Raw genomic sequence first — 56,850 nt, forward strand, 5'->3', positions numbered from 1 at the left:
CCGAACCGGCGCCGCCCTTCGACGCGAGGGTGATGCGGCGGATGGCCGCCATCAGCTGCTCCTCGGTGGGCTCCTGGCCCTCGAGGTACAGCTCCATCATCTCTTCGTCGTGCTCGGCGACGGTCTCCAGGAGCTTCCCGCGCCACTCGTCGGCGGCCTCGGTGTGCGTGTCCGGGATGTCGACCGTGTCGTACATCTCGCCCTTGGCGGCCTCGGCGGACCACACGAGCGCCTTCATCGACACGAGGTCGACGACGCCCTTGAAGTCGGCCTCGGCGCCGATCGGGAGCTGCATGACGAGCGGGACCGCACCGAGGCGGTCGACGATCATGTCGACGCAGCGGTGGAACTCGGCACCCGTACGGTCGAGCTTGTTGACGAAGCAGATGCGCGGCACGCCGTAGCGGTCCGCCTGACGCCAGACGGTCTCGGACTGGGGCTCGACACCGGCGACACCGTCGAACACGGTGACGGCGCCGTCGAGGACGCGGAGCGAACGCTCCACCTCGACGGTGAAGTCGACGTGACCGGGGGTGTCGATGATGTTGATCGTGTGATCGACATCGTTGAGCGGCCAGTGGCAGGTCGTCGCGGCAGACGTGATCGTGATGCCGCGCTCCTGCTCCTGCTCCATCCAGTCCATCGTGGCAGCGCCGTCGTGGACCTCACCGATCTTGTAAGACACACCGGTGTAGAAGAGGATGCGCTCGGTGGTGGTCGTCTTGCCCGCGTCGATGTGGGCCATGATCCCGATGTTGCGGACCTTGGCCAGGTCAAGCGAAGTGGTGGCCATAAGGCTCAATCTTCTCTCGGTCTCGAAGTGGGTAACGACTACCAGCGGTAGTGCGCGAAGGCCTTGTTGGACTCGGCCATCTTGTGGGTGTCCTCACGCTTCTTGACGGCAGCGCCAAGACCGTTCGAGGCGTCGAGCAGCTCGTTCATGAGGCGCTCGGTCATGGTCTTCTCGCGGCGGGCGCGGGAGTAACCCACGATCCAGCGGAGCGAGAGGGTGGCGGCGCGACCGGGCTTGACCTCGATCGGCACCTGGTAGGTGGCGCCACCGACACGGCGGGACTTGACCTCAAGCGAGGGCTTGACGTTCTCCAGCGCGCGCTTGAGCGTGATGACCGGGTCAGCGCCGGTCTTCTCGCGCAGGCCCTCCATGGCGCCGTACACGATCCGCTCGGCGGTGGAACGCTTGCCGTCGAGCAGGATCTTGTTGATCAGCGACGTGACAAGAGGAGACTGGTAAACCGGGTCAATGATGACCGGGCGCTTCGGGGCGGGGCCCTTACGAGGCATTCTTACTTCTCCTTCTTGGCGCCGTAGCGGCTGCGAGCCTGCTTACGGTTCTTGACGCCCTGCGTGTCGAGGGAACCGCGGATGATCTTGTAGCGAACACCCGGCAGGTCCTTCACACGACCGCCACGCACGAGCACGATCGAGTGCTCCTGCAGGTTGTGGCCCTCACCCGGGATGTAGGCCGTGACCTCGATGCCCGAGGTCAGGCGCACACGCGCGACCTTACGGAGCGCCGAGTTCGGCTTCTTCGGGGTGGTCGTGAACACACGCGTGCAGACGCCACGGCGCTGGGGCGAACCCTCAAGCGCGGGCGTCTTGTTCTTCTCGACCTTGTCCTGCCGGCCCTTCCGGACCAGCTGCTGGATCGTAGGCACTACTTCTCCGGTTTCTGTGTGCCGATCACTGTGAAACTAACCTGGAACATCCCCGACCCACGCGGTCGGGTGTGTCGGACCCGGCACACTCCGCCGGAAGCGGAGAACGACGCGAATCACGGGGGCCCCGTACAGACAGGCTCACTCTGCGGCTGTAGACACGCACAGGAGCCCAGGCACACCCCAGGCACAAGGTCTGAGCGTACCTACCTCATCGACCTGGGTCAAAACAAATGCTGTCCATCCGTCGGCGGGGCGGAGCGGGGGCCGGGCCCGCGCCGTCAATACCCGGGTTCGGAAGGTGCCCGATCCCGCTTCTCAGTACATTGATGCCCCTTGTGAGGACGGGGGTCTGCATGACGGCTGCACACGCGCCGGGCGACGGGGGTCTCGACGACCGGGTTCCGTTCCTGGCCCGGCTGGAGAGCGAGGACCGCGCGGACCTCCTCGCACTCGGCAACGACCTGGAGTTCGCCCCCCGGGCGACCCTGCTCCACCAGAACGAACCCTCCGCCCACGTCCTGCTCATCCTGAACGGCTGGACGAAGGTCACCGCGTCGGCGGTCAACGGCTACCAGGCGCTGCTCGCCCTGCGCGGCCCCGGCGACATCGTCGGGGAGTCCGCGGTACTGACCGGCCGGTCCCGGTCGGCGACCGTGACCGCGCTGGCCCCGCTGCGGGCCAAGGCGGTGGAGTACGAGAAGTTCCGGAGTTTCCTCGCCCGCTCGCCGGACGCCTCGTTCAAGCTGCTCGGGCTCACCGCGGACCGGATGCGCGCGACCGACCAACGGCGCCTGGAATTCGCCTCGATGAGCGTGCGCGAGCGCTTCGCGGTGCTGCTGCTCGACCTCGCCCGCACCCATGGCAGACGTACGGACGAAGGCGTCGAGGTCGCCGTGCCGCTCACCAAGCAGGAGCTGGCGGGGGCCGTGGGGGCGTCGCGGGAGATGGTGCAGCGGCTGCTGAAGGAGCTGCGGGAGCGGGACGTGGTGCTCACCGGGCGGCGGGCGCTGGTGATCGTACGGCCGGACGTGCTGCGGCGGATCGCGCGCACGGGAGCGGTGCCGGACCCCTCGCCGTAGGCGTGCCGACTCCGTGCCGCGGACGCGGCGGTGACCCCGGGTGACCGTCCGTTGGCAGTGGGTGGCTCTGTGCACACGGTCACAGTTCCACTGCGTCATCCGACCTCACGGCGGGCGGGCGCGCACCGCCAAGCTCGTCCCAGCCCGCCGAAGCGGCCCGTGCGACAGACGGTCCGTGTCCCACCAGTGAAAGGCGCCAGCATGACCGACCCCGTGAGCCGCACCTTCCTGCTGCTCGACATCGAGAAGTTCAGCGACCGCGACGACGTCGAACAGGCGTATCTGCGCAGGATGCTGTACGGCCTCACGGACCGCGTGCTGGAGTGCGCGGGCATCGAGGAGACGATGCGGCGGCGCGCCGACCGGGGCGACTCGGTCATGGAACTCATCGACGCCAACGCCTCGTTGACGTCCCTGCTGCGGGCGCTGATCACCGAGGCCCCCGCCCAGTTGCGGGCGATGAACCGGATGGCCTCGCGGTCCGCGCAGATGCGGCTGCGGGTGGTGCTGGCCACGGGGTACGTCTGGGTCGACGAGCACGAGGGGTGGGTCGGCGCCGACCTCAACCACGCCTGCCGGCTGCTCGACGCCCAGTTGCTGCGGACGGCGCTCGCGGAGCGCGGGACCGACGTGGCGCTGTGCGTGTCGGAGGCGGTGCACGCCGGGATCGTGCGCCACGGCCACCAGGGCATCCCCGCCGAGGACTTCCACGCCATCACGGTCGACAGCAAGAACGGGCCGCTGCGGGCGTGGCTGCTGGGCCCGGTGCCCGCATGCGCCCCCCGGCAAGAGGGGAACCAGGACCACGGTGACACGGGGGCCCTTCCGGTTCCGGGGCGTGAGGGGGGTCCCGGAACCGGAAGGACGAAGGAGAGGAACGGGCCGGCGGAGGGCGCGGCCGGCGCCGCGGGCCGGGCGGCACCGGTCGGGCAGGTCGCGGGCGGCTTCATCGGCGGTGACAACTACGGCGTATCGGCAGGTCAGGTCGGCGGCGACATCCGCTTCGAGGCGCCCCGCCGCACTCCGGGCGAGCCCTCGTGAGCCCCGGTGAGGCCGCTGCCCCGCCCGCTCCCGGCGCGGGCGACGGGCCGCAGCAGCCCGCGCCCCCGGCGGACAACGCCTCCCCCGACGGTGCGCAGCCCCCCGACCAGGAGGGCGCGGCGGAGGAGACCCCGCAGCCGCAGAAGGCCTGGACGGCCCGCCGCGACCTGATGAACCACGCGCCCCGCACGATGCGCTTCGAGTCCTCGGCCCGCGTCGGCGGCGGCCTGATCGGCGGTGACAACCACGGCGTCAGCGCGGGCCGGGTGGCCGGGGACGTGATCAAGGGCAGCAAGACCGAGATCCACTACCAGTTCGGCAGTCTCTTCGGTACGGGGTCCCACTCCTCCGGCGAGGTCTCCCGCGCCTCCGTGGAGGAGCTGGCGGAGCGCTTCGTGACGGCGGGAACCGTCCCCGGGGCAGCGCCGCAGGCCTGCGAGGACGCCTTCCGGGCACTGGCCGGGCGGCTGCGCGAGGAGCGGGTGCTGGTGCTCTCGGGTCCCCGTTTCGCGGGCCGGGGCACCGCGGCCCTGATGCTGCTGCGGCACCTGGACGCCTTTCCGGTGCACGCGCACGACCGGGAGAGCGCGCCCGCTGACATCGCCGGGCGGCTCAAGCCGGGCGGCAACGTCCTGTGCGACCCGACAGCCGGCCGCGGCAGACCGCTGCGCGAGTCAGACCTGCTGGCGATCCGGGCCAAGCTGACCGAGCTGGACGGCCATCTGGTGATCGCCGTCGGCCCCGGCGCCTCGCTGGAGGACGTCCCCTTCGCCGAGTGGCACGCGCCGTGCGCCGCCGCCGTGCTGGAGGCGCACCTTCGCGTACGGGTGGGAGCCGAGGCCGTGCCCGGGCTGCTGGAGCTGCCGGCGGTACGGGAGTTCCTGGGCCGGGCGCCGCAGCCGCGTGAAGCCGCCGCGTACGCCGGGACTCTCGCCGACTATGCGGCGGGCCGGGCCGCCGGGCCGCAGATCGAGCGGTTCTCGCTGAGCGCCCTGGAGAACCAGGTGCGGGAGTGGTTCGAGGCGGACGAGAGCGCCCTGCACCTGCGGGACAAGTCGTTCCTGGTGGCGCTGGCCGCCTTCGACGGCAGCCCGTACGCGCTGACGGCGGAGCTGAGCGACCTGCTGTACGCCTTCCTCCAGAAGACCGAGAACCCGCATGTGCCCGCCACCGTGCCCGTCTTCGGCACGCACGTCGGCAAGCGTCTCCAGCTCGCCCGCGCGCACCGGTACGAGGAGGAGGAGCCCACCGAGTGGGGTCCGGTCCCGCAGGCCAAGTCCGCCTACCGGGACGACCGGGCCCCCCTGGTGCTGCTGCGCGAGCTGTGGACCGGGCACCCCTCGTCCCGGCCGGCGCTGATCGCTTGGCTCAACCGACTGGCCGTCGACGGGAGGCCGTTGGTGCGCACCCGGGCCGCCTCCACGGTCGCCGTGCTCGCGGTGACGGACCTGCCGTCGGCGATGGCCCTGATCATCGAGCCATGGGCCGCCTCGAAGGACTACGTGCACCGGATCGTGGCCGTCAACGCCCTCGCCCTCGCCCACCGCCTGGAGACCCCGCACGTCCCGCGCATCATCGACTCCTGGTGCGAGGGCGACGACCCGGGGCGCCGCTGGGTGGCGATCCGCGCCCACGGCCTGCTCGGGAACGAACGCCCGGCCGAGGCCCTGGCCGCCCTGCGCAAGGCCGCCCGACGGGAGTACGAGGAGGAGGAGCGGGACGAGACCCTGCTGGCCGAGCTCGCCTCCTCGGTGGAGCTGCTCATCCTGTCCCCGGCGGGTGAGCAGGTCCTCGCGGAACTCCTGCGGAGCCTGGAGACCCCGCGCAAGGAGGCGTGCGTACTGGATCTGGCCGTCGCGGGCTTCCTGAACGCCTGCTGGCGGACCGAGGACGACAAGCCGTCCGGGACGCCCCTGGTGCTCGCCCGGTACGCCGAGGCGAAGGCCGCCTGTCCGGGCGACGGAACCGCCCGGGACATCGCCGTCCTGTGGCGGACCGCGCTGAACGCGCCCCCGCACTCCAGGACCGCGCTGGAGATCCTGCGCGCCTGGGTCCTGATCGCCGACCGCGAACCTGCGGTCGAGTGGGCGCTCGCCGCGCTGCTGCCCGCACTCGCCGTCACCTCGGAGGACGTACTGCGCCTGGACCACCTGCTGCGGACCCTGTCCGGCGAGGACGCCGGGCCGCCGCCGCCCGTCGCGGGGCGGCTGCGCACCGTACTCCCGCGGCCTCCGGCCTGACCCCTCGGCCCGGCCTGCCCGTCACGCTCCGTTCAGCCCTGTTTCGATCTGACGCACCCTGTTCCGCCAAGGAGACCCGCACATGCCCGACTTCCGACGGCCGCCCGAGTGGGATCAGCACGCCGACCGGCACACCCCGCTGATCGATCCGGTCATCACGGTGCGGCAGTTGTCGCGGTTCGAGTTCCGCAAGCCGCTCACCCGGATCGACCACGCCCTGGTGTTCTCCACGGTCAAGGGCACGTACGACACCTACCTGCCGCCGGTGCGCCCCACCCGCGCCGAGGCGGCCACCAGACGGTACAGCTCGGTATACGAGGTCGACATGGGCGTCCATCCCGTGCGGGCCGAGCTGGCGCTGCCCAGTGACAACGACGCCTTCGAGTTCGGGTGCGTGGTCGAACTGTCCTGGCAGGTGGTGGACCCGGCGCGGTTCGTGGCCTCCGGATACCGGGACGTGCCCCGGCTGCTGCTGGGCGAGCTGGAGCAGGCCGCGCGGCCGGTGGCCCGGCTGTACGCCATCGCGGACAGCGCCGCCGCCGAGCAGGCGCTGCTGCGTGCCGTGACGGCGCTGGGCGCGCTGGGCGGCGGGGTGGGGCTCAAGGTCGCCTGGACGGTACGGCTGCGCAGGGACCAGGAGAACATCGACCACCAGAAGCGCCTGCAGAGTCTCCAGCACAACGCGGCGGAACAGGTGCTCGACGCCCAGCTCGGCATGACGGTCGACACCGAGCAGGCCAGGCGGCTCGTACAGCAGGACGCACTGGCGCTGCAACGGGCGGCGGCATATGGGGAACATCACCACGCCCTGGCGTTGCAGCAGCAGCAGTGGGCGCACCAGCAGGCACTGCTGGCCGGGGAGCAGGCGCTGGAACTGCAGCGCATCGAGGCCCAGAAGATCGACTTCTACCAGTACCACCTGTCCCAGGGCGGGGTGCACGCCTGGGCGCTGCATCTGGCGGACCACCCCGAGGACTCGGCGCTGGTCATGAACAGCATGCGTGAGGACCAACTGCGCATGATCCAGGCCCAGATGGACCTGGTCGGGCAGTTGCTGGCGGGCGACGTCGCCCAGGACTACGAGCTGGACGGCCCCAAACAGCTGGCGTTGCGCACCATGAACGACATCCTCAACCAGCGGCTCCCCGGGGTCGCCCAGCAGCCCGGCCCTCCGCTCCCGGGCCCGCAGGACGGCCCCCCGGCCGGGCCGGGAGGGGCCCCGGGGGCAGGGCCCGGGACGGGCGACGGAGCGGCCGGCTGGACCGCCGCACCTCCGCAGGGCCCGGTGCCGCTCCCGCAGCAGCAGATTGCTCAGGGCCAGGCGGGGACACAGGCGTCGGCTCAGGCGCCGGCACAGACCCCGGCACCGGGTCCGCCGCCTCCCGCGGGGCCGGCGCTCCCCGGGCAGCGACCGGGCGGCCCGGAGGGCGGGGGTCCCCAGGACGCGGGGGCGGTCGGCCCGCCCGCCCGGGCCGCCGCACCGTACGCGGGTGGGCCGGGAACCGGCCCGCATCCGGGTCCGGGCCCTTACCCGCCCGCGGGCTCTCCGCTGCCCCACCTCTCGCCTCCCGCGCCGTACGTCACGCCCGCTGGAGCCGCCCCCATGCCGACGCAGGCACCGCACGCCCCGCATGCGCAGTACGCCCCGCAGCCACCCGCCTGGCAGCCGCCCCCGGGGTACGGCAGCGCCCCGACCATGCCGCAGACCGTGCCCCCGCGGCCGCGGTCGCAGCCGCAGGTCCCGGCCCCGGGCGCCCCGGCGGCAGCCGCCGCACCCCAGAACGGCCCCGGCCGTCCGACGCCGCCCGGGGAGGACCCGGCGCCGGACGAGGCGGACGGAGCCCCTGCCGCAGGAGGTACGCCATGACCGCACCCGCCCCACCGCCCGCGCCCACACCGGCACCACCCGCCCCGGCCCCCTCGCCTCCACCCCCGCCACCGTCCCTCGACGCCGACACCGCCGAGCTGGGGACCCGTCTCCTCGCCGAGCTGCGCACCGAGATCGCCCGTGCCGACAGCAAGGCGTCGGTCCTGGTCGCCGCCCTCGGCACCACCGCGGGCGTGCTCTCCGGGCTGCTGGCGGGGCGGGGCTGGCGGCCGGACTCCCTCTCCGTCCCCGGCAGCGCCCTCTGGTGGGCCGGGGCCGCCGCGTTCGGCCTGGCGCTGCTCGCGCTGCTGATGGCGGTACTGCCCCGCTACCGCAGGCGCGCCTGGGCGCCCGGCGCCCCCCTGACGTATTTCGGCGACATCCAACAGGCCCACGCGCACGGCCAGTTGGAACAGGCCCTCGCCGAAACAGCCCGCTCTCCCGCCGCCACGCTCCGGGCCTCCCTCGCGGAGAACAGCCGTATCGCGGTCCGCAAGCATCAGTGGATACGGACCGGGCTGATCGCCTTCTGCGCCGGCGCGGCCGCGCTCCCCGCCTCACTCCTCATCGGCTGACACCGCCCTCCCTCCCGAAGGACGCTCCATGTCCCAGCCCCAGGAACCCGTATACCCCGGGTCCCTCCCGCCCCGGCCACCCCAGTACCCCACCGGCCCCACCCGCCCCGAAGCCCCCGTTCCCCCACCGCCGCCGGCCGGGGCCCGGATCCACCCCGGTCCGGACGCCCCCCTCTACCCCGGCGCTCCCCCGGCCGCCCCCGTCCACCCCGGTTCCAGCACCTCAGCCCACCAGGACATCCCCGCTCCCCGCACTCCGCCCGCCCATCCGGCATCCGGCCCCGCCCGCCCCGCACTGCCGCCGCCCCCGCCGCCGCCCCCACCGCCTCAGCCCTTCGCCCCGGACAACCTCGACTACCAGAACGCCCCGGGCCGCCGCGTCCACTACCAGGCCCACCAGCGGGGAGCCGACGCCACCGCGCTGAGCCGGCTCGCCCTGCTGCTGCCCGGCTTCCTGATGAGCCTCCTGGTGGTCCTCCTCGCGGCGACCACCCTGGAAGCCCTGACCGGATTTCCGTACTGGTTGCCCACTCTCGCCTGGGTGGCATCCGGCGCCCTGGTCTTCCACCGCCCCACCGAGGACTTCTTCGCCCGCCGCCTGCTCAAGCTGCACCGTCCGAGCCCGCAGGACATGGTCCGTCTCGCCCCCGTCTGGCGCGAGGTCACCGCCCGCGCCGGGGTCGACGGCAACCGGTACGAGCTGTGGATCGAGGAGAGCCGGGAACTCAACGCCTACGCCGCCGCCGGCCACATCGTGGGCGTCACCCGCTTCGCCCTGACCAACCTCCCCAGCGCCCACCTGGCCGCCGTCCTCGCGCACGAGCTGGGCCACCACACCGGCGGCCACGCCTGGTCGTCCCTGCTCGGCTACTGGTACTCCCTGCCGGGCCGCGTCGCCTGGCGGGTCATCCGTACGGTCGTGGTCTTCTCGGTCACCTTCGCCAGCTACTTCTCCTGCCTCTTCACCGGCGGTCTGCTCCTGTTCATCGGAGTCCTGACGCTGGCCAGCGTCACCAGCCTGTACGGGCTGCCGCTGGTCCTGCTGGCCATTCCGTACCTGATGGCAGCCGTCGGGCGCCGGGCCGAACTCCGGGCCGACCAGCACGCCGCCGCCCTCGGCTTCGCGCCGATGCTCGTGGAGGTGCTGCACACCATGGAGCAGACCGAGGTGCAGGCCCGTTACCAGTTGACCGCGGCCCAGGGCGCTCCCCCGGCCCAGCCCGGCACGCTCGCCCGGCTGCTCTCCACCCATCCCGACTTCCAGACCCGGCTGCACCACCTCCAGCCCTACCTCCAGGGCGGACGCTGACCCGCCCCCATCCACGCCGAAGGGCGCCTCCCCCGCTCGGAAGCGGGGCAGGCGCCCTTCGTACGTACCGCTACACGCTCTTACTGGTTGTACGGACCGTAGTCGTAGTCCTCCAGCGGAACGGCCTGGCCGGAGCCCGTGCCGAACGGCGAGTAGTCGATGTCGTCGTAGCCGACGGCCGAGTACATCGCGGCCTTGGCCTCCTCGGTCGGCTCGACCCGGATGTTGCGGTAGCGGGACAGGCCCGTACCGGCCGGGATGAGCTTACCGATGATGACGTTCTCCTTGAGGCCGATGAGGCTGTCGGACTTGGCGTTGATCGCCGCATCCGTCAGGACTCGGGTCGTCTCCTGGAAGGAGGCGGCCGACAGCCAGGACTCCGTCGCCAGCGAGGCCTTGGTGATACCCATCAGCTGCGGACGGCCGGAGGCCGGGTGGCCGCCTTCCGTGACCACACGACGGTTCTCGGTCTCGAACTTCGAGCGCTCGACGAGCTCGCCCGGCAGCAGTTCCGCGTCGCCGGACTCGATGATCGTCACGCGGCGGAGCATCTGCCGGATGATGATCTCGATGTGCTTGTCGTGGATCGACACGCCCTGGCTGTTGTACACCTTCTGGACTTCGCCGACCAGGTGGACCTGGACCGCGCGCTGACCGAGGATGCGCAGCACGTCGTGCGGGTTGGTCGCACCGACGGTGAGCTTCTGGCCCACCTCGACCGGGTCGCCCTCGCCGACCAGCAGACGGGCGCGCTTGGAGATCGGGAACGCCGTCTCCTCGCTGCCGTCGTCCGGGGTGACGACGATCTTCTTGGTCTTCTCGGTCTCCTCGATCCGGATGCGGCCCTTGGCCTCCGAGATCGGGGCGACACCCTTGGGCGTACGAGCCTCGAAGAGCTCGACGACACGGGGCAGACCCTGGGTGATGTCGTCACCGGCCACACCACCGGTGTGGAAGGTACGCATGGTGAGCTGCGTACCCGGCTCACCGATGGACTGGGCGGCGATGATGCCGACCGCCTCACCGATGTCGACGAGCTTGCCGGTGGCCAGCGAGCGGCCGTAGCAGAAGGCACAGGTGCCGACCGCGGACTCGCAGGTCAGGACCGAGCGGGTCTTGACCTCCTCGACGCCGTGCATCACGAGCTGGTCGATGAGCACGTCACCGAGGTCGACGTTGGCAGGCGCGATGACCTTGCCGTCGATGACCACGTCTTCGGCCAGCATGCGGGCGTAGACGCTGGTCTCGACGTCGTCGGTCTTGCGGAGGATGCCGTCGGCGCCCTTCTCCGCGATCTTCAGCTTGAGGCCGCGGTCGGTGCCGCAGTCCTCCTCGCGGATGATCACGTCCTGCGAGACGTCCACCAGACGACGGGTCAGGTAACCCGAGTCGGCGGTACGCAGGGCGGTGTCGGCGAGACCCTTACGGGCACCGTGCGTCGAGATGAAGTACTCGAGCACGGACAGGCCCTCGCGGAAGGACGCCTTGATGGGACGCGGAATCGTCTCGTTCTTGGCGTTCGACACCAGACCACGCATACCGGCGATCTGACGCATCTGCATCATGTTTCCTCGGGCACCCGAGTCAACCATCATGAAGATGGGGTTCGTCTTGGGGAAGTTCGCGTTCATCGCCTCGGCGACCTCGTTGGTCGCCTTGGTCCAGATCGCGATGAGCTCCTGAGTGCGCTCTTCCTTGGTGATCAGACCGCGCTCGTACTGCTTCTGGACCTTCTCGTCCTGCTCCTCGTAGCCCTTGACGATGGCCTTCTTGGCCTCGGGCACGACGACGTCGGAGATGGCCACGGTGACGCCCGAACGGGTCGCCCAGTGGAAGCCGGCCGCCTTCAGGTTGTCGAGCGTCGCCGCCACGATGACCTTGGGGTAGCGCTCCGCCAGGTCGTTGACGATCTCGGAGAGCTGCTTCTTGCCCACCGAGTAGTCGACGAACGGGTAGTCCTCGGGCAGCAGCTCGTTGAAAAGCGCACGGCCCAGGGTCGTACGGAGACGGAACGGGTCACCGGTCTGCCACTCGGGCTCGCCCTCTTCGGCGACCGGCGGGGTCCAGCCGCGCGGCGGGACGGTGCCGACGGGGAAGCGGATGTCGACCTTCGCCTGGAGCGAGAGCTCCCGGGCGTCGAACGCCATGATCGCCTCGGCGGTGGAGCCGAAGGACCGGCCCTCGCCGATGACCTTGCGCTCCTCCTCGTCGGTGGTGAGGAAGAACAGGCCCAGCACCATGTCCTGGGTCGGCATGGTGACGGGACGGCCGTCGGCCGGCTTCAGGATGTTGTTCGAGGACAGCATCAGGATGCGGGCCTCGGCCTGCGCCTCCGCGGAGAGCGGCAGGTGCACGGCCATCTGGTCACCGTCGAAGTCCGCGTTGAACGCGGTGCAGACGAGCGGGTGGATCTGGATGGCCTTGCCCTCGACGAGCTGCGGCTCGAAGGCCTGGATACCGAGGCGGTGCAGGGTGGGCGCGCGGTTCAGCAGCACCGGGTGCTCCGCGATGACCTCTTCGAGGACGTCGTAGACGACGGTGCGGCCGCGCTCGACCATGCGCTTGGCCGACTTGATGTTCTGCGCGTGGTTCAGGTCCACCAGGCGCTTCATCACGAACGGCTTGAAGAGCTCCAGCGCCATGGCCTTCGGCAGACCGCACTGGTGCAGCTTGAGCTGCGGACCGACGACGATCACGGAACGCGCGGAGTAGTCCACACGCTTGCCGAGGAGGTTCTGACGGAAGCGGCCCTGCTTGCCCTTGAGCATGTCGGACAGCGACTTCAGCGGACGGTTGCCGGGGCCCGTGACCGGGCGACCACGACGGCCGTTGTCGAAGAGCGCGTCGACGGCCTCCTGAAGCATGCGCTTCTCGTTGTTCACGATGATCTCGGGGGCGCCGAGGTCGAGGAGCCGCTTCAGGCGGTTGTTGCGGTTGATGACGCGGCGGTACAGGTCGTTCAGGTCGGAGGTCGCGAAGCGGCCACCGTCGAGCTGCACCATCGGACGCAGGTCCGGCGGGATGACCGGGACGCAGTCCAGCACCATGCCCTTGGGGCTGTTGCTGGTCGACAGGAACGCGGAGACGACCTTGAGGCGCTTGAGCGCACGGGTCTTCTTCTGGCCCTTGCCGGTCCGGATGATCTCGCGGAGGCGCTCGGCCTCCTCCTCCAGGTCGAAGGACTCCAGGCGCTTCTGCAGAGCGGCCGCGCCCATGGAGCCGTCGAAGTACGTGCCGAAGCGGTCACGCAGCTCGCGGTAGAGGAGCTCGTCGCCCTCCAGGTCCTGGACCTTGAGGTTCTTGAAGCGGTTCCACACCTCGTCGAGGCGGTCGATCTCGCGCTGGGCGCGGTCACGGAGCTGCTTCATCTCGCGCTCGGCGCCTTCGCGCACCTTGCGGCGCACGTCGGCCTTGGCGCCCTCGGCCTCCAGCTCGGCGAGGTCCGTCTCGAGCTTCTTGGCGCGGGCCTCCAGGTCGGAGTCGCGGCGGTTCTCGACCTGCTGGCGCTCGACGGAGACGTGCGCCTCCAGCGAGGGCAGGTCGCGCGTCCGGCGCTCCTCGTCCACGAAGGTGATCATGTACGCGGCGAAGTAGATGACCTTCTCGAGGTCCTTCGGCGCGAGGTCGAGCAGGTAGCCGAGGCGCGAGGGAACGCCCTTGAAGTACCAGATGTGCGTGACGGGCGCGGCCAGTTCGATGTGGCCCATCCGCTCACGGCGCACCTTGGCGCGAGTGACCTCGACGCCGCAGCGCTCACAGATGATGCCCTTGAAGCGGACACGCTTGTACTTGCCGCAGTAGCACTCCCAGTCCCGGGTCGGACCGAAGATCTTCTCGCAGAAGAGTCCGTCCTTCTCGGGCTTGAGCGTGCGGTAGTTGATGGTCTCCGGCTTCTTCACTTCGCCGTGGGACCAGGTCCGGATGTCGTCCGCGGTGGCGAGGCCAATCCGCAGCTCGTCGAAGAAGTTGACGTCGAGCACTTGTCGTCAATCCCTCTTTCGGGGGTTCGAGCCCCTCGCGTTGTGCGCGAGATGAGTGGGCACTTCAAATGGTCTGAACGGGTCCGGGGAGGGCCGGGGGTCTCGTGTGACGGAGACCCCCGGCCGGCCCGTCAGACCTCTTCGACGCTGCTCGGCTCGCGCCGGGACAGGTCGATACCGAGTTCTTCCGCCGCGCGGAAGACGTCCTCGTCCGTGTCGCGCATCTCGATGGACATGCCGTCCGAGGACAGCACCTCCACGTTGAGGCAGAGCGACTGCATTTCCTTGATGAGCACCTTGAAGGACTCGGGAATGCCGGGCTCCGGGATGTTCTCGCCCTTGACGATGGCCTCGTAGACCTTCACGCGGCCGGTCACGTCGTCGGACTTGATCGTCAGGAGCTCCTGGAGGGCGTACGCGGCGCCGTAAGCCTCCAGCGCCCACACCTCCATCTCACCGAAGCGCTGACCACCGAACTGCGCCTTACCACCCAGCGGCTGCTGCGTGATCATCGAGTACGGGCCGGTCGAACGCGCGTGGAGCTTGTCGTCCACCAGGTGGTGCAGCTTGAGGATGTACATGTACCCGACCGAGATCGGGTCCGGGAACGGCTCGCCGGAGCGGCCGTCGTACAGCTGCGCCTTGCCGGAGGGCTGCACCAGGCGGTCGCCGTCGCGGTTGGGGATCGTGGCCTCGAAGAGACCGGTGATCTCGTCCTCGCGGGCGCCGTCGAACACCGGGGTGGCGACGTTGGTGCCGGGCTCGACGCGGTCGGCGCCGATGGCCTGCAGGCGCTGGGCCCACTCCTCGCCCAGACCGGAGACGTCCCAGCCGCGGCTGGCGAGCCAGCCGAGGTGGATCTCCAGGACCTGTCCCGGGTTCATTCGGGACGGCACGCCGAGCGGGTTCAGGATGATGTCGACCGGGGTGCCGTCCTCCAGGAACGGCATGTCCTCGATCGGCAGGATCTTGGAGATGACGCCCTTGTTGCCGTGACGGCCGGCGAGCTTGTCACCATCGGTGATCTTGCGCTTCTGGGCCACGTAGACGCGGACGAGCTGGTTCACGCCCGGGGGCAGCTCGTCGCCCTCTTCGCGGTCGAAGACGCGGACGCCGATGACCTTGCCGATCTCGCCGTGCGGCACCTTCAGCGAGGTGTCGCGCACCTCGCGCGCCTTCTCACCGAAGATCGCGCGGAGCAGGCGCTCCTCGGGCGTCAGCTCGGTCTCGCCCTTGGGCGTGACCTTGCCGACGAGGATGTCGCCGGCGACGACCTCGGCGCCGATGCGGATGATGCCGCGCTCGTCGAGGTCGGCGAGGACCTCTTCGGAGACGTTCGGGATGTCCCGGGTGATCTCCTCCGGGCCGAGCTTGGTGTCACGCGCGTCGACCTCGTGCTCTTCGATGTGGATCGAAGAGAGCACGTCATCCTGGACGAGCCGCTGGCTCAGGATGATGGCGTCCTCGTAGTTGTGACCCTCCCACGGCATGAAGGCGACCAGGAGGTTCTTGCCGAGCGCCATCTCACCCTGCTGGGTGGCGGGACCGTCGGCGAGGACCTGGCCCTCGACGACCCGGGCGCCCTCGTCCACGACAACCTTCTGGTTGACCGAGGTGCCCTGGTTCGAGCGGGAGAACTTGGCGATCCGGTACGTGGTGTACGTGCCGTCGTCGTTGGCGACGGTGACGTAGTCCGCGGAGACCTCCTGGACCACACCCGCCTTCTCCGCCTTGATGACGTCACCGGCGTCGACCGCGCAGCGGTACTCCATGCCGGTGCCGACGAGCGGCGCCTCGGACGTGATCAGGGGCACGGCCTGACGCATCATGTTCGCGCCCATGAGCGCGCGGTTGGCGTCGTCGTGCTCCAGGAAGGGGATCATCGCGGTCGCGACGGACACCATCTGGCGCGGCGAGACGTCCATGTAGTCGACGTCGTCGCCCGGGATGTAGTCGATCTCGCCGCCACGGCGGCGGACCAGGACGCGCGACTCGGTGAAGCGCATGTCCTCACCGAGGGTCGCGTTCGCCTGGGCGATCACGAAGCGGTCTTCCTCGTCGGCCGTCAGGTAGTCGACCTCGTCGGTGACGACACCCTCGGTGACGCGGCGGTACGGGGTCTCGACGAAGCCGAAGGCGTTGACGCGGCCGTACGAGGCCAGCGAACCGATCAGACCGATGTTCGGGCCTTCGGGCGTCTCGATCGGGCACATGCGTCCGTAGTGGGACGGGTGCACGTCACGGACCTCGAAGCCGGCCCGCTCACGGGACAGACCGCCGGGACCCAGCGCCGAGAGACGACGCTTGTGCGTCAGACCCGACAGCGGGTTGTTCTGGTCCATGAACTGCGAGAGCTGCGAGGTGCCGAAGAACTCCTTGATCGACGCCACGACCGGGCGGATGTTGATCAGGGTCTGCGGGGTGATCGCCTCGACGTCCTGGGTCGTCATGCGCTCGCGGACGACGCGCTCCATCCGCGCCAGGCCCGTGCGGACCTGGTTCTGGATGAGCTCGCCGACGTTGCGCAGACGGCGGTTGCCGAAGTGGTCGATGTCGTCGGTCTCGACGACGATGTCGCGGCCCGACTCGCCGACCGTCTCGGTCTCGCCCGCGTGGAGCTTCACCAGGTACTTGATGGTGGCGATGATGTCGTCGGTGGTGAGCACGCCGGCGTTCAGCGGCTCGTCCGCGCCGAGCTTCTTGTTCACCTTGTAGCGGCCGACCTTGGCGAGGTCGTAGCGCTTCGGGTTGAAGTAGAGGTTCTCCAGCAGCGTCTGAGCGGCCTCACGGGTCGGCGGCTCGCCCGGGCGCAGCTTGCGGTAGATGTCGAGCAGCGCGTCGTCCTGGCCCTGGGTGTGGTCCTTCTCCAGGGTGGCGCGCATGGACTCGTACTCGCCGAACTCCTCCAGGATCTGCTCGGTCGTCCAACCGAGAGCCTTCAGGAGAACGGTGACGGACTGCTTGCGCTTGCGGTCGATGCGGACACCGACCATGTCGCGCTTGTCGATCTCCATCTCCAGCCAGGCGCCCCGGGAGGGGATGATCTTGGCGGAGAAGATGTCCTTGTCGGACGTCTTGTCGATGGAGGAGTCGAAGTAGACACCCGGCGAGCGGACCAGCTGCGACACGACGACACGCTCGGTGCCGTTGATGACGAAGGTGCCCTTGTTGGTCATGAGCGGGAAGTCGCCCATGAAGACCGTCTGGGACTTGATCTCGCCGGTCTCGTTGTTGGTGAACTCGGCGGTGACGAAGAGCGGGGCGGCGAACGTGAAGTCGCGCTCCTTGCACTCGTCGATCGAGTTCTTCGGCGGCTCGAAACGGTGGTCGCGGAACGTCAGCGACATCGACCCGGAGAAGTCCTCGATCGGGGAGATCTCTTCGAAGATCTCCTCCAGACCGGACTTCGTGGGGACGTCCTGTCCACTCTCGAGAGCGGCCTCGACGCGACCCTTCCAAGCGGCGTTGCCGAGCAGCCAGTCAAAGCTCTCGGTCTGCAGCGCGAGGAGGTTCGGAACCTCGAGGGGCTCCTTGATCTTTGCAAAGGAGATGCGCAGCGGGGCGGTGCTTGCGCCGTTGTTCGTATTGGAGGTCGAGGCGTTGCGCGAGGCGGCCAAGAGGGGGTCCTTCCGAGGGCTCGGACTCACTACGCGCGTACCGGTCCCACATGGACACGGAGACAGAAAAGCCCAGATCAGGGCGGTTCGTTCCTCAGTGGCCAGACAGTGGGCATGCCCCTGGTGACGGGCAGGAGGCAGCTAACAGGCAGCGCAAAGGGTCAGTGTAGCCACTTGGCCCACTGATGTCCAGAGCGGGTTTTTGGGGACCCTCATCAGCCTCTTTGTTCTTCTCAACGCCACTGTCACGAATTACGTTGCGCCTGCCGTGCGTCCTGCCGTCGTCCTGTGCCTCGGGCGAGCCCTCGCGCCCTGCGAACGCACCTCATTACTGCCCTGCGCGCCGCCGATCCATGCCTCGGAGTCGGATCGATGTGGCGACGCGTCCTGAGAATTGCGCGCTGCGTGCCGTTCGTCAAGGCCCCCGCCCCCTCGGAGCCTCGGCCCGCCGGACCGCCCCAGGGGCGTACGACGGGCGCACAGCGCGTCTGCGGGGCGCACGACGAAGATCACCCTACTCGTCACGGAGTGATGCGCACAGCCGCCACGGGAACGCCGAAGGGCGACCACCCAATTGGATGATCGCCCTTGGCTGTGCCGGCGTTACACCTCGCGGCGCATTCCGGCGAAAAGAGTCAGAGACTCAGGAGGTCACTTGACCTCGACGGCCGCACCGGCGCCCTTGAGGGACTCGGCAGCCTTCTCGGCGGCCTCCTTGGTGACCTTCTCGAGGACCGGCTTCGGAGCGCCGTCGACGAGGTCCTTGGCCTCCTTCAGACCCAGCGAGGTGAGCTCACGCACGACCTTGATGACCTGGATCTTCTTGTCGCCGGCACCCGTGAGGATGACGTCGAACTCGTCCTGCTCCTCGGCGGCGGGGGCGTCGCCGCCACCCTGGGCCGGACCGGCGACGGCGACGGCCGCGGCGGCGGTGACGTCGAACTTCTCCTCGAAGGCCTTCACGAACTCGGAGAGCTCGATGAGGGTCATCTCTTCGAACTGCGCGAGCAGGTCGTCCTGGGACAGCTTCGCCATGATGGCGTCCTTCCAATAAGTCGGCAGGTGCCGGATGTAAATGTCGGCGGGCGTACTGTCGGCCCGCTGCGGTCGTCTCCCTAGCGGGCTACGACCATTGCGCGAGCCGAGTTACTCGGCACCGCCCTGCTCTTCGAGCTTGACGCGAAGCGCCTCCGCGGTGCGGACGAACTTCGACGGAAGCGCCTGGAAGAGCTGCGCAGCCTGAGTCTGCTTGCCCTTCATGGCACCCGCCAGCTTGGCGAGCAGAACCTCGCGGGACTCGAGGTCCGCGAGCTTCTTGATCTCATCGGCGGACAGCGCCTTGCCGTCAAGGACACCGCCCTTGATGATGAGGTTCGGGTTCTCCTTGGCGAAGTCACGAAGACCCTTCGCCGACTCCACCGGGTCACCGGTGATGAAGGCAACCGCCGTCGGACCAGTGAACTGGTCGTCCAGCGAAGTGATCCCGGCCTCGTTGGCCGCGATCTTGGTCAGCGTGTTCTTCACCACGGCGTACTGGGCGTTCTCACCGAGGGAACGACGCAGCGTCTTGAGCTGCGCCACGGTGAGACCCCGGTACTCGGTCAGCACGGCGGCGTTCGAGCTGCGGAACTGGTCCGCGAGCTCGGCTACCGCGGCAGCCTTGTCGGGCGTCGGCATAGAGCGTCGGCCTCCTTCCGGGTGATGAGGACCGCTCAGAAGGGGCTGTAAAAACGAAAACGCCCCGGCGCAAGCGCACGGGGCTGAGCTCAACCAGAATGAACCGGGAACTTTCCACGAACACCTGCGCAGGTCGTCCGCGTGTCTCTAGCGGATCCTTCGGCCACCGCGCCCTCGAACGAGCACGCAGCAACGACCAGCGGTCTTTGGCTTCCTCGGAAGAGTACGCGACGGTGTCGGGATCAGGCAAATCGGCCGGACGGCCCGGGCCGCGGTGCGGTCCCGGAAGCCGGCCGGCCGGGTCCCGGCCCCGTCAGGCCTTCGGCTGCTGCTGCTTCTTCATCAGGTCCTTGAAGTCGACCGTCCGGGCCGTCGGCGGGGCCTCGGCGGTGACGTCCACGCCGTAGTCGGAGTAGAAGACGGTGGAGTTGATCGGGCCGGCCTTGGACTGGGACCGCTCGGTCTTCTTGACCAGGACGTCGTCCTCGTCGATCCAGATGTCGATGACGCTGGTGGTGACGCCCGCCTGCTCCAGCTGCTTGCGGAGCCCTGCCAGGGTCTTCGCGTCGAGCTGGGAGTTGGACTCGGCCATCTTCCGGACGTCGAGCGTGCCCGCGTAGTGCGTCGCCTGCACGCCGCGGACCTCCTCCTTGCCGACCTCCTTGACCTGCCCGGTGGCCAGCAGCTGCTTCACGCCCTGCTCGGGGGTGCTGTTCTGCATCTGGTCCTTCAGCAGGGCGCCGCTGGGGCCCATCAGCTTGACCATGTCGTCGTAGCCGTAGCGGATCCAGGACTTGCCGCCCATGTCCTTGGCGAAGGCCGGGCCCATGTCGACGAAGTAGGCGTCCGGGAGGTACCGGGCCTTCATGGTCCCGTCGCTGCCCATCTTCTTCAGGTTCTCGGCCATCTGGCCCTTGGTGTACGTGAGGTCCATGACACCGGTGACGCCGTCGTCCCAGCGGAGCGAGCCCTTGCTCTGCGTCCCCATCGCGGAGCCCACCGACAGGTTGCTCTCGACCTTCGCGGAGTTCGCGGCCCCGGCCTTCTTCTGGGCCGCCTGGAGCACGCTGACGGCGCTGCGGGTCTCTTCCTTGCCGCCCGCGGTCGCCTTCCCGCCCACGGTCTCCTTGCCGCCCTCGGCCTGCTTGCCGGTGCCGCCCCCGCAGGCGGTGACGCCGGTCAGCACGGCGGCCGCCAGCACGGAAAGCCCTGCGCGACGTACGAGCGCCCTGTTCATGTGCCCTCAACTCCCCAGAATGTCGGTCTGACCGCGACCGTATCGAACCCCGCTGACAGCCGGAACGACCTTGTGCCCCCGAAGGGACGCCCTACGCGAAAAGCCGGGCCGCACTCCTCCGAAGAGGGGTGCGGCCCGGCTTCCGTGCGCGAAAACCCGCGGCTGTCGCCGAGTCAGGGGACTCAGACGGCGGCCGGGTCCTCCTCGACGAGGAGGTTGCGGGTGCGGTTGGCGTCCAGCGGGATGCCGGGGCCCATCGTGGTGGCCAGCGTGGCCTTCTTGATGTAGCGGCCCTTGGCGGCGGACGGCTTCAGACGGAGGACTTCCTCCAGCGCCGCGGCGTAGTTCTCGACCAGCTTCGTCTCGTCGAAGGAGACCTTGCCGATGATGAAGTGCAGGTTCGAGTGCTTGTCGACGCGGAACTCGATCTTGCCGCCCTTGATGTCCGTGACAGCCTTCGCCACGTCCGGGGTGACGGTGCCGGTCTTCGGGTTCGGCATCAGACCACGCGGACCGAGCACGCGGCCGAGGCGGCCGACCTTGCCCATGAGGTCCGGGGTGGCGACGACGGCGTCGAAGTCCAGGCGGCCCTTGGCCACCTCGTCGATCAGTTCGTCGGAGCCGACGATGTCGGCGCCCGCGGCTTCCGCGGCCGCAGCACGGTCACCGGTCGCGAAGACCAGGACCCGGGCGGTCTTGCCGGTGCCGTGCGGGAGGTTCACGGTGCCACGGACCATCTGGTCGGCCTTGCGCGGGTCGACGCCCAGACGCATGGCGACCTCGACGGTGCCGTCGAACTTGACCGAGCTGGTGTCCTTGGCGATACGGACGGCCTCGAGGGGGGCGTACAGGCGCTCCCGGTCGATCTTGGCGTCCGCAGCGCGGAGAGACTTGCTGCGCTTCACTGCTGCTCCTGTGTCAGGTATTCACCATGCGGCTTCCGCCGCGTGGCAGGTGTGGAGTCGTGGTGCGGGCCGGCGCGTGGCCCTGCCACTGTCGTACGGAAAGGGGCTTCCGTACGAGGAAGGGACTGATCAGCCCTCGACCGTGATGCCCATGGAACGGGCGGTGCCGGCGATGATCTTGTCGGCGGCGTCCAGGTCGTTGGCGTTCAGGTCGGGGAGCTTGACCGTGGCGATCTCGCGGACCTGGGCGGCCGTGAGCTTGGCGACCTTGGTCTTGTGGGGCTCGCCCGATCCCTTGTCCACACCTGCGGCCTTGAGGATCAGCTTGGCGGCCGGCGGGGTCTTCGTCACGAAGGTGAAGGAGCGGTCCTCGTAGACCGTGATCTCCACCGGCACGACCATGCCACGCTGCGACTCGGTCGCGGCGTTGTAGGCCTTGCAGAACTCCATGATGTTGACGCCGTGCTGACCGAGCGCCGGGCCGACCGGCGGGGCCGGGTTGGCGGCGCCCGCGTTGATCTGGAGCTTGATAAGCCCCGTGACCTTCTTCTTCTTGGGAGGCATTGCTCTCTCCGGGTCCTAGTGAGAGTTTCGGCCGACCATCCGATCATCCGGATGGAGGCATACCGCACAACGATAACGGGTATAGACGTGCGGCTAAAAACCGAGCAGGTCAGACCGGCTTTGGCAGCCCGATCCGACCTGTTCGGAAGCTCTTGTTCAGAAGTGCCTGGTTGGCGTCAGTTCTTCTGGATCTGGTCGAAGCTGAGCTCGACCGGAGTCTCGCGGCCGAAGATCTCGACGAGGCCCTTGACCTTCTTCGAGTCGGCGTTGATCTCGTTGATCGTGGCCTGCAGCGTGGCGAACGGGCCGTCGGTGACGGTGACCGCGTCGCCGACCTCGAAGTCCAGGACCTCGACGGTGACCTTGCGGGCCGGCGCCGGCTTGCCCTCGGCCTCGGCGGCCTCGCGGGCGGCCTTCTCCTCGGCCTCCGGGGCGAGCATCTTGACGATCTCGTCCAGGGTCAGCGGGTACGGGTCGTAGGCGTTGCCCACGAAGCCGGTGACGCCGGGGGTGTTGCGGACGACGCCCCAGGACTCGTTCGTCAGGTCCATGCGCACGAGCACGTAGCCCGGGAGCTTGTTCTGACGGACGTTCTTGCGCTCGCCGTTCTTGATCTGAACGATTTCCTCTTCCGGCACCTCGGCCTGGTAGATGAACTCTTCGACGTTCAGGGAGACGGCGCGCTGCTCCAGGTTGGCCTTCACGCGCTTCTCGTAACCGGCGTACGTGTGGATGACGTACCACTCGCCGGGCAGCAGGCGCAGCTCCTCGCGGAGCGCGGCGATCGGGTCCACCGGCTCGGACTCGGAGGGCTCCTCGGCCTCCTCGGCCTCGGCGATCTCCTCGGCCTCGGCGTCGGTCCCGTCGGCCTCGGCAGCGGCCTCGGCGGCAGCGGCGTCCTCGTCGGTCTCCGCGACGGCGACGGCCGCGTCGTCGGGGGACTCGTCGGGCTCGACGCGGAGGGCGGCCTCCTCGGCGGGCTCGCCCGCGGCGGCGTCGGCAGCTTCGGCCTGGTCGGGCTCCACAGCGTCCGCCGCCTCAACGATGGCGGTCTCGTCCTCAACGGACTCGACGGCGCCCACCGTCGGCTCGCCGGCGTCGTTCAGGTTCGGGTCAGACACGGTGGCTGCTTCTTCCTGGATACAAAATGGTTGGAACGCGCGAAAGGGGCGCCCGTGGCAGGCGCCCTACGCGAGTACTGCTTTAACCGAAGAGGTACTTCACGGCTGCGGCGAAGCCCTGGTCGATCACGGTCACGATGCCGATCATGATCACGACGAAGATGATGACGACCGTGGTGTACGTCGAGAGCTGGCTGCGAGTGGGCCAGACGACCTTGCGCAGCTCGGCGACGATCTGGCGGTAGAACTGAGCAAGGCGGCCCAGCGGGCCCTTTTTGCCCCGCTTGCCGCCCTTGCGTGCCTTCTTCGACACCTCGTCCTGGGCATCAGGCATGTCGATGGAGCCCACGGCGTCCGTCACGCTACTCACCTGATTCCGGGTCGTGGCCGTGCCGCGCCCGGTGGAGCCGCACGACAAATGCAGAGAAGTACGTACATGCGCACACATCCTGGCGAAGGAGTGTGTAGCAGGGCCGGAGGGACTTGAACCCCCAACCGCTGGTTTTGGAGACCAGTGCTCTACCAATTGAGCTACGACCCTTTGTGGTTCCCCCAACCTACCGCATCCGGTCGAGTGCACGGAGTGCGCTCGGCGGAGACGGGCTGCTGTGGGCCAACGACAGGTGAGTGTACGTGCTCCGGGGCCCGGCGTCGAACAGAAAGGGGCCGGACGGGGCACCGACCAGTCCGTGAAACCCCTGTACGAGGGCCCCCGGGGGTCTGGGACGATGGGGCTCATGAGCGCTGCTACCCCTCCGACCGAGCGCCGGGTCTCCGCCCGCGTCGGTGCAATTTCCGAGTCCGCCACCCTTGCCGTGGACGCGAAGGCGAAGGCCCTCAAGGCCGCCGGGCGCCCGGTGATCGGCTTCGGCGCGGGCGAGCCCGACTTCCCGACCCCGGACTACATCGTCCAGGCCGCGATCGAGGCCTGCTCGAACCCGAAGTACCACCGCTACACCCCGGCAGGCGGGCTCCCCGAGCTGAAGAACGCGATCGTCGCCAAGACGCTGCGCGACTCCGGCTACGAGATCGACGCCTCCCAGGTGCTGGTCACCAACGGCGGCAAGCAGGCCATCTACGAGGCCTTCGCCGCGATCCTCGACCCGGGCGACGAGGTCATCGTCCCGGCCCCGTACTGGACGACCTACCCCGAGTCGATCCGGCTGGCGGGCGGTGTGCCGGTGGAGGTCGTGGCCGACGAGACGACCGGTTACCGGGTCTCCGTCGAGCAGCTCGAGGCGGCGCGCACGGAGCGTACGAAGGTCGTGCTCTTCGTGTCCCCGTCCAACCCGACCGGCGCGGTCTACAGCGAGGCGGACGCCGAGGCCATCGGCCGCTGGGCGCACGAGAAGGGGCTGTGGGTCCTCACCGACGAGATCTACGAGCACCTGGTCTACGGCGACGCGCGGTTCACCTCGCTGCCGGCGATCGTGCCCGAGCTGCGCGACAAGTGCATCGTGGTCAACGGCGTGGCGAAGACGTACGCGATGACCGGCTGGCGGGTGGGCTGGATCATCGGCCCGAAGGACGTCGTGAAGGCCGCGACCAACCTCCAGTCGCACGCCACCTCGAACGTCTCCAACGTGGCGCAGGTCGCGGCGCTGGCCGCCGTGTCCGGGCCGCTGGACGCCGTCGAGGAGATGGGCGCCGCCTTCGACCGCCGGCGCAGGACGGTCGTGCGGATGCTGAGCGAGATCGAGGGCGTCGTCTGCCCGACGCCGGAGGGCGCGTTCTACGTCTACCCGTCGGTGAAGGGGCTGCTGGGCAAGGAGATCCGCGGCAAGCGCCCGCAGACCTCGGTCGAGCTGGCCGCGCTGATCCTGGAGGAGGTGGAGGTCGCGGTCGTCCCGGGCGAGGCCTTCGGCACCCCGGGTTACCTGCGGCTGTCGTACGCGCTGGGCGACGAGGACCTCGTCGAGGGCGTGTCGCGCATCCAGAAGCTGCTGGCGGAGGCGCGCGACTGACGCGTCCCGGCCCGTGACGGTCCCCCGGCCCAGGCGGCCGGGGGACCGTTTCTGCGTTCGGGGGCGCACCCGTTGGAGAAAAGCCGCTTCCGGGCGCGTCGCCCGTGCGGCAAGATCCTGGGATGCACCTCCGATCAGGGGGGACCCCCCCGAACCCGCCACGTGTACGCGATCTGACTCTGCTTCCCAAGGCCCATCTGCATCTGCACTTCACCGGCTCGATGCGGCCCTCGACCCTGCTGGACCTGGCCGACCGCCACGGGGTGCACCTTCCCGAGGCACTGACCAGCGGCGAGCCGCCGAAGCTGCGGGCGACCGACGAGCGGGGCTGGTTCCGCTTCCAGCGGCTGTACGACGCGGCGCGGTCCTGCCTGCGGACGCCGGAGGACATCCGACGGCTGGTGCGCGAGGCCGCCGAGGAGGACGTCCGGGACGGTTCCGGGTGGCTGGAGATCCAGGTCGATCCGACGTCGTACGCGCCGCTGCTCGGCGGGCTGATCCCGGCGCTGGAGATCATCCTGGACGCGGTCGACAGCGCGTCCCGGGAGACCGGGCTCGGGATGCGGGTGCTGGTCGCGGCGAACCGGATGAAGCATCCGCTGGACGCGCGCACGCTGGCGCGGCTGGCGGTGCGGTACGCCGATCGCGGGATCGTCGGCTTCGGGCTCTCCAACGACGAGCGCCGGGGGATGGCGCGGGACTTCGACCGGGCCTTCGCGATCGCGCGCGAGGGCGGGCTGCTCGCCGCGCCGCACGGGGGCGAGCTGACGGGTCCCGCGTCCGTCCGGGACTGCCTGGACGACCTGCACGCCTCGCGGATCGGGCACGGCGTGCGGGCGGCGGAGGACCCGCGGCTGCTGAAGCGGCTCGCGGAGCGGGGCGTCACCTGCGAGGTGTGCCCGGCGTCGAACGTGGCGCTCGGGGTGTACGAGAAGCCCGAGGACGTGCCGCTGCGGACCTTGTACGACGCCGGGGTGCCGATGGCGCTGGGGGCGGACGACCCGCTGCTGTTCGGGTCGCGGCTCGCGGCGCAGTACGAGCTGGCGCGGGAGCACCACGGGTTCACGGACGCCGAACTGGCCGAGCTGGCCCGGCAGTCGGTGCGCGGGTCGGCCGCGCCGGTGGACGTGCGGGACAAGCTGCTGAGCGGGATCGACGCGTGGCTGGCGGACTGAGCTAGCCGGCGATGCCGGTGAGCAGGGTGCGGGCGAGGGAGGCGGCGAAGGTCTCGACGTCCTGCGGGGGGCGCTTGCCGGCGGTGCCGTCCCCGTCGTAGGCGAAGGCGCGCTGGGCGCAGGCGCCGAGGAGGAGCGAGGCGGCCGCGAAGGTGTCGGCGTCGGGTGCGAGGCGGCCGGTGCCGCGTTCGAGGCGCAGATAGGCGTCCAGGCTCTCGATGGGCACGTGGGGTCCGGTGCCCAGGTCCCGCATGGCGGTGTCGTGGCGGGCCTTGAGCTTGGTCTCGGCGTAGAGCGAGGCGGCGATCGGGAAGCTCTCGGCGTAGAAGAGCACGGCCTGGCGGGCGATCTCGGTGAGGTTCTGCTCGACGGTGCGGGCGCCGGGGTCGGCGAGGAGACGGTGCAGCAGGGGGGCGAGCCGGGGCAGGCGTTCGCGGAGGACGGCGACGAAGAGGTCCTCCTTGCCCGCGAAGTGCTTGTAGAGGGCCGCCTCCGAGCAGCCGGCGGCGCGGGCGATCTCCTTGGTGGTGGTGCGGGAGAGGCCGAGGGTGCGCATCAGGTCGTGAGCGGCGTCGAGGATGCGCTCGCGGGTGGGCTTCTGCACGGAGGCTCCGGGGTGGGTCGGCGGGGGTTGACGGGTGAGTGAATGCTCACCCACTCTGGACCCGCGGTGAGTGAATGCTCACCCACTTTAGACGCTTGGTGAGTGAATGCTCACCCACCCGAGGAGGTCGTGCGATGAAGCTCACGGTGTTCGGTGCCACCGGCGGGGTCGGGAAGGAGATCGTCCGGCAGGCGCTGGCCGCGGGGCACGAGGTGACGGCGGTGGTGCGCGACCCGGCACGGCTCACCGTCACCGGTGCGGGGCTGACCGTCTTCCGGTCGGACCTGGCCGGCCCCGAGGGGGTGCGGGAGGCGGTGGCCGGGCGGGACGCGGTGCTCTCGGGTCTGGGTGCGCGCGGCCGCAAGGACGCGGGGATCACGACCCGGCTCACCCGTACGGTGCTGGGCGCGATGGAGGCCGAGGGCGTCCGGCGGCTCGTGGTGGTGAGCGCGGCCCCGGTCGGCCCTCCGGCGGACCGGCAGCCGTTCGTCGACCGGCTGGTAGGAAAGCTGGTGAGCGCGGCCCTGAAGCCCGTGTACGTCGATCTGGCGGCCATGGAGGGCGAGTTGTCCCGCTCGGCCGCCGACTGGACCTCCGTGCGCCCGCCCAGGCTGCTGGACGGGCGGCTGACCGGGAAGTACCGCACGGTCGTCGGCGGCACCCCGCGCGGCGGCCGCACCGTCGCGCGGGCCGACGTGGCGCACGCGATGCTGGCGGTGCTGGCGGACCCGGCGACGGTGCGGCAGGGCGTCGGGGTGGCGTACTGAGCCGGCCCCTACAGGGCGCAGTTGACCGTCACGGGCTCGTTGACGAGGGTCACGCCGAACGCGTCGCGGACCCCGGCGACGACCTCGCGGGCGAGCGCCAGGAGGTCCTCGGTGGTGGCGTCGCCCCGGTTGGTGAGGGCGAGGGCGTGCTTGGTGGAGATGCGGGCGGGCCCCTGTCCGTACCCCTTGGTGAAGCCCGCGCGGTCGATGAGCCAGGCCGCGGAGGTCTTGGTGAGCCCCTCCCCCGCCGGGAAGGCGGGCGGGGCGGTGTCGGGGCCGAGCCGGTCGTGGACGCGGGCGAGGAAGGCCGCGAACCGGGCGTCGTCCAGGATCGGGTTGGTGAAGAAGGAGCCCGCCGACCAGGTGTCGTGGTCCTCCGGGTCCAGCACCATGCCCTTGCCCGCGCGCAGGGCGAGCACGGTCTCGCGCACGACGGCGGCGGGCACCCGGTCCCCCGCCGCCACGCCCAGCGTGCGCGCGGTCTCCGGGTACTTGACCGGCGCGGACAGGCCGCCGGCGTCCTCCAGCTCGAAGCGCACCCGCAGCACCACATAGCGCTCCGGGTCCTCCTTGAACCGGCTGTGGCGGTACGAGAAGGCGCACTCGGCGTTGGTGAGGGTGACGCGCTCGCCGGTGCGGCGGTCGTAGGCGTCGACCTCGGTGAGGGTGCTGGAGACGTCCTGGCCGTACGCCCCGACGTTCTGGATCGGGGTGGCGCCGGCGGAGCCGGGGATTCCGGCGAGGCACTCGATGCCCGCGAGGCCCGCCGCGACGGTGCGGGCGACGGCGTCCGTCCAGACCTCCCCGGCGGCCAGCTCCAGCTTCGTGCCGTCGAGGGAGAAGCCGCGGGTGGCGACACGCAGGGCGGTGCCGTCGAAGCCCTTGTCGCCGATGACCAGGTTGCTGCCGCCGCCGATGACCAGCAGCGGGGTGCCGGCGGCGTCGGCCTCGCGGACGGCGGCGACCACCTCGTCGTCGGTGGTGGCCGTGACCAGGCGGGTCGCGGGGCCGCCGAGGCGGAAGGTGGTCAGGGGGGCGAGGGGGGCATCGTGGAGTTCCTGCACGGGGTCCAGCCTACGAGAGCGGCCGGGGGCTCCCGGCCGGGCAACGCGCGAGGGGCGGCCCCGGGAGGCCGCCCCTCGCGTTCCGTACCGCTGCTCAGGCGAGCCGGACCACGGCGCGGGACATGCCCAGCACCTTCTGGCCGGCGCTCGTGGCGACGAGGTCCACCCGGACCCGGTTGTCGTCGAGGAGGGCGGCGACCTTGCCGGTGACCTCGATCAGGGCGCCCTCGTCGTCGTTGGGGACGACCACGGGCCTGGTGAAGCGCACTCCGTACTCGACGACGGCGGCCGGGTCCCCGGCCCAGTCGGTGACCACGCGGATCGCCTCGGCCATGGTGAACATGCCGTGCGCGATGACGTCGGGGAGGCCGACCTCGACCGCGAACTTCTCGTTCCAGTGGATCGGGTTGAAGTCCCCGGAGGCGCCCGCGTACCGCACGAGTGCGGCGCGGGTCACGGGGAAGGACCCGGCGGGCAGCTCGGTGCCGACCTCGACGTCCGCGTAAGCGATCGTGGCAGTCATCTCACGCCTCCTCGGCGGCGGCACGCGCCACCAGCTTCGTCCAGGCGGTCACGACGTGCTCACCGCTCTCGTCGTGGACCTCGCCGCGGATGTCCAGGATGTCGTTCCCGGCCATCGACTTGATCGCCTCGATGGTCGAGGTGACCGACAGCCGGTCCCCCGCGCGCACCGGGCGGGTGTAGGCGAACTTCTGGTCGCCGTGCACCACCCGGCTGTAGTCCAGGCCCAACTGCGGGTCCTCGATGACGAGACCGGCGGCCTTGAAGGTGATCGCGAAGACGAAAGTCGGCGGGGCGATCACATCGGGGTGGCCGAGCGCCTTGGCCGCCTCCTGATCCGTGTACGCGGGATTGCCGTCGCCGACGGCCTCGGCGAACTCGCGGATCTTCTCCCGGCCGACCTCGTACGCCGAGGCGGGCGGATAGGACCGCCCCACGAAGGACTGGTCGAGCGCCATGGAACTCGTACCTCCTGTGACTGGTGAAAACGTCGTGACCGACGTGAGCGACATGACCGAGGCGAAACGCGGTGACATACGACACGAGGCCGCCCCCGGTGATTTCGGGGACGGCCTCGGGTACGAGCCTGTGCTTAGCGCGTTTCGCGGTGCGCCGTGTGCGAGTTGCAACGCGGGCAGTGCTTCTTCATCTCCATGCGGTCCGGGTTGTTACGCCGGTTCTTCTTGGTGATGTAGTTCCGCTCCTTGCACTCCACGCAGGCCAGCGTGATCTTCGGGCGGACGTCGGTGGCAGCCACGTGAGTGCTCCTTGGACGGACGGATGTACGGATGAACGCAAAAAAGAGTAGCCGATCGGAGGACCGACCCTACAATCGGCTACTGCGCGTAGCGGTGACCGGACTTGAACCGGTGACACAGCGATTATGAGCCGCTTGCTCTACCGACTGAGCTACACCGCTTTGATGTCTGGATCACCTCCCCCGAGGGGGAGGATCTCCGAACACCAGAGCCCCAATGCGGAATCGAACCGCAGACCTTCTCCTTACCATGGAGACGCTCTACCGACTGAGCTATTGGGGCGAGCGATGAAGACATTACACGGGTCTGCGCCGATCCCCCAAATCCATATCGGAGGCCCTCTCCGGAGCCTTCCCGGACGGGTCGCCGCCACCCGTCGCGTAGGCCACCGGAGGTCACTGCGGTACGACTAATCCGCACCTCCTCGAAGCCCCGCGGGCGGGCCCCTAGGCTCGGTCGGACGCCGCGTGACCCGGGCGCCGGCCGCCCCGCGCCGACGCGCCCCCCTCCGCCCGAGCCCCCGCCAGGAGCGCGATGTCCGACAGCCAGCCGCAGCCGTCCCGCCGCCCGGGGAGCTCCGGTCCGAGCACCGGCGCCGGCGCGAGCGGCGCGGAGCGCACCGGGGCCCTGCTGCTGAGCGGGGCCCGGCTCACCGACGGGCGCACGGTGGACGTACGGATCAGCGAGGGACGCATCGAGGCGGTCGGCACGGCGGGCAGCCTCCCGGCGCGGACCGCCGCGCGGATCGACCTCACGGGCTTCCTGCTGCTGCCGGCGCCGGCGGAGCCGCACGCGCACAGCGACACCGCTCTGACCGCTGACGGGGGCGGCCCCGTCTCGTACACGCGGCAGGACGTGCAGCGGCGCACCACCCGGGCGGCGCTGCTCCAGCTCGGGCACGGGGCGACGGCGCTGCGCTCGCACGTGCGGATCGGCGGCGTGCAGGGGCTCGGGCCGATGGAGGCGGTGCTCCGGGCCCGGCGGGCGCTGCGCGGCCTGGTGGACCTGTCGGCGGTGGCGGTGCCGCGGCTGCTGACGGGGGTGGCCGGGGCGGACGGCCTGGCGATGCTGCGGGACGCGGTGAAGATGGGCGCCTCGGTGGTGGGCGGCTGCCCGGACCTGGACCCCGATCCGGCGGGCTACGTGGAGCGGGTGCTGGAGGTGGCGGCCGAGCACGGGTGCCCGGTGGACCTGCACACCGGGGGTGACGATCCGGCGCGCCTCGCGCGGCTGGCGGCGATGGCGGGCGGGCTGCGGCCGGGGGTGGTGGTGGGTCCGTGCGGAGGGCTGGCGCGGCTGCCCCTCCAGGTGGCGACGCGGGCGGCCGACCAACTGGCCGCGGCCGGGGTGGGCGTGGTGTGCCAGCCGCAGGGCGGCTGCGGGGGCGTGGAGGCGCGCGGGGTGGCTCCGGTCCGGCTGCTGCGGGCGGCCGGGGTGCGGCTCGCGGCGGGCAGCGGGGCGCTGCGGGACCTGGCGAACCCGGTGGGGCGCGGCGATCCGCTGGAGGCGGCGTACCTGCTGGCGTCGCAGAGCGGGATGCGCGCGCCGGACGCGTACGACACGGTGGCGGCGACGGCGCGGGAGACGATGGGGCTGCCCGAGGTGCGGCTGGAGGCGGGGTTCCCGGCGGAGCTGGTGGCGGTGCGGGGCGAGCGCCTCGCGGGGGCGCTGTCGCTGGCGTACGGCAGGGTCGTGGTGCACCGGGGACGGATCGTGGCGCGCACCAGCGCGGTGCGCGAGTACGGCGACGCGGCGGGCGCCGCGGAGTGCGGACTGCCGCGCCAGGGGAGGCCGGAGGCGGGCCCCTGAGGGCCCGGGGCGCGCGGGGCCCCGCCGGTGGGGGGCCGCGCGGCGTCCGGCGGGGCCGGGGAGCCACCCGTTCGCGGGGTGTGTGCGGCGTTCTCGGCGGCGGCGGGCCCGCGGGCGTACGGTCGAGGGCATGCGCACTGTCATCGCTGGTGGACATGGTCACATCGCACTGCGGCTGGAGCGTCTGCTCGCCGCGCGCGGAGGCGAGGTCGCGGGGATCATCCGCGACCGGAAGCAGGCCGAGGACCTGCGGTCGGCGGGGGCCGAACCGGTCGTCCTCGACCTGGAGTCGGCGTCCGTGGCGGAGGTCGCCGCCGCCCTGGAGGGGGCCACGGCGGCGGTCTTCGCGGCGGGGGCGGGTCCGGGCAGCGGGGCCGGCCGCAAGAACACCGTCGACCGGGACGCCGCGGTCACGTTCGCGGAGGCGGCGGAGCGGGCCGGGGTGCGCCGCTTCGTGCTGGTGTCCTCGATGGGCGCCGATCCCGAGCACCCCGGCGACGAGGTCTTCGACGTGTACCTGCGCGCCAAGGGCGCGGCGGACGCGGACCTACGGGCGCGCAGCGGCCTGGACTGGACGATCCTGAGGCCCGGGCAGTTGACGGACGACGCGGGCACCGGGCTGGTGAAGCTGGGCGCCTCGACGGGGCGCGGGCCGGTGGCGCGCGACGACGTGGCGGCCGTGCTGGCGGAGCTGCTGGAGACGCCGTCGACGGCGGGGCTGACGCTGGAGCTCATCGGCGGGAGCGTGCCGGTGTCGGTGGCGGTGAAGGACGTGGCGGGCAACTGACGGCGCCCAACCGCGGGGCGGGACCGACGAGTTCGGCGCCGCCGCGCAGTCGTCCCTCGTGACGGCCGCACCCGGCGCGGGGGCGGCCGTCAACAGCCATGCAGGACAACGGACTTGAGGAGTGCCATGCGGTACGAACCGGAGATCGTGGAACGCGGCGAGCAGCCCTACGTGGGCATCCGGGCGCGGGTGCGGGCGGACCACTTCGCCCCGGTCGCCGACCGGATCCCGGAGCTCTTCGACTGGCTGGCGGCGCGGGGAACCGAACCGGGCGGCGGCCCGTTCTTCCGGTACAACGTGATCGGCGCGGACGGGGAGTTGGAGGTCGAGGCGGGGGTGCCGGTGGCGGTCGCACCGGAGCCGGAGGGGGATGTGCGGGCGGACGCCCTCCCGGCGGGGCGGTACGCGACGCTGACGCACGTCGGCCACCCGGACGAGCTGACCGGCGTCACGCGGGAGCTGATCGCCTGGGCGGGCGCGCGGGGCCTGGAGTGGGACATGACGAGGACCGGGGACGGCGAGCACTGGGTGGGCCGGACGGAGACGTTCCTGACCGATCCCCGGGTCGAGCCGGACCGGGCAAGTGGGAGACGCGGCTGGCGTTCCGCCTCGCGGACGGCTAGCGGCACGGGTTCCGGCCGCGCCGGGGTCCGCCGCATCGGCGCCTGCCGCGCCGGAGCCGTCGCAGCCGGGAAACCCGAAGGCCCCCGGTCAGCGTTTCCGCTGCTCGGGGGCCTTCTTCTGTGGCGGCGCCAGGATTCGAACCTGGGTAGGCTAAGCCGACGGATTTACAGTCCGTTCCCATTGGCCACTCGGGCACACCGCCATGGGGTGTCACCTGGGGATCTTCGCCTCGCGGCGCTTTTCCCTGGGGACGACGTAAACAATACCTGATGGCCGGGGGTGCTCCGCCACCCGGTTGATCCGCGCCCGCCGCCGGTCCGGGTGGCTAGGCTTTGCGGCGTACGCCGAAGGGATTGCGCCGCACCCGCGCCGTATCCGGCACCCACCCGTCACCCACATGCAAGGAGCCACAGGACATGGCCGACTCCAGTTTCGACATCGTCTCGAAGGTCGAGCGGCAGGAGGTCGACAACGCCCTCAACCAGGCCGCCAAGGAGATCTCGCAGCGTTACGACTTCAAGAACACGGACGCCTCCATCTCCTGGTCCGGCGAGAAGATCCTGATGCAGGCCAACGGCGAGGAGCGCGTGAAGGCGATCCTCGACATCTTCGAGACCAAGCTGGTCAAGCGCGGCATCTCGCTGAAGTCGCTGGACGCGGGCGAGCCGCAGCTGTCCGGCAAGGAGTACAAGATCTTCGCCTCCATCGAGGAGGGGATCTCGCAGGACAACGCCAAGAAGGTCGCCAAGATCATCCGCGACGAGGGCCCCAAGGGCGTCAAGGCGCAGGTGCAGGGCGACGAGCTGCGGGTCACCTCCAAGAGCCGGGACGACCTGCAGGCCGTGCAGGCGCTGCTCAAGGGCAAGGACCTGGACTTCGCGATCCAGTTCGTGAACTACCGCTGAGCCTCTGACACGGCACGCGGGCCTTCGGACGGGGGCGGTGGGCGGCTTCGGGCCGGCTCCCGCCCCCTTCGCGCGCCCGGCGGCAGCGTCATGTCCGAATTCCGCCAGCCCCGGGTGCGGGCACGGGCGCAGACTCGGACACGAGAAGCGTGGTGAGCACTGCGCGGAGAGGATGGGGTCATGAGCGTGACCACGGTGTACGCGACCCTCGACAGCCCGCTGGGCGAACTGCTGGTCGTGGGCGAGGAGTCCGCCACGGCGCCCGGCGGGGTCGCGCTGCGGTCGCTGTCGGTGCCCGGGCAGAAGGGCGGGGCCGTCGTCCGGGACGGGTGGCGGCGGGCGCCGGAGCTGTTCGGGGAGGCGGCGGCGCAGTTGAAGGCGTACTTCGCCGGGGAGCTGACGCGGTTCGAGCTCGCGTACGCGGACGGCGGGGGTACGGAGTTCCAGCGCCGGGTGTGGGGGGCGGTGGAGGGCGTCCCGTACGGGGAGACCACCTCGTACGGGAAGGTCGCCGAGTCGATCGGGGCGTCCAGGGCTGCGGTCCGGGCGGTGGGGACGGCCATCGGGCGCAATCCGCTGCTGGTGGTGCGGCCGTGCCACCGGATCGTGGGGGCGGGCGGGGCGCTGGTGGGGTACGCGGGCGGACTGGAGCGCAAGCGGCTGCTGCTGGAGCTGGAACTCCACACCCACGGCGCCCACGGCACCCGCGGCCCGGTGCGGTGAGCGAGCTGTTCGAGCTGCCCCGGGAGCGGGCGGAGGTGGCGCCGGGGGCGGTGCACGTTCCGGGGTGGCTGTCGCCCGCGGAGCAGCGGAGGCTGGTGGCGGCGTGCCGGGCGTGGGCCACCGGGCCGGTGCCGCTGCGGCACACGCGGCTGCCCGGCGGCGGGGTGATGTCGGTGCGGTCGGTGGGTCTCGGGTGGCACTGGCAGCCGTACCGCTACTCGCGCACGGCGGACGACGTGAACGGCGCGGGGGTGGCGGAGTTCCCCGCGTGGCTGGGCGACCTGGGGCGCCGGGCGGTGGCGGACGCGTACGGGGACGAGCGGGCCGGCGCCGGGTACGCGCCGGACGCCGGGCTGGTGAACTTCTACGACGGCGACGCCCGGATGGGGATGCACCAGGACCGGGAGGAGCGGTCGTCGGCGCCGGTGGTGTCGTTCAGCATCGGCGACCGCTGCGTGTTCCGGTTCGGCAATCCGCAGGGGCGGGGACGCCCTTACACGGACGTGGAGTTGCGGTCGGGGGACCTCTTCGTCTTCGGGGGGCCGTCGCGGTTCGCGTACCACGGGGTGCCGAAGGTGCTGCCGGGGACGGGCGATCCGGCGACCGGACTGGCCGCCGGACGGCTGAACGTCACCCTGCGGGTGACGGGGCTAACGGCGTGAGCGGGAGTGGCCGAAGAGGATGCGGTACGCGATGAGCAGGACCAGCGAGCCGCCGACGGCGGCGATCCAGGTCGGGCCGTCGTAGAACTGGTTGGCGATCTCGCGGTCCAGGAACCGGGTGGAGATCCAGCCGCCGATGAACGCGCCCGCGATGCCGATCAGCGTGGTGCCGACCAGCCCGCCGGGGTCGCGGCCGGGCAGCAGGACCTTGGCGATGACGCCGGCGATCAGGCCGAGGACGATCCAGCCGAGGATGCTCATGAGGGTCCCCCCGTGGGTGCGGTGTGCCGTGTGGTGCGGGCGGGCGGCGTGGTGGCGCCGGTGGCCGCTCTCGTACGGGAGGACGCGTCGCGTGCCGGGAAGGTTGCCAGGTCAGCCGGGGTCGACCGGGTCAGCGGGCGGCGAAGGGCTGGTCGGTGGGGACGATCTCCTTGCCGAGGGGCAGCAGGGACACCGGGATCAGCTTGAAGTTGGCGATGCCGAACGGGATGCCGATGATCGTGACGCACAGCGCGATGCCGGTGACGACGTGGCCGAGCGCCAGCCACCAGCCCGCCAGGACGAGCCACAGGACGTTGCCGACGCAGGAGGGGCTGCCCGCGTCGCGGCGCTCCACGACGGTCTGCCCGAAGGGCCACAGGGCGTAGACGCCGATCCGGAAGGCGGCCAGGCCGAAGGGGATGCCGATGACGGTGACGCAGAGCAGGAGGCCCGCGAGCAGGTACCCCAGGAAGAGCCAGAAGCCGCTCAGGACCAGCCATATGAGGTTGAGGAGTGTCTTCACGGTCGGTGGCCTGCCATCTGTTCGAGTCGGGCGATGCGTTCCGCCATGGGCGGGTGGGTGGAGAAGAGCTTCGCCGCGCCCTCGCCGGGGCGGAACGGGTTCGCGATCATCATGTGGCTCGCGGTCTCGATCCGGGGTTCGGGAGGCAGCGGCAGTTGCTTCGTACCCGCGTCCAGCTTGCGCAATGCGCTCGCGAGGGCGAGCGGGTCGCCGGTGAGCTGCGCGCCGGAGGCGTCCGCCTCGTACTCGCGGGAGCGGCTGACGGCGAGCTGGATGATCGAGGCGGCCAACGGGCCCAGGATCATGATCAGCAGCATGCCGAAGACGCCGGGGCCCTCGTCGTCGTTGGACCTGCCGACGGGGATCAGCCAGGCGAAGTTGACCAGGAACATCACGACCGAGGCGAGGGCCCCGGCGACGGAGGAGATCAGGATGTCCCGGTTGTAGACGTGGCTGAGCTCGTGCCCGATGACGCCGCGCAGTTCGCGTTCGGTCAGGATCTGGAGGATGCCTTCGGTGCAGCACACCGCGGCGTTGCGCGGGTTGCGGCCGGTGGCGAAGGCGTTGGGGGCCTGGGTCGGCGAGATGTAGAGGCGGGGCATGGGCTGGCGGGCGGCCGTGGAGAGCTCGCGGACCATGCGGTAGAGCTCGGGGGCCTCGAACTCGCTGACCGGGCGGGCGCGCATGGCGCGCAGGGCCAGCTTGTCGCTGTTCCAGTACGCGTACGCGTTGGTGCCGAGCGCGACGAGGAGCGCGACGAGCAGTCCCGTACGGCCGAAGAAGCTGCCGATGACGAGGATCAGCGCGGACAGGCCCCCGAGGAGTACGGCTGTCTTCAACCCGTTGTGCCGGCGGTGCACGGTGCGCCCTCCAAGTGGTGCGGCAGGGGAACTCCTGACCGGGTGGTGCTTCCACGTTCAGTGGACCCTTCCTCACCGGTCAACGCCAGGCGGGGGTCACTAGTTCCCTTGTGCACCGGTCAGCGGGTTGGGCCGTCCGGGGAACGGGCCGTACCCGCCTACTGGAAGAGCGAGCCGGTGAGCACGTCGAGGATCAGCTGGGGGGCGCCGGAGAGGGTGACGGCGGCGACCAGGGTGAGGACGATCGCGGTGCCGAGGGGGGCGGGGAGCGCCCGGCGCGCTCGCGCCTCCTGGGGTGCCGACGCCTTCTCGGGTGCCGACGCCTCCTCGGGTGCCGACGCCTTCTCGGGCGCCTCGGGAGGCGCCGGGCGGAAGAGGAGGGCGGTCCAGCGGAGGTAGTAGGCGAGCGCGATCACGACGTTGACGGCCATGACGACGGCCAGCCAGGCCAGGCCCGCGTCGACGGCCGACGCGAAGACGGTGACCTTCGCCGCGAGCCCGATGATCCCCGGCGGCAGCCCGGCCAGGCAGAGCAGGAAGAAGGCGAGGGCGAGCGCCGCGAGGGGGCTGCGGGCGTACAGGCCGCGGTAGTCGGTGAGGCGGCCGCCCGGCCGCGTACGGGAGACGAGGGCGGCGACGGCGAAGGCGCCGAGGTTCACGACGGCGTACATCAGGGCGTACGCGACGGTGGAGCCGATCTGGACGTCGCTGGTGTACGCGGCGGCGGCGATCGGCACCAGCAGGTAGCCGGCCTGGCCGACGGAGGACCAGGCGAGGAGGCGGACGGCGCCGCGCGCGCGGGCGGCGCTCTGGCGCAGGGCGGCCACGTTGCCGACGGTCATCGTCAGGGCGGCGAGGACGGCGAGCGCCGGGCCCCACACGTCGGCGTACGAGGGGAACGCGACGACGGTGACCAGGACGAGCCCGGAGAAGCCGACCGCCTTTCCGGTGACGGAGAGGTAGGCGGCGACGGGCAGGGGCGCGCCGACGTAGGTGTCGGGCACCCAGAAGTGGAAGGGCGCGGCCGCCGTCTTGAAGGCGAAGCCGACGAGGGTGAGGGCGACGCCCGCCTGCGCGAGGGTGTCCAGCTGGGCGGGGACGTTGTCGAGGCGGGTGGCGATCTCGGTGAGGTGCAGGCTGCCGGTCGCGGCGTACACGAAGCTGACGCCCAGGAGCAGCACGGCGGTCGCGGTCACGGAGGACAGGAAGAACTTCAGGGCCGCTTCGGAGGAGCGCCGGTCGCCGCGGCGCAGGCCGACGAGGGCGAACGCGGGCAGCGAGGCGACTTCGAGGGCGACGACGAGGGTGGCGAGGTCGCGGGCGGCCGGGAGGAGGGCCGCGCCGGCGGCGGAGGACAGCAGCAGGAACCAGTACTCGCCCGCGGGGAGGTCCTCGTCGTCCTTGGTGAGGGTGAGGGACAGGAGGGCGGCGACCAGGGCGCCGGCGAGGACCAGGGCCTGGACGACCAGGGCGAACCGGTCGACCGTGTAGCTGCACACCGTGGTGTCGGTGACCAGGCAGAAGGTCTTGCGGGTCGCGCCGCGCAGGGGCAGCAGGGCGGCCAGGGACACGACGAGGCCCGCGACGGCGCCGAGGCCCAGGAGGTGCTTGCGGCCCTCTCGTACGAACAGGTCGGCGACCAGGACCAGGAGCGCGGCGACGGCCGCCACGACGGGCGGGGCGACGGCGAGCCAGTCGACGGACTGGACGAGGCTCGCGGCCGGGGCGGCCGCGTGGACGGGTTCGGCGGCCTGCGCGGCCAGGGTCACGGCGTGGCTGGCCACGGTCACGACTTGCCTCCTGCGAGGAGCTTCTGGACGGCCGGGTCGGTCAGGCCGAGGAGGACTGCGGGCCAGAGGCCGGCGAGGACGGTGAGGGCGACGAGGGGGGTCCAGGTGGCGTATTCGTGGCGCCGGACGTCGGCGACGGCGGGGGTTTCCGCGGGCCGCTCCCCCGGGTCTCCCATGCAGACGCGGCGGACGACGACCAGGAGGTACGCGGCGGTGAGCAGCGTGCCGAGACCGGCGAGGGCCATGAAGGTGAGGAAGGCGGGGCGGCTGAGGCCCTCGGCGGGGTCGAACGCGCCGAACATCGTCAGCATCTCGCCCCAGAACCCGGCGAGCCCGGGCAGGCCGAGCGAGGCGACCGCGGCGAAGGCGAGGAGGCCGCCGAGGCGGGGGGCGCGGCCGTAGAGGGCGGCGCCGGTGGCCCCGGCGAGGGTGTCGAGGTCGGCGGTGCCGTAACGGTCCTTGAGGGCGCCGACCAGGAAGAAGAGCAGGCCGGTGATGAGGCCGTGGGCGATGTTGGCGAAGAGCGCGCCGTTGACGCCGGTGGGGGTCATGGAGGCGATGCCGAGGAGGACGAAGCCCATGTGGCCGACGGAGGAGTAGGCGATGAGGCGTTTCAGGTCGCCCTTGTTGCCCTTGCGGGCCAGGGAGAGGCAGGCGAGGGAGCCGTAGAGGATGCCGACGACGGCGAACGCGGCGAGGTAGGGCGCGAAGGTGTGCATGCCGTCGGGGGCGATCGGCAGGGCGATGCGGACGAAGCCGTACGTGCCCATCTTCAGCAGGACGCCGGCCAGCAGGACCGAGCCGACGGTGGGGGCGGCGGTGTGGGCGTCCGGGAGCCAGCTGTGCAGGGGCCACATCGGGGCCTTCACGGCGAGGCCGACGGCGATCGCCAGAACTGCGGTGACCTGCACGGATGTGGTGAGGCCACGGCCGTTGTCAGTGGCGAGTGCCACCATGTCGAACGTGCCGGACTTCAGGCCGATGAGGAGGAGGCCGAGCAGCATCACGACGGAGCCGAGCAGGGTGTAGAGGATGAACTTCCCGGCCGCCCGGGTCCGTTGGGCGCCGCCCCAGCGGGCGATCAGGAAGTACATCGGGACGAGGACCGTCTCGAAGGCCAGGAAGAACAGGATCAGGTCCAGGACGGCGAAGGTGGCGAGGGTGCCGGTCTCCAGGACGAGGAGGAGTGCGACGAAGGCCTTGGGCGACGGGCCCTTGGGCGGATGGAACCAGCTGTGGAGCGCGCAGAGGAAGGTCAGGAGCGCGGTCAGGAGGAGGAGGGGGAGCGAGATGCCGTCGATGCCGAGGTGGAGGCGGACGTCGAGCGCCGGGATCCAGCTGATGTCCGTGTTGGCCTGCATCTTCGCGGGGTGGTCGTGGTCGAAGGCGAGCGCGAGGACGATCGCGGCGACGAGGACCGCGCCGGTGACGACGACGCCGTGGCGGAGCACGGCCTGGTCCGGGGACTTTCCCCGCAGCCCGGGCGGGGCCGGGAGGAGGGCGGCGACGGCGCCGACGAGCGGGCCGAGGACGATCAACGCCAGAAGGAACTGCATCACGGATTCACTGATACCGATCATGGCTCACGCTCCGGCTGCGGCGACGAGGACGGCGGCGATCGCCAGGACGACGGAACCGGCGAGCAGGGCGGCCAGGTAGGTCTGGACGTTGCCGGTCTGGGCGCGGCGGACGGCGGTGCCGAGCAGACGCGGGAGGGCGCCGGCGGCGCGGACGTAGGTGTCGACGACCTCGCGGTCGAGGAACCGGACCAGTTCGGCGCCGGCGCGCACGGGGCGGACGAAGAGGGCGACGTAGAGGGCGTCCAGGTGGAAGCCGGTGGCGGCGTGGCGGTGCAGGGGGCCGAGCAGGAGGCGGCCGGGGTCGCCGGGGTCGGGGGCCGAGGCGACGCTGCCGTGGACGGCCTCGTGGGTGGCGATGGCCTCCACCTCGGAGGCGGCGGGGTCGGCGTCGGGCGGGGTCTCCCCTGCTCGTACGGAATCGAGGGCCTGGGGATGGGCGGCGACCGCGCCCAGGGGGACGTTGGTGCCGGCCTTGTAGCGCAGGGCGCGCCAGGAGGCGTACGTCATGATCCCGCCGACCGCTGCGACGCCGGTGGAGAGGACGGCGGTGGTGACGGTCGGGGCGAGGGAGGTGACGTCGAACCAGCCGGCGAGGCGGCCGACGGCGAGACCGAGGGCGAGGGAGGGGACGGCGAGCACCCACAGGACGGCGCTCATGGCGAGCGGCTGCCTGGGTGGGGTCTCCCCCGCTCGAACGGAGTCGAGAGCTTGGGGAAGGGCGGGGGCGGCGGGTCCGTGGCCGCGGAAGGCGAGGAGCCAGAGGCGGGTGGCGTAGGCGGCGGTGAGGAGGGCGGTGAGCAGTCCGGCGATCAGGACGATCCAGCCCGCGCCGATGGGGCTGGTGGCGGAGTCGCCGAGGGCGGTGTGCTCGGCGGCGACCAGGACCGCTTCCTTGGAGAAGAAGCCCGCGAACGGCGGGATGGCGGCGAGCGCGAGGAGCGCGATCGTCATCGTCCAGTAGGCGTCCGGGATGCGCTTGGGCAGGCCGCCCATGCGGGACATGGCGGCCAGGGAGTTGGTGCCGGCCGCGTGGATGATCACGCCGGCGCCGAGGAAGAGGAGCGCCTTGAAGGCGCCGTGCGTCAGGAGGTGGAAGACGGCGGCCCCGCGGTCGCCGACGGCGAGGGCGCCGGTCATGTAGCCGAGCTGGCCGATCGTCGAGTACGCCAGGACCCGCTTGATGTCGTCCTGGGCGAGCGCGGCGAGGGCCGAGCCGACCATCGTGACGGCGGCCATGACGGCGAGCACGGTCATCGCGGCGGCGGAGGCCGCGAAGACGGGCAGGAGGCGGGCCACGAAGTAGACACCGGCGGCGACCATCGTCGCGGCGTGGATCAGCGCGGAGACGGGCGTGGGGCCCGCCATCGCGTCCGGCAGCCAGGTGTGGAGGGGGAACTGGGCGGACTTGCCCGCGACGCCCGCGACGAGGAGGAGGGCGATGAGGGTGGGGTGGTCGAGGCCGCCCGTGGCGACGGCGTCGAGGACGCCGGTGATGCGGAAGGTGCCCGCGTCGGCGGCGAGCGCGAAGAGGCCGAACAGGAAGGGGACGTCGCCGAGCTTGGTGATCAGGAAGGCCTTGAGGGAGGCGGCGCGGGCCTGGGGCGTCTCCCAGTAGTGGCCGACCAGGAAGTACGAGCAGATGCCCATGATCTCCCAGCCGACCAGCAGCACCATCAGGTCGCCGGAGTAGACGACGAGCAGCATCGCGGAGGTGAAGAGGGAGACCAGGGCCGCGTAGGAGGCGTAGCGGGGGTCGTCGCGGAGGTAGGCCGTCGAGTAGACCTGGACGCAGGTCGCGACGACGGTCACCAGGACGGCGACCAGGGCGGCGAAGCCGTCGACGTGCAGGGCCAGGTCGACGGGGACGCCGCCGGTCGGGGTGAGGCGGGTGGCGGCGTCGACGGCCTTCCCGCCGCCCTGGTGCACGGCGACGGTGACCGCCAGGGCGAGCGCGGCGAGCGTCGGGAGGATGGCCAGCGGGCGGACGAAGCCGGGGGCGGTCCGGCCCAGGAGCAGGCCTGCGACCGCGCCGAGGAACGGCAGGAGGGGGACGAGGACGGCGAGGGTCGTGGTGGTCACGCGGCGGCCTCCGCTGCCTTCGGGGCCTTCGGTGCCGGGGCGTGGGGGGTCGCGTCGTCGGCCGCGTCGCTTTCGGCCGCGTCGTCTTCGTCGGGGTCGTCGGCCTCGGCGGTTTCGGTGGTGTCGCGGAGTCTGTCGATGTCCGACGTGCCGCGGTTGCGGTGGACCATCAGGACGATGGCCAGGCCGATGCCGATCTCGGCGGCGGCGACGGCGATGGTGAAGAGCGTGAGGGCCTGGCCGCCGTGCAGGGCGTCGCGGAGCCAGACGTCGAAGGCGACCAGGTTGAGGTTGACGGCGTTGAGCATCAGCTCGACGGACATCAGGACCAGGATCGCGTTGCGGCGGGCGAGGACTCCGTAGAGGCCGACACAGAAGAGGAGGGCGGCGAGGACGGCCGGGTAGGCGAGGTGCATCAGCGCTGCTCCTTCTTCGTCGGCTCGGGGGCGGAGGTCTTCTTCGTCGGCTCGGGGGCGGAGGTCCCGGCTTCGGCCGCCGCCCGGTGCTTGCGGGAGAGGACGATGGCGCCGACCAGGGCGGCCAGCAGCAGGACCGAGAGGGCCTCGAAGGGCAGCACCCAGTGCTGGAAGAGGATCTCGCCGGTGACCTCGGTGGCGCCCTGGGCGGGGCCTTCGAGGTCGATCCAGGTCGTGCGGAACGCGTCGACGACCACCCAGACCAGGGCGGCTGCCGCTGCGAGGGCGACCGCGAGGGCGACGGGGCGGTTGCCCGAGTCGGCGTCCGGGGAGCGGCCGATGGGGGCCCTGGTGAGCATCAGGCCGAAGAGCAGGAGGACGACGACCGAGCCGACGTAGATCAGGACCTGGACCCAGGCGATGAACTCGGCGGTGAGGAGCAGGTACTCGACGGCGAGACCGCCGAGGGCCACGACCAGCCAGAGGGCGGCGTGCACCAGTTGCCTGGTGGTGACGGTGATGACGGCCGCGCCGAGGGTGACCAGGCCGACGAGGAGGAAGGCGATCTCGACGCCGGTCGGGGAGAGGAAGCCGGGGCCGGCGGCGGCGAGGGGGAGGGCGGGGTCGGGGATGAGGGTCGTGGGGATCACGCCGGCCCCTCCTGTTCCGTGCGGTCCCGCGGCGTGGCCTCGGCCCGGTGCGGGGCCGCGGTTTCCGTCTGCTGGGCGGCGGCGAGTTTTTCGGCGGCCTTGCGGGCGGCCGCGATCTCCTTGGGTTCCTCCGCGCCGGGATCGAGGGCGGGCGGCTCCGGAACCGTCCACATCCACTCGCGGAGCTTGTCGCGCTCGTGGGTGAGTTCGTGGATGTCGGTCTCCGCGTACTCGAACTCCGGCGACCAGAAGAGCGCGTCGAAGGGGCACACCTCGATGCAGATCCCGCAGTACATGCAGAGCGAGAAGTCGATGGCGAAGCGGTCGAGCACGTTGCGGCTGCGCTCGCGGCCGCCGGGGGCGGCGGGCGGCACCGTCTCCTTGTGGGAGTCGATGTAGATGCACCAGTCGGGGCACTCGCGGGCGCACAGCATGCACACCGTGCAGTTCTCCTCGAAGAGGCCGATCACGCCGCGGGTGCGGGGCGGGAGTTCGGGCTGCGTCTCGGGGTACTGCGCGGTGACGGTCTTCTTCGTCATCGTGCGGAGGGTGACGGCCAGGCCCTTGGCCAGGCCGCTGCCGGGGATGCGGGGCCGGGTGGGCGGGAGGTTCTCAGCCATGGCTACTGGATCGCCACCTTCACGATGCCGGTGAGCGCGATCTGCGCGAGTGCGAGCGGGATGAGCACGGTCCAGGACAGCTTCTGGAGCTGGTCCTCGCGCAGGCGGGGATAGCTGACGCGGAGCCAGATGACGACGAAGGCCAGGACGGCGGTCTTGAGCAGGGTCCAGACCCAGCCGAGCCCGTCGGCACTCCAGGGGCCGTGCCAGCCGCCGAGGAAGAGGACGGTGGTGAGGCCGCAGACGATCACGATGCCGGCGTACTCGGCGAGCAGGAACAGGGCGAAGCGCAGGCCCGTGTACTCCGTGTACGCGCCGAAGATGATCTCCGAATCGGCGATCGGGGCGTCGAAGGGGGGCCGTTGCAGCTCGGCGAGGCCCGCCGTGAAGAAGACGAACGCGCCGGTCAACTGCCAGGGCAGCCACCACCACTGCCAGGCGTCGAGGATGCCGGGGAGGGAGAGCGTGCCCGCCGCCATGGCCACCGAGGCGGCGGCCAGCAGCATGGGGAGTTCGTACGCGAGGAGCTGGGCGGCGGTGCGCAGGCCGCCCAGCAGGGAGAACTTGTTCGCCGACGCCCAGCCCGCCATCAGGGAGCCGAGGACGCCGACGCCCATGACGGCCAGTACGTAGAAGATGCCCGCGTCGATCTGCTGGCCGACGGCGGACTCGCTCGGGCCGACCGGGATGACGAGCAGGACCAGGAGGTACGGGAGGAGGGCGACGGCGGGGGCGAGCTGGAAGACGCGGCGGTCGGCGCCGGCCGGTACGACGTCCTCCTTCTGCGCGAACTTCACGCCGTCGGCGACGAGCTGGGCCCAGCCGTGGAAGCCGCCGGCGTACATGGGGCCGAGGCGGCCCTGCATGTGGGCCATCACCTTGTGCTCGGTCTGGCCGACCAGGAGGGGCAGGACCAGGAACAGCACGAAGACGAGGAGCAGGCGGAGGGCGACGTCGAGTACGTCGTTCACGCGGGATCGCCTCCGGCGGGGGTGTCGGGGGTGTGGTCGTCGGGGGTGTCGTCGGGGGCGTTGCGGCTTTTCGGGGCGTCCGTGTCCGGAGGGCTGTCCGGCGCGGCCCCTTCGGCCGCGGGACCGGGTTCGGTCCCGGGACCGGGCCCCGGGTCGGGGGTCTCGAAGGCCGGGCGGGCGTGGTGCCAGGGGGCGTCCGAGGTCGCCGGGGGGCGGGGCGGGGAGGCGGGGTCGGGGGCGGACCGGGGGGCGGCGGGGGGTGCGGCGGCGTCGGGAGCGGGCCGGGGGGTGACGGGGGGTTCGGCTCCGCCGGGGGCCGCCCCCTTGCCCGCCCGTTCCGCCCCCGGGGGGCGGCCCCGCCGCCCAAGGGAGCTGCCGGCGTCGGGCGCGAGGGGGCCGAGGGCGTCGGGGGCGTCGGGGGCAACGGGGTCGGCGGGGGGCACAGGGGTGTCGGGGGACGCGGGGACGGCAGGGGCGGTCTGGGAGGCTGAGCCCTCGCTCGCGGTGCGGTTGCGGCGCGGCGGGCGTGCCGGGGCGGCCTCGGGCGTGTCCGGAGCGGCGGACGTCTCCCCCGGCGCGGCCTGCGACGCCGAGCCCGCGCTCGCCGAACGGGAACGGCGGAGCGGAGCCGCGCCCTCGGCCTGCGACGCCGAGCCTTCACCCGCGGTGCGGGTGCGACGGACCGGAGCCGCACCCTCGGCCTGCGACGCCGAGCCCTCGCCCGCGGTGCGGGTGCGGCGGGCGGGGCGGTCCGTCGCCGGGGCTGCGCCTGCCGTGCGAGGGGCGCGGGCCGGGCGGGCCGGGGCGGCCGGGAGCTGGCCCTTGAGGGGGCCCCATTCGTTCGGGTCGGGGACGCCCGGGGGGAGCATCTGGCGGCGCTTGGGGCCGCCGTGCTCGGACTCGCCGGGTTCCTTCGCGCCCGGCCACGCCTTCGCCACCCGGGCGGCCAGGACGAAGTCCTTGCGCAGGGGGTGGCCCTCGAAGGTGTCCGGGAGCAGGAGCGGGGCCAGGTGCGGGTGGCCGGTGAAGTCGATGCCGAACATCTCGTGCGTCTCGCGCTCGTGCCAGGCCGCGCCCGCGAAGACGTCCACCGCGGTGGGCAGGGCGGGAGCGGAGTGCGGGACCGTGGTGCGCACGAGCAGGCGGCGGACCGTACGGCCTTCGAGGGAGACGATGTGGGCGGAGACGAGGAAGCCCGTGCCGGGTTCGTCGACCGCGCTCAGCCAGTCGAAGTAGGTGCAGGCCAGCTCGGTGCGGGCGGTTTCGAGGGCGGAGATCCAGGCGCCGGGCGGCACGTCGACCGTCAGCAGGTCGTACGCGCGCTCGGCGCGGGCCTCCGGGCCGAAGACCTCGGTGACGTTCTCGGGCAGGCCGTCGTGGGCGATCGTCATCGGGCCCCGCCTCCGGACGCGTCGGTGGCTCCCGTACCGGAGGCGGACGGCCCCGTGTCCGTACCGGGGGAGGCCGTGCCCGGGGCGGGCGGGGGCGGAAGCAGGCCGCTGCGCAGGGAGGCGGCGGACGGACGGGCGGGCGCGTCCCCGTAGCGGTCCGCCAGGGACTCGCGGGCGATCTTCTCCTGGAGTTTGAGGATGCCCTGCAGGAGCGCCTCGGGGCGCGGCGGGCAGCCCGGGACGTACACGTCCACCGGGATGATCTGGTCGACGCCCTTGGTGACGGAGTACGAGTCCCAGTAGGGGCCGCCGCAGTTGGAGCAGGCGCCGAAGGAGATGACGTACTTGGGCTCCGGCATCTGCTCGTACAGGCGCTTGACGGCCGGGGCCATCTTGTCGGTGACCGTGCCCGAGACGACCATCAGGTCGGCCTGGCGCGGGCCCGGCGCGAAGGGGATCACGCCGAGCCGGATGAAGTCGTGGCGGGCCATGGAAGCCGCGATGAACTCGATGGCGCAGCAGGCCAGGCCGAAGTTGAAGACCCAGAGGCTGTAGCGGCGGCCCCAGTTGAGGACCACCTTCATCGGCTCGGGGGCCAGGCGGGAGAGGACTCCCAGGCGCCGCGGTTCCGGGAGCGGCTGGGGCTCCGGGGCGGACTGGGGCTCAGGGGTCACGTCCATTCGAGGACGCCCTTCTTGTATGCGTACAGCAGACCCACGGCCAGGAAGCCGAGGAAGACGAACATCTCGACCAGCGTCGTGGCGCCGTATCCGGGCGCCGCGAACACCGTCGCCCACGGGAAGAGGAAGATCGCGTCGACGGCGAAGATCACGTACAGGAACGCGTAGACGTAGTAGCGGACCTGGGTGTGCGCCCAGCCGTCGCCGACGGGGTCGACTCCGCACTCGTACGTCAGGAGCTTCTCGGGAGTGGGCACGACCGGGCGCAGCAGGCGGCCCGCGCCGAACGCCACGGCGACGAAGAGCACGCCGATCACGGCGAGCAGGCCGACGACCGAGTAGCTCTGGAAGTAGGAGGCGGCCACCACCGCGTGATCGGCCACCACCGCGTGGTCGGCCGCCATCACGTGATCGGCTGCCGCCGCGTGATCGGCCGCCGCCGCGTGGTGGGTTGCCGCCTGGATCGGCACGGTCGGTTCCGGCACGTCCCGAACCTCGCTCCCTGGCCTCGCGGCTCCCGCCGTTCGGGGCGCCGTCCGTCGTCGATCTGTACGACACGGGAGTCTAGGGCCTGGTAAACCCTTGGTAAGCAGTCGCGTACGAGCCAGCGGGCCCGGCGGGGGGGGGTGGGGTTGTCCCCACCCCCGGTGACACGCCCACCCCATGGCGGCGGGGTGACCGCACCCGGCAGGCTTGTGCCATGACCGCCAGCCCCGGTGCGTACCCGCCCGGCTCTCCGCCGCCCCCGTCGTCCCCTCCCGACGCGCCGCTCCCACCTCCCGCCGCCTTCGCGTACGGCAAGCAGACCTGGAAGGAGGTCGGGCAACTGCTGCTCGACCTCCCCCTGGCACTGGTGGGCTTCGTGTACGCGGTGCTCGTCGTCGCCTTCGGCGTCGCGCTGTCCGTGACGGTGGTCGGGCTGCCGTTGCTGGCCGCCGGATTGACGGGCGCGCGCGGGCTCGGCCGCTGGGAGCGGGCCCGGGCGCGCGCGCTGCTGGGGGTGCGGGTGGAGGAGCCGAGTCCGCTGCGGGCGGCGCGCGCGCAGCACGGCTTCTTCCCGTGGCTGTGGTCGACGCTGAAGGACCCGGTGGCCTGGCGGAGCATCCTGTACTCGGTGGTCCGGCTGCCGTGGGGCGTACTGACGTTCGCGGTGACGCTGGTGAGCCTCCTCCTGCTGTGGCCGGTGCTCGGCTTCGTGGTGCGGGGCCTGACCAACGTCGACCGGACGATGGTGCGCGGGCTGCTGTTCCCCTCCGGTGAGCTGGAGCGGCGTATCGCGGAGCTGGAATCGGACCGGGGCGTCGTGGTGGACACCGCCGCCGCCGACCTGCGGCGCATCGAACGCGACCTGCACGACGGGGCGCAGGCCCGGCTGGTGGCCCTCGCGATGGGGCTCGGGCTCGCCAAGGAGAAGCTGCTGGAGGACCCGGAGGCGGCGGCGCTGATGGTCGGCGAGGCGCACGGCGAGGTGAAGCTCGCTCTGCAGGAGCTGCGGGACCTGGCCCGGGGCATCCATCCGGCGGTGCTCACCGACCGGGGCCTGGACGCCGCCCTCTCCGCGATCGCCTCGCGCTGCACGGTGCCGGTGAAGGTCAGCGCCGAGCTGGCCGAGCGGCCGGCGGAGGCCATCGAGGGCATCGCGTACTTCACCGTCTCGGAGCTGCTCCAGAACGTCAGCAAGCACAGCGGGGCGCGTACGGCGACGGTGGAGGTGTGGCGGTCGGGTCCCCGGCTGCTGATCCAGGTACGGGACGACGGGCGCGGCGGGGCCCGGCTGGACGGCGGCACAGGGATGTCCGGGCTCGCGGAGCGGCTGGGCGCGGTGGACGGGCTGTTCACGGTGGACTCGCCGCCCGGCGCGGGCACCACGGTGACGGCCGAGCTGCCCTGGCGGCCGCGCACGGCCGGGAGCGGCGCGGGGGCCGGTGCCGGAGCCGGTGCCGGCGGTGCCGGTAGGGAAAACCCCCGTAAGAGACGGTGACTGACCGCATGGTCCGCACCGCCGGGCGGGGGCAGTCTGGGAAGGCACCGTCCGGCACGGCTCCGCCCGCCCGGCCAGTGCAGTCTTGGTACGACCCCGCCTGGCACTCCCCCCCCCGGCACCCCACCGGCACCCCCCGCCCGGCACCCCGCCGGCACCCCCCGCGCGGCGCCCCGCCGCCGACGAGCCCCCTGAGGAAACGGACCCGAATCATGGCCACGGACTACGCACCCCGCACCCGGGAACACCTGCCCCGGCGGCACCGCGTCCCGGCGGTGCTGCGTGCGCCGTTCGAGGGCCGCGCCTGGCGGGAGCTGGCCTACGTACTGGTCGGCCTGCCGCTCGCCTTCGTCGGCTTCTCCCTCGCGGCCACCACCCTCTCGCTCGGGGCCGGCCTGCTGGTCACCTTCATCGGCATCCCGTTGCTGGCGGGCGGCCTGATGGCGATGCGCGGCCTCGGCGCGGTGGAGCGGGAGCGGGCGCGAGCGCTGCTCGGCCTGGACGTGGCGCCGCCGCGTCCGGCGCGCGGGGCCAAGCCGGGGGTGATGGGCTGGATCGGGGCGGTGCTGAAGTCCGGCGTGTCCTGGCGGCACCTGCTGTACGGCTTCCTGCACCTGCCGTGGGCGATCTTCTCCTTCGTGGTGGCGACGGTGTTCTGGTCCGTCGGGCTGGCCGGGTTCACGTATCCGCTGTACGCCTGGACCGCCCCCGGTGACGGCGGCGTCCTGCTCTACACCGACCTGTCCCACGAGGTCCGCCTCGACGCGCCCGTGGCCATGCTGCTGACCAGCGCGGTCGGCCTGGTGGTCCTGCTGGCCGCACCGTGGGTGACCCGGGCGCTGGTGTCCGTGGACCGGTTCGCGGTGTCCGCGCTGCTCGGGGCGTCCGCGCTGGACCACCGGGTCAGCGAGCTGGAGTCGGACCGGGGCGTGGTCGTGGACACCGCCGCCGCCGACCTGCGCCGTATCGAGCGCGACCTGCACGACGGGGCACAGGCCCGCCTGGTGGCGCTGGCCATGGACCTGGGGCTGGCGAAGGAGAAGCTGACCGAGGACCCGGAGGCCGCCGCGAGGATGGTCGACGAGGCGCACGGCGAGGTGAAGGTCGCCCTTCAGGAGCTGCGCGACCTGGCCCGTGGCATCCACCCGGCGGTCCTCACCGACCGGGGTCTGGACGCGGCGCTGTCCGCCATCGCCTCGCGCTGCACGGTGCCGGTGCAGGTGGAGGTGGACCTGCCGGCCCGCCCGGCGGCGGCGATCGAGGGCATCGCGTACTTCACCGTCTCGGAGCTGCTCCAGAACGTGAGCAAGCACGCCCGGGCCACCCGTGCCTCGGTCGACGTGTGGGCCGCCGACGGGCGTCTGATGCTCCAGGTCTCCGACGACGGGCGGGGCGGCGCGGACGCCTCGCGCGGCTCGGGTCTCGCCGGGCTGGGTGAGCGGCTGGACGCCGTGGACGGGGTTCTGGTGGTGGACTCCCCGGTGGGCGGCCCGACCACCGTCACCGCCGAACTGCCGTGGCGGGGCTGAGCCCCGACCCGTGACGCGGGCCCTCCGGATCCGTCCGGGGGGCCCGGTTCGTGCGTGCGCGGGCGCGCACACGGGGGCACGACGGTTCGGATGCTGGGATGCTGGCCCCTGAGCGGATCGCGTGTGCGGTCCGCGACACGGGTCGCATGTGCGGTCCGCGACACGGATCGCGCGTGCGGTCCGCCGGTTACTGGGGGCAGGAAGAGACGTGGTCGTGGGAGACAGGGTGCGCGTGGTCATCGCCGAGGACTCGGTGCTGCTCCGGGAGGGTCTGACCCGGTTGCTGACCGACCTCGGCCATGACGTGGTCGCGGGGGTCGGTGACGGGGAGGCGCTGGTCAAGACGGTCGCGGACCTCGCCGCGCAGGGGGAGCTGCCGGACGTGGTGGTGGCGGACGTGCGGATGCCGCCGACGCACACCGACGAGGGGGTGCGGGCCGCGGTGCGGCTGCGCAGGGACCATCCCGGCATCGGGGTGCTGGTGCTGTCGCAGTACGTGGAGGAGCAGTACGCCACCGAACTGCTCGCCGGGTCCAGCACCGGGGTCGGCTATCTGCTGAAGGACCGCGTCGCCGAGGTGCGCGAGTTCGTGGACGCCGTCGTACGGGTGGCCAGGGGCGGTACGGCCCTGGACCCCGAGGTGGTGGCCCAGTTGCTGGGGCGCAGCCGCAAGCAGGACGTGCTCGCGGGGCTGACCCCGCGCGAGCGGGAGGTCCTCGGCCTGATGGCCGAGGGGCGGACCAACTCGGCGATCGCCAAGCAGCTCGTGGTGAGCGACGGCGCGGTGGAGAAGCACGTGAGCAACATCTTCCTGAAGCTGGGCCTCTCGCCGAGCGTCGGGGACCACCGCCGGGTGCTGGCGGTGCTCACCTACCTCAACTCCTGACCTGCGGGGACCGGGGTGCCGCCGCGGCGGGCCCCGGAACCAGAACCGCGGGACGGGCCGGGGCGTCTCCCCTTCCGGGGGTACCCGGAGGGGGAGCCAGGGGGGGTGCGGCCGTGCGGCATCAGGACAGTCCGGTGTCTCAAAAGCACGTCCGATCCCTGAGCACCCCCCGGTTGCCACCCCGTGCGGACGTAGGGTGGCCACGGGTGGCCGGTCGGCCGGCCGCCCCGGAACAGCCGCCTCTGAGGGAGGTCCAGTTCAGTGACCAGCCAGGTCAGTAGCCCGGCCGAGCAGGCCGACGGGAACGACGGGGACAACCGGCCCCCAGCAGGCGGGGACCAGCGGCCCCCGGCGCCCCCGGCAGCGAAGGAAGTCCGCCGCCTGGACCGGGTGATCATCCGCTTCGCGGGCGACTCCGGTGACGGCATGCAGCTCACCGGCGACCGCTTCACGTCGGAGACCGCGTCGTTCGGCAACGACCTGTCGACCCTGCCGAACTTCCCGGCCGAGATCCGCGCCCCCGCCGGCACCCTGCCCGGCGTCTCGTCGTTCCAGCTCCACTTCGCCGACCACGACATCCTCACCCCGGGCGACGCCCCGAACGTGCTGGTGGCGATGAACCCGGCCGCGCTGCGGGCGAACATCGCCGATGTGCCGCGCGGGGCCGAGATCATCATCAACACCGACGAGTTCACCAAGCGCCCGATGGCCAAGGTGGGGTACGAGACCTCCCCGCTGGAGGACGGCTCGCTGGACGGCTACAGCGTCCACCCGGTGCCGCTGACCACGCTCACCGTCGAGGCCCTGAAGGACTTCGGGCTCTCCCGCAAGGACGCGGGCCGCAGCAAGAACATGTTCGCGCTGGGTCTGCTGAGCTGGATGTACCACCGTCCCACCGAGGGCACGGAGGCGTTCCTGCGGCAGAAGTTCGCCAAGAAGCCCGACATCGCCGAGGCGAACGTGGCCGCGTTCCGGGCGGGCTGGAACTTCGGCGAGACCACCGAGGACTTCGCGGTGAGCTACGAGGTGGCCCCGGCCACCACCGCCTTCCCCCCGGGCACGTACCGCAACATCTCCGGGAACCTGGCCCTGGCGTACGGCCTGATCGCGGCCGGGCACCAGGCGGACCTGCCGCTCTACCTCGGCTCGTACCCGATCACCCCGGCCTCCGACATCCTGCACGAGCTCTCCAGGCACAAGAACTTCGGCGTACGGACCTTCCAGGCCGAGGACGAGATCGCCGCGATCGGCGCCGCGCTGGGGGCCGCGTTCGGCGGGCAGCTCGCGGTGACCACCACCTCGGGTCCCGGCGTCGCCCTGAAGTCCGAGACCATCGGCCTCGCGGTCAGCCTGGAGCTGCCGCTGCTCGTCGTGGCGATCCAGCGCGGCGGCCCCTCCACCGGACTGCCCACCAAGACCGAACAGGCGGACCTGCTCCAGGCCATGTACGGGCGCAACGGCGAGGCCCCGGTGCCGGTCGTCGCACCGCGCACGCCCGCCGACTGCTTCGACGCGGCGATCGACGCGGCGAGGATCGCGCTGACCTACCGCACCCCGGTCTTCCTGCTGAGCGACGGTTACCTGGCCAACGGCTCGGAGCCCTGGCGGGTTCCCGAGGTCGACGAACTCCCCGACCTGCGGGTGCGGTTCGCGACCGGCCCCAACCACACCCTGGCCGACGGCACCGAGGTCTTCTGGCCGTACAAGCGCGACCCGGAAACCCTGGCCCGCCCCTGGGCGGTGCCCGGCACCCCCGGCCTCGAACACCGCATCGGCGGCATCGAGAAGCAGGACGGCACCGGCAACATCTCCTACGACCCGGCCAACCACGACTTCATGGTCCGCACCCGCCAGGCCAAGATCGACGGCATCGCGGTCCCCGACGTCGAGGTCGACGACCCGGCGAACGCCCGCACCCTCGTCCTCGGCTGGGGCTCGACGTACGGCCCGATCACCGCCGCCGTACGCCGGCTGCGCGCGGAGGGCCGGCCCATCGCACAGGCCCACCTGCGCCACCTGAACCCCTTCCCGAGGAATCTCGAAGAGGTCCTGAGGCGTTACGACAAGGTGGTCGTCCCCGAGATGAACCTCGGCCAGCTCGCCACGCTGATCCGCGCCAAGTACCTCGTGGACGCACTCTCCTACAACCAGGTCAACGGAATGCCGTTCAAGGCCGAGCAGCTCGCAACGGCCCTCAAGGAGGCCATCGATGACTGAGACGACGACCCAGGAGCAGACCGGCAGGACACTCCTGTCACTGGTCCCGCGGGCCGAGGCGAAGCAGTCCATGAAGGACTTCAAGTCCGACCAGGAAGTGCGCTGGTGCCCCGGCTGCGGCGACTACGCGGTCCTCGCCGCCGTCCAGGGCTTCATGCCCGAACTCGGCCTGGCGAAGGAGAACATCGTCTTCGTCTCGGGCATCGGCTGCTCCTCCCGCTTCCCGTACTACATGAACACCTACGGGATGCACTCGATCCACGGCCGCGCCCCGGCCATCGCGACCGGACTGGCCTCCTCCCGCCGCGACCTGAGCGTCTGGGTCGTCACCGGCGACGGCGACGCCCTCTCCATCGGCGGCAACCACCTCATCCACGCCCTGCGCCGCAACGTCAACCTCAAGATCCTGCTGTTCAACAACCGGATCTACGGCCTCACCAAGGGCCAGTACAGCCCCACCTCCGAGGTCGGCAAGATCACCAAGTCCACCCCGATGGGCTCGCTCGACGCCCCCTTCAACCCGGTGTCGCTCGCCATCGGCGCCGAAGCGTCCTTCGTCGCGCGCACCGTCGACTCCGACCGCAAGCACCTCACCGAGGTACTGCGCCAGGCCGCCGACCACCCGGGCACCGCCCTCGTCGAGATCTACCAGAACTGCAACATCTTCAATGACGGCGCCTTCGAGGTCCTCAAGGACAAGCAGCAGGCGGAGGAGGCGGTCATCCGGCTGACGCACGGCGAGCAGATCCGCTTCGGCGCGGAGGGCTCGAAGGGCGTCGTACGCGACCAGCGGACCGGTGACCTGAAGGTCGTCGCGGTGACCGAGGAGAACCAGTCGCAGATCCTGGTCCACGACGCCCACTCGGCCTCCCCGACCACGGCCTTCGCACTCTCCCGGCTCGCCGACCCCGACACCCTGCACCACACCCCGATCGGCGTCTTCCGCTCGGTCGAGCGCCCGGTGTACGACACGCTCATGGCGGACCAGTTGGACGCCGCGGTCGAGCGCGACGGCAAGGGCGACCTGGGGGCGCTCCTGGCGGGCAAGGACACCTGGACGGTCGTCGGCTGACCCCGTCCGCGCCTGGGGGCGTCCGGTCCGCGCGACCGGGCGCCCTTTCGTGCTTCCGGAAGCCGCCGGGCGGTCATGACCGTATCGCGGGACGGGCATGACATGCGGGGTCGGGCGGGCTTACCTTCGGACGTCAGGGTGTGTTTCGGGGCGGGAGGCCAGGCCGGTGGAGCAGGAGAAGAACGAACAGCGGACGGGATTGCTGTACGGGGTCGGGGCGTACGGGATGTGGGGCGTCGTCCCCCTCTTCTGGCCGCTGCTGAAGCCGGCCGGGGCGGTCGAGATCCTGGCGCACCGGATGGTGTGGTCCCTGGGCGTGGTCGTGATCGCCCTGCTCTTCGTACGGCGCTGGGCCTGGATCCGCGAACTGCTGCGCCGGCCGGAGAAGCTGGGCCTGATAGCCCTGGCGGCGGCCGTCATCACCGTCAACTGGGGCCTGTACATCTGGTCGGTCAACTCCGGCCACGTGGTGGAGGCGTCGCTGGGCTACTTCATCAACCCCCTGGTCACCATCGCGATGGGCGTCCTGCTGCTGGGCGAACGGATGCGGCCCCTGCAGTGGACGGCGGTCGGGATCGGGGCGGCGGCGGTGCTGGTCCTGGCCGTCGGGTACGGGCAGCCGCCGTGGATCTCCCTGGTCCTGGCCTTCTCCTTCGCGACGTACGGCCTGGTCAAGAAGAAGGTGAACCTGGGCGGCCTGGAGTCGCTGGCCGCCGAGACCGCCGTGCTCTTCCTGCCCGCGCTGGGCTATCTGCTCTTCCTCGGCGCCTCGGGGGGTCTCGCCTTCGGCGGGCACGGGGTCGGGCACGCGTCGCTGCTGGTGGCGACGGGGCTGGTGACGGCGGTGCCGCTGGTCTGCTTCGGGGCGGCGGCGGTGCGGGTGCCGCTGTCCACACTGGGGCTGCTGCAGTATCTGGCGCCGGTGTTCCAGTTCGTGCTCGGGGTCGTGTACTTCCGGGAGGAGATGCCGCTGGAGAGGTGGGCGGGGTTCGCGCTGGTGTGGCTGGCGCTGACGCTGCTGACGTGGGACGCGATCCGGACGGCCCGGGGGGCGCGGGCGGCGCGCGCACGGGCCCTGGCGGGACCCGCGCCGGCCGAGCCCGTCCCGGTCGCCGAACCGGGAGCGGTGGCGGGGCCCGGCCGGTAGGACGTGCCCGGGGACGGGGACGGCTGCCCGGAGGGCATGCCGTCAGAGGCCCGGGGAACCGCGCGACCAGCCACGACGCACCCGCACAGACAACGGCTCAGCCACCTCGCACCCGCACGTGCGACGCCTCACTCCCCCGCCCCCGGCGGGAAATGCGGGGGACAGATCCACACCCCCCGCGCTAGCCTCGAAGCATGGCCAGGCACTTCTACTTCCTGTAATTCCTCCCGCGAACGCGCCGCACGCGGACACCCGTGCGCCGGGGTCGAAGGGTCTCACCCCTCCCCCGCCGCCCCCGCGTGCCCGCGCCCGCGTACCCGCACGAGGAATCGCAGCCCGTAGACACGCCTCCCCAGGGGACCTCCATGCCCGCCCAGCTCTCCCTCCACGCCGTCTCCAAGACCTTCGGCGACCGCACCGTCCTCGACCGCGTCGACCTCTCCCTGCGCCCCGGCGAGAAGGCCGCGGTCGTCGGCGAGAACGGTTCCGGAAAGACCACCCTCCTGCGCCTGATCGCCGGCGAGCTCGCCCCCGACGAGGGCGAGGTCACCGTCGCCTTCCCCGGCGGCGTCGGCCATCTCGCCCAGACCCTCGCCCTCCCCGGCCACCTCACCGTCCAGGACGCCGTCGACACCGCCCTCGCCGACCTGCGCGCCCTCGAAGCGGCGCTGCGCGCGGCGGAAGCAGACCTGACCGACGCCACCCTGGACGCCTACGGCGACCTCCTCGCCGCCTACCAGGACCGCGGCGGCTACGAGGCCGACGCCCGCGTCGACTCCGCCCTGCACCACCTGGGCCTGGCCCGGATCACCCGGGACCGCGCCCTCGGTTCCCTCTCCGGCGGCGAGCAGTCCCGGCTCGCGCTGGCCTGCGTACTGGCCGCCGACCCCGAACTCCTCCTCCTCGACGAGCCGACCAACCACCTCGACCGGCCCGCCACCG

At 71.5% G+C, this 56,850-nt stretch carries 51 protein-coding genes, 4 tRNA genes and 1 pseudogene (2 of these 56 running past the window's edge); 22 read left to right on the plus strand and 34 right to left on the minus strand.

Annotation, left to right across the window (positions count from 1 at the left end; translation table 11 throughout):
* The 3 genes in view from fusA to rpsL are tightly spaced (at most 38 nt apart) and all read right to left on the minus strand, a layout consistent with a single transcriptional unit that may run on beyond the window.
* Positions 1–793 carry the 5' end (the start) of an elongation factor G gene (gene fusA, locus ACIP93_RS08210; RefSeq protein ID WP_345228952.1) on the minus strand. Its footprint begins 1,337 nt before the window's first position, so 793 of the gene's 2,130 nt are visible here — the first part of the coding sequence; it begins with the start codon at positions 791–793; the stop codon falls past the left edge of the window.
* Positions 794–831: 38 nt separating this feature from the next.
* The gene (rpsG, locus tag ACIP93_RS08215; RefSeq protein WP_189821113.1) at positions 832–1,302 is read right to left on the minus strand and encodes a 30S ribosomal protein S7; all 471 of its coding nucleotides are present in this window, start codon (positions 1,300–1,302) and stop codon (positions 832–834) included.
* 2 nt (positions 1,303–1,304) lie between these two features.
* On the minus strand, positions 1,305–1,676 hold the full coding sequence (gene rpsL, locus ACIP93_RS08220) for a 30S ribosomal protein S12 (protein WP_003948652.1): 372 nt from the start codon (positions 1,674–1,676) through the stop codon (positions 1,305–1,307).
* A 356-nt stretch (positions 1,677–2,032) separates the two neighbouring features.
* On the opposite strand from rpsL, the gene ACIP93_RS08225 reads away from it, so the two are divergent.
* The 6 genes from ACIP93_RS08225 (at position 2,033) to ACIP93_RS08250 (ending at position 9,790) form a co-directional block, all read left to right on the plus strand.
* On the plus strand, positions 2,033–2,758 hold the full coding sequence (locus ACIP93_RS08225; protein WP_401756777.1) for a Crp/Fnr family transcriptional regulator: 726 nt from the start codon (positions 2,033–2,035) through the stop codon (positions 2,756–2,758).
* Positions 2,759–2,959: 201 nt separating this feature from the next.
* Positions 2,960–3,799: a hypothetical protein gene (locus ACIP93_RS08230; protein ID WP_401756779.1), complete on the plus strand. Its 840-nt coding sequence runs from the start codon at positions 2,960–2,962 to the stop codon at positions 3,797–3,799.
* A complete protein-coding gene (locus tag ACIP93_RS08235) occupies positions 3,796–6,039 on the plus strand; it encodes a hypothetical protein (protein ID WP_401756781.1) in 2,244 nt (747 codons plus the stop codon). The genes ACIP93_RS08230 and ACIP93_RS08235 overlap by 4 nt, the downstream gene beginning before the upstream one ends.
* A gap of 82 nt (positions 6,040–6,121) precedes the next feature.
* Complete coding sequence (locus tag ACIP93_RS08240; protein WP_401756782.1) at positions 6,122–7,906, plus strand: hypothetical protein; 1,785 nt, start codon at positions 6,122–6,124, stop codon at positions 7,904–7,906.
* The gene (locus tag ACIP93_RS08245) at positions 7,903–8,481 is read left to right on the plus strand and encodes a Pycsar system effector family protein (RefSeq protein WP_401756784.1); all 579 of its coding nucleotides are present in this window, start codon (positions 7,903–7,905) and stop codon (positions 8,479–8,481) included. The genes ACIP93_RS08240 and ACIP93_RS08245 overlap by 4 nt, the downstream gene beginning before the upstream one ends.
* 28 nt (positions 8,482–8,509) lie before the next feature.
* Positions 8,510–9,790: a M48 family metalloprotease gene (locus tag ACIP93_RS08250; protein WP_401756786.1), complete on the plus strand. Its 1,281-nt coding sequence runs from the start codon at positions 8,510–8,512 to the stop codon at positions 9,788–9,790.
* Positions 9,791–9,870: 80 nt separating this feature from the next.
* Here the strand turns inward: ACIP93_RS08250 and ACIP93_RS08255 are convergent, their stop codons facing one another.
* From ACIP93_RS08255 to ACIP93_RS08300, 10 genes are all read right to left on the minus strand, one after another.
* Entirely contained in the window at positions 9,871–13,770 is a 3,900-nt protein-coding gene (locus ACIP93_RS08255; RefSeq protein WP_345228958.1) for a DNA-directed RNA polymerase subunit beta', read from the minus strand.
* 131 nt (positions 13,771–13,901) lie between these two features.
* Positions 13,902–17,387 carry a DNA-directed RNA polymerase subunit beta gene (gene rpoB, locus ACIP93_RS08260; protein WP_345228959.1) on the minus strand — a complete coding sequence of 1,162 codons (3,486 nt, stop codon included), beginning with the start codon at positions 17,385–17,387 and terminating at the stop codon, positions 13,902–13,904.
* Positions 17,388–18,038: 651 nt separating this feature from the next.
* Positions 18,039–18,422, minus strand: coding sequence for a 50S ribosomal protein L7/L12 (rplL, locus tag ACIP93_RS08265; RefSeq protein ID WP_345228960.1), 384 nt, complete (start codon positions 18,420–18,422; stop codon positions 18,039–18,041).
* Between the two features lie 111 nt (positions 18,423–18,533).
* Entirely contained in the window at positions 18,534–19,064 is a 531-nt protein-coding gene (rplJ, locus tag ACIP93_RS08270; protein ID WP_189821122.1) for a 50S ribosomal protein L10, read from the minus strand.
* 313 nt (positions 19,065–19,377) lie between these two features.
* A complete protein-coding gene (locus ACIP93_RS08275) occupies positions 19,378–20,301 on the minus strand; it encodes a hypothetical protein (RefSeq protein ID WP_401756790.1) in 924 nt (307 codons plus the stop codon).
* A gap of 182 nt (positions 20,302–20,483) precedes the next feature.
* Positions 20,484–21,206: a 50S ribosomal protein L1 gene (gene rplA / locus ACIP93_RS08280; protein ID WP_189821124.1), complete on the minus strand. Its 723-nt coding sequence runs from the start codon at positions 21,204–21,206 to the stop codon at positions 20,484–20,486.
* 129 nt (positions 21,207–21,335) lie between these two features.
* The gene (rplK, locus tag ACIP93_RS08285; protein WP_185027986.1) at positions 21,336–21,770 is read right to left on the minus strand and encodes a 50S ribosomal protein L11; all 435 of its coding nucleotides are present in this window, start codon (positions 21,768–21,770) and stop codon (positions 21,336–21,338) included.
* Between the two features lie 176 nt (positions 21,771–21,946).
* Positions 21,947–22,891 (minus strand): transcription termination/antitermination protein NusG, encoded by a 945-nt coding sequence (gene nusG, locus ACIP93_RS08290; RefSeq protein ID WP_401756793.1) that lies wholly within the window; start codon positions 22,889–22,891, stop codon positions 21,947–21,949.
* An 82-nt stretch (positions 22,892–22,973) separates the two neighbouring features.
* On the minus strand, positions 22,974–23,252 hold the full coding sequence (gene secE / locus ACIP93_RS08295) for a preprotein translocase subunit SecE (protein WP_345228963.1): 279 nt from the start codon (positions 23,250–23,252) through the stop codon (positions 22,974–22,976).
* Positions 23,253–23,359: 107 nt separating this feature from the next.
* Positions 23,360–23,432 (minus strand) — tRNA-Trp (locus tag ACIP93_RS08300).
* Positions 23,433–23,628: 196 nt separating this feature from the next.
* Here ACIP93_RS08300 and ACIP93_RS08305 point away from each other — a divergent pair.
* The gene (locus tag ACIP93_RS08305) at positions 23,629–24,855 is read left to right on the plus strand and encodes a pyridoxal phosphate-dependent aminotransferase (RefSeq protein WP_345228964.1); all 1,227 of its coding nucleotides are present in this window, start codon (positions 23,629–23,631) and stop codon (positions 24,853–24,855) included.
* A gap of 122 nt (positions 24,856–24,977) precedes the next feature.
* Positions 24,978–26,030, plus strand: coding sequence for an adenosine deaminase (locus ACIP93_RS08310; RefSeq protein WP_345228965.1), 1,053 nt, complete (start codon positions 24,978–24,980; stop codon positions 26,028–26,030).
* Between the two features lies 1 nt (position 26,031).
* Here the strand turns inward: ACIP93_RS08310 and ACIP93_RS08315 are convergent, their stop codons facing one another.
* Positions 26,032–26,634 (minus strand): TetR/AcrR family transcriptional regulator, encoded by a 603-nt coding sequence (locus tag ACIP93_RS08315; protein ID WP_401756796.1) that lies wholly within the window; start codon positions 26,632–26,634, stop codon positions 26,032–26,034.
* A 134-nt stretch (positions 26,635–26,768) separates the two neighbouring features.
* Between ACIP93_RS08315 and ACIP93_RS08320 the strand changes: the two genes are divergently transcribed.
* Positions 26,769–27,401 (plus strand): NAD(P)-dependent oxidoreductase, encoded by a 633-nt coding sequence (locus tag ACIP93_RS08320; protein WP_401756798.1) that lies wholly within the window; start codon positions 26,769–26,771, stop codon positions 27,399–27,401.
* Between the two features lie 8 nt (positions 27,402–27,409).
* Here ACIP93_RS08320 and ACIP93_RS08325 read toward each other — a convergent pair whose 3' ends face one another.
* The 6 genes from ACIP93_RS08325 to ACIP93_RS08350 all read right to left on the minus strand — a co-directional run bounded on the left by ACIP93_RS08325 (position 27,410) and on the right by ACIP93_RS08350 (position 30,027).
* Positions 27,410–28,465, minus strand: coding sequence for a UDP-N-acetylmuramate dehydrogenase (locus ACIP93_RS08325; RefSeq protein ID WP_401756800.1), 1,056 nt, complete (start codon positions 28,463–28,465; stop codon positions 27,410–27,412).
* A gap of 94 nt (positions 28,466–28,559) precedes the next feature.
* Entirely contained in the window at positions 28,560–28,988 is a 429-nt protein-coding gene (locus tag ACIP93_RS08330; RefSeq protein ID WP_345228967.1) for a MaoC family dehydratase, read from the minus strand.
* A 1-nt stretch (position 28,989) separates the two neighbouring features.
* Positions 28,990–29,445: a MaoC family dehydratase N-terminal domain-containing protein gene (locus tag ACIP93_RS08335; protein ID WP_401756802.1), complete on the minus strand. Its 456-nt coding sequence runs from the start codon at positions 29,443–29,445 to the stop codon at positions 28,990–28,992.
* 134 nt (positions 29,446–29,579) lie between these two features.
* Positions 29,580–29,744, minus strand: coding sequence for a 50S ribosomal protein L33 (gene rpmG / locus ACIP93_RS08340; RefSeq protein WP_007265873.1), 165 nt, complete (start codon positions 29,742–29,744; stop codon positions 29,580–29,582).
* A gap of 89 nt (positions 29,745–29,833) precedes the next feature.
* A tRNA-Met gene (locus ACIP93_RS08345) sits at positions 29,834–29,906 on the minus strand.
* Between the two features lie 48 nt (positions 29,907–29,954).
* Positions 29,955–30,027 (minus strand) — tRNA-Thr (locus ACIP93_RS08350).
* A 252-nt stretch (positions 30,028–30,279) separates the two neighbouring features.
* Here ACIP93_RS08350 and ACIP93_RS08355 point away from each other — a divergent pair.
* The 3 genes and pseudogenes from ACIP93_RS08355 to ACIP93_RS08365 all read left to right on the plus strand — a co-directional run.
* Positions 30,280–31,554, plus strand: a complete 1,275-nt coding sequence (locus ACIP93_RS08355) for an amidohydrolase family protein (RefSeq protein WP_401756804.1) — start codon at positions 30,280–30,282, stop codon at positions 31,552–31,554.
* 130 nt (positions 31,555–31,684) lie between these two features.
* Positions 31,685–32,341 (plus strand): SDR family oxidoreductase, encoded by a 657-nt coding sequence (locus tag ACIP93_RS08360; protein WP_345228971.1) that lies wholly within the window; start codon positions 31,685–31,687, stop codon positions 32,339–32,341.
* A 126-nt stretch (positions 32,342–32,467) separates the two neighbouring features.
* Positions 32,468–32,773: pseudogene (locus tag ACIP93_RS08365) on the plus strand (GyrI-like domain-containing protein); the annotation flags it as partial.
* Positions 32,774–33,085: 312 nt separating this feature from the next.
* Here the strand turns inward: ACIP93_RS08365 and ACIP93_RS08370 are convergent.
* Positions 33,086–33,167: transfer RNA gene (locus tag ACIP93_RS08370), tRNA-Tyr, on the minus strand.
* A gap of 214 nt (positions 33,168–33,381) precedes the next feature.
* Here ACIP93_RS08370 and ACIP93_RS08375 point away from each other — a divergent pair.
* The 3 genes from ACIP93_RS08375 (at position 33,382) to ACIP93_RS08385 (ending at position 35,255) form a co-directional block, all read left to right on the plus strand.
* The gene (locus ACIP93_RS08375; RefSeq protein WP_189821138.1) at positions 33,382–33,870 is read left to right on the plus strand and encodes a YajQ family cyclic di-GMP-binding protein; all 489 of its coding nucleotides are present in this window, start codon (positions 33,382–33,384) and stop codon (positions 33,868–33,870) included.
* A gap of 180 nt (positions 33,871–34,050) precedes the next feature.
* Complete coding sequence (locus ACIP93_RS08380; protein ID WP_401756807.1) at positions 34,051–34,593, plus strand: methylated-DNA--[protein]-cysteine S-methyltransferase; 543 nt, start codon at positions 34,051–34,053, stop codon at positions 34,591–34,593.
* Positions 34,590–35,255, plus strand: a complete 666-nt coding sequence (locus tag ACIP93_RS08385; protein WP_401756808.1) for an alpha-ketoglutarate-dependent dioxygenase AlkB family protein — start codon at positions 34,590–34,592, stop codon at positions 35,253–35,255. Before ACIP93_RS08380 ends, ACIP93_RS08385 begins: the two co-directional genes overlap by 4 nt.
* Here the strand turns inward: ACIP93_RS08385 and ACIP93_RS08390 are convergent.
* The 13 genes from ACIP93_RS08390 to ACIP93_RS08450 all read right to left on the minus strand — a co-directional run bounded on the left by ACIP93_RS08390 (position 35,244) and on the right by ACIP93_RS08450 (position 47,480).
* Positions 35,244–35,516 carry a GlsB/YeaQ/YmgE family stress response membrane protein gene (locus ACIP93_RS08390; protein ID WP_345228975.1) on the minus strand — a complete coding sequence of 91 codons (273 nt, stop codon included), beginning with the start codon at positions 35,514–35,516 and terminating at the stop codon, positions 35,244–35,246. The genes ACIP93_RS08385 and ACIP93_RS08390 overlap by 12 nt on opposite strands.
* A gap of 130 nt (positions 35,517–35,646) precedes the next feature.
* Complete coding sequence (locus ACIP93_RS08395) at positions 35,647–36,039, minus strand: YccF domain-containing protein (RefSeq protein ID WP_401756810.1); 393 nt, start codon at positions 36,037–36,039, stop codon at positions 35,647–35,649.
* Positions 36,036–36,899, minus strand: a complete 864-nt coding sequence (htpX, locus tag ACIP93_RS08400; protein ID WP_345228977.1) for a zinc metalloprotease HtpX — start codon at positions 36,897–36,899, stop codon at positions 36,036–36,038. The genes ACIP93_RS08395 and htpX overlap by 4 nt, the downstream gene beginning before the upstream one ends.
* A 158-nt stretch (positions 36,900–37,057) precedes the next feature.
* Positions 37,058–38,668, minus strand: a complete 1,611-nt coding sequence (locus ACIP93_RS08405) for an NADH-quinone oxidoreductase subunit N (protein ID WP_401757029.1) — start codon at positions 38,666–38,668, stop codon at positions 37,058–37,060.
* A gap of 17 nt (positions 38,669–38,685) precedes the next feature.
* Positions 38,686–40,269 carry a NuoM family protein gene (locus tag ACIP93_RS08410; RefSeq protein ID WP_401756813.1) on the minus strand — a complete coding sequence of 528 codons (1,584 nt, stop codon included), beginning with the start codon at positions 40,267–40,269 and terminating at the stop codon, positions 38,686–38,688.
* Between the two features lie 3 nt (positions 40,270–40,272).
* On the minus strand, positions 40,273–42,348 hold the full coding sequence (locus ACIP93_RS08415; RefSeq protein WP_401756815.1) for an NADH-quinone oxidoreductase subunit L: 2,076 nt from the start codon (positions 42,346–42,348) through the stop codon (positions 40,273–40,275).
* Complete coding sequence (gene nuoK / locus ACIP93_RS08420) at positions 42,345–42,764, minus strand: NADH-quinone oxidoreductase subunit NuoK (protein ID WP_401756817.1); 420 nt, start codon at positions 42,762–42,764, stop codon at positions 42,345–42,347. The genes ACIP93_RS08415 and nuoK overlap by 4 nt, the downstream gene beginning before the upstream one ends.
* Positions 42,764–43,414, minus strand: coding sequence for an NADH-quinone oxidoreductase subunit J (locus tag ACIP93_RS08425; RefSeq protein ID WP_401756819.1), 651 nt, complete (start codon positions 43,412–43,414; stop codon positions 42,764–42,766). Before ACIP93_RS08425 ends, nuoK begins: the two co-directional genes overlap by 1 nt.
* Positions 43,411–44,034 (minus strand): NADH-quinone oxidoreductase subunit I, encoded by a 624-nt coding sequence (locus ACIP93_RS08430; protein ID WP_345228982.1) that lies wholly within the window; start codon positions 44,032–44,034, stop codon positions 43,411–43,413. The genes ACIP93_RS08425 and ACIP93_RS08430 overlap by 4 nt, the downstream gene beginning before the upstream one ends.
* Positions 44,035–44,036: 2 nt before the next feature.
* On the minus strand, positions 44,037–45,005 hold the full coding sequence (locus ACIP93_RS08435; protein WP_401756821.1) for an NADH-quinone oxidoreductase subunit H: 969 nt from the start codon (positions 45,003–45,005) through the stop codon (positions 44,037–44,039).
* Entirely contained in the window at positions 45,002–46,396 is a 1,395-nt protein-coding gene (locus ACIP93_RS08440; protein ID WP_401756823.1) for an NADH-quinone oxidoreductase subunit C, read from the minus strand. Before ACIP93_RS08440 ends, ACIP93_RS08435 begins: the two co-directional genes overlap by 4 nt.
* Positions 46,393–47,076, minus strand: coding sequence for an NADH-quinone oxidoreductase subunit B (locus ACIP93_RS08445; protein ID WP_401756825.1), 684 nt, complete (start codon positions 47,074–47,076; stop codon positions 46,393–46,395). The genes ACIP93_RS08440 and ACIP93_RS08445 overlap by 4 nt, the downstream gene beginning before the upstream one ends.
* On the minus strand, positions 47,067–47,480 hold the full coding sequence (locus ACIP93_RS08450; protein WP_401757031.1) for an NADH-quinone oxidoreductase subunit A: 414 nt from the start codon (positions 47,478–47,480) through the stop codon (positions 47,067–47,069). The genes ACIP93_RS08445 and ACIP93_RS08450 overlap by 10 nt, the downstream gene beginning before the upstream one ends.
* Positions 47,481–47,776: 296 nt before the next feature.
* Here ACIP93_RS08450 and ACIP93_RS08455 point away from each other — a divergent pair, with 296 nt between their 5' ends.
* The 7 genes from ACIP93_RS08455 to abc-f all read left to right on the plus strand — a co-directional run.
* The gene (locus tag ACIP93_RS08455; RefSeq protein WP_401756827.1) at positions 47,777–49,057 is read left to right on the plus strand and encodes a sensor histidine kinase; all 1,281 of its coding nucleotides are present in this window, start codon (positions 47,777–47,779) and stop codon (positions 49,055–49,057) included.
* 212 nt (positions 49,058–49,269) lie between these two features.
* Entirely contained in the window at positions 49,270–50,586 is a 1,317-nt protein-coding gene (locus tag ACIP93_RS08460) for a sensor histidine kinase (protein ID WP_401756829.1), read from the plus strand.
* Positions 50,587–50,812: 226 nt separating this feature from the next.
* Positions 50,813–51,472 carry a response regulator transcription factor gene (locus tag ACIP93_RS08465; RefSeq protein ID WP_189821375.1) on the plus strand — a complete coding sequence of 220 codons (660 nt, stop codon included), beginning with the start codon at positions 50,813–50,815 and terminating at the stop codon, positions 51,470–51,472.
* A 261-nt stretch (positions 51,473–51,733) separates the two neighbouring features.
* A complete protein-coding gene (locus ACIP93_RS08470) occupies positions 51,734–53,689 on the plus strand; it encodes a 2-oxoacid:acceptor oxidoreductase subunit alpha (protein WP_401756831.1) in 1,956 nt (651 codons plus the stop codon).
* Complete coding sequence (locus tag ACIP93_RS08475) at positions 53,682–54,761, plus strand: 2-oxoacid:ferredoxin oxidoreductase subunit beta (RefSeq protein ID WP_401756833.1); 1,080 nt, start codon at positions 53,682–53,684, stop codon at positions 54,759–54,761. Before ACIP93_RS08470 ends, ACIP93_RS08475 begins: the two co-directional genes overlap by 8 nt.
* A 226-nt stretch (positions 54,762–54,987) precedes the next feature.
* Positions 54,988–55,908, plus strand: a complete 921-nt coding sequence (gene rarD / locus ACIP93_RS08480) for an EamA family transporter RarD (protein ID WP_401757033.1) — start codon at positions 54,988–54,990, stop codon at positions 55,906–55,908.
* A gap of 365 nt (positions 55,909–56,273) precedes the next feature.
* Positions 56,274–56,850, plus strand: the 5' portion of a protein-coding gene (gene abc-f, locus ACIP93_RS08485) for a ribosomal protection-like ABC-F family protein (protein ID WP_401756834.1). 1,025 nt of this gene lie beyond the right edge of the window; the window shows 577 of its 1,602 coding nt (coding positions 1–577); it begins with the start codon at positions 56,274–56,276; its stop codon lies beyond the right edge, outside the window.

The organism is Streptomyces sp. NPDC088745 (assembly GCF_044751045.1).
GTDB lineage: Bacteria > Actinomycetota > Actinomycetes > Streptomycetales > Streptomycetaceae > Streptomyces > Streptomyces cremeus.

Excerpts from the sequence above, each read along its gene's own strand:
- nuoK (WP_401756817.1), bottom strand. The coding sequence starts at position 42,764 with ATGCACCTCGCCTACCCGGCCGTCCTCGCCGCCCTCCTCTTCTGTGTC.
- ACIP93_RS08445 (WP_401756825.1), bottom strand. The coding sequence starts at position 47,076 with ATGGACGTGACCCCTGAGCCCCAGTCCGCCCCGGAGCCCCAGCCGCTC.
- ACIP93_RS08450 (WP_401757031.1), bottom strand. The coding sequence starts at position 47,480 with ATGGCGGCCGACCACGCGGTGGTGGCCGATCACGCGGTGGTGGCCGCC.
- ACIP93_RS08390 (WP_345228975.1), bottom strand. The coding sequence starts at position 35,516 with ATGAGCATCCTCGGCTGGATCGTCCTCGGCCTGATCGCCGGCGTCATC.
- ACIP93_RS08320 (WP_401756798.1), top strand. The coding sequence starts at position 26,769 with ATGAAGCTCACGGTGTTCGGTGCCACCGGCGGGGTCGGGAAGGAGATC.
- ACIP93_RS08275 (WP_401756790.1), bottom strand. The coding sequence starts at position 20,301 with ATGAACAGGGCGCTCGTACGTCGCGCAGGGCTTTCCGTGCTGGCGGCC.
- ACIP93_RS08430 (WP_345228982.1), bottom strand. The coding sequence starts at position 44,034 with ATGGCTGAGAACCTCCCGCCCACCCGGCCCCGCATCCCCGGCAGCGGC.
- rarD (WP_401757033.1), top strand. The coding sequence starts at position 54,988 with ATGTGGGGCGTCGTCCCCCTCTTCTGGCCGCTGCTGAAGCCGGCCGGG.
- rpsG (WP_189821113.1), bottom strand. The coding sequence starts at position 1,302 with ATGCCTCGTAAGGGCCCCGCCCCGAAGCGCCCGGTCATCATTGACCCG.
- ACIP93_RS08305 (WP_345228964.1), top strand. The coding sequence starts at position 23,629 with ATGAGCGCTGCTACCCCTCCGACCGAGCGCCGGGTCTCCGCCCGCGTC.
- ACIP93_RS08240 (WP_401756782.1), top strand. The coding sequence starts at position 6,122 with ATGCCCGACTTCCGACGGCCGCCCGAGTGGGATCAGCACGCCGACCGG.
- ACIP93_RS08455 (WP_401756827.1), top strand. The coding sequence starts at position 47,777 with ATGACCGCCAGCCCCGGTGCGTACCCGCCCGGCTCTCCGCCGCCCCCG.
- ACIP93_RS08375 (WP_189821138.1), top strand. The coding sequence starts at position 33,382 with ATGGCCGACTCCAGTTTCGACATCGTCTCGAAGGTCGAGCGGCAGGAG.
- ACIP93_RS08380 (WP_401756807.1), top strand. The coding sequence starts at position 34,051 with ATGAGCGTGACCACGGTGTACGCGACCCTCGACAGCCCGCTGGGCGAA.
- ACIP93_RS08475 (WP_401756833.1), top strand. The coding sequence starts at position 53,682 with ATGACTGAGACGACGACCCAGGAGCAGACCGGCAGGACACTCCTGTCA.
- ACIP93_RS08310 (WP_345228965.1), top strand. The coding sequence starts at position 24,978 with ATGCACCTCCGATCAGGGGGGACCCCCCCGAACCCGCCACGTGTACGC.
- rplJ (WP_189821122.1), bottom strand. The coding sequence starts at position 19,064 with ATGCCGACGCCCGACAAGGCTGCCGCGGTAGCCGAGCTCGCGGACCAG.
- ACIP93_RS08230 (WP_401756779.1), top strand. The coding sequence starts at position 2,960 with ATGACCGACCCCGTGAGCCGCACCTTCCTGCTGCTCGACATCGAGAAG.
- ACIP93_RS08410 (WP_401756813.1), bottom strand. The coding sequence starts at position 40,269 with ATGATCGGTATCAGTGAATCCGTGATGCAGTTCCTTCTGGCGTTGATC.
- ACIP93_RS08355 (WP_401756804.1), top strand. The coding sequence starts at position 30,280 with ATGTCCGACAGCCAGCCGCAGCCGTCCCGCCGCCCGGGGAGCTCCGGT.
- rplL (WP_345228960.1), bottom strand. The coding sequence starts at position 18,422 with ATGGCGAAGCTGTCCCAGGACGACCTGCTCGCGCAGTTCGAAGAGATG.
- rplK (WP_185027986.1), bottom strand. The coding sequence starts at position 21,770 with ATGCCTCCCAAGAAGAAGAAGGTCACGGGGCTTATCAAGCTCCAGATC.
- ACIP93_RS08335 (WP_401756802.1), bottom strand. The coding sequence starts at position 29,445 with ATGGCGCTCGACCAGTCCTTCGTGGGGCGGTCCTATCCGCCCGCCTCG.
- ACIP93_RS08460 (WP_401756829.1), top strand. The coding sequence starts at position 49,270 with ATGGCCACGGACTACGCACCCCGCACCCGGGAACACCTGCCCCGGCGG.
- ACIP93_RS08360 (WP_345228971.1), top strand. The coding sequence starts at position 31,685 with ATGCGCACTGTCATCGCTGGTGGACATGGTCACATCGCACTGCGGCTG.
- ACIP93_RS08330 (WP_345228967.1), bottom strand. The coding sequence starts at position 28,988 with ATGACTGCCACGATCGCTTACGCGGACGTCGAGGTCGGCACCGAGCTG.
- ACIP93_RS08250 (WP_401756786.1), top strand. The coding sequence starts at position 8,510 with ATGTCCCAGCCCCAGGAACCCGTATACCCCGGGTCCCTCCCGCCCCGG.
- ACIP93_RS08440 (WP_401756823.1), bottom strand. The coding sequence starts at position 46,396 with ATGACGATCGCCCACGACGGCCTGCCCGAGAACGTCACCGAGGTCTTC.
- ACIP93_RS08225 (WP_401756777.1), top strand. The coding sequence starts at position 2,033 with ATGACGGCTGCACACGCGCCGGGCGACGGGGGTCTCGACGACCGGGTT.
- ACIP93_RS08245 (WP_401756784.1), top strand. The coding sequence starts at position 7,903 with ATGACCGCACCCGCCCCACCGCCCGCGCCCACACCGGCACCACCCGCC.